Source organism: Bacillus sp. AFS001701 (genome assembly GCF_002559405.1).
In the GTDB taxonomy this organism is placed as follows: Bacteria; Bacillota; Bacilli; order Bacillales; family Bacillaceae_G; genus Gottfriedia.
Window position 1 is genome coordinate 1 of record NZ_NTZO01000016.1, and the last position, 46007, is coordinate 46007.

Annotated in this window: 41 protein-coding genes and 1 other annotated feature; of the genes, 31 read left to right on the forward strand and 10 right to left on the reverse strand. The window is 34.4% G+C overall.

Annotation, left to right across the window (positions count from 1 at the left end; translation table 11 throughout):
• Positions 1 to 127: 127 nt before the first annotated feature.
• The 15 genes from CN514_RS01510 to spoIID all read left to right on the forward strand — a co-directional run bounded on the left by CN514_RS01510 (position 128) and on the right by spoIID (position 14285).
• Positions 128 to 496 (forward strand): NADH-quinone oxidoreductase subunit A, encoded by a 369-nt coding sequence (locus CN514_RS01510; protein ID WP_098231069.1) that lies wholly within the window; start codon positions 128 to 130, stop codon positions 494 to 496.
• On the forward strand, positions 487 to 1005 hold the full coding sequence (locus tag CN514_RS01515; protein ID WP_056469321.1) for a NuoB/complex I 20 kDa subunit family protein: 519 nt from the start codon (positions 487 to 489) through the stop codon (positions 1003 to 1005). Before CN514_RS01510 ends, CN514_RS01515 begins: the two co-directional genes overlap by 10 nt.
• Positions 1002 to 2192 (forward strand): NADH-quinone oxidoreductase subunit C, encoded by a 1191-nt coding sequence (locus CN514_RS01520; protein ID WP_098231070.1) that lies wholly within the window; start codon positions 1002 to 1004, stop codon positions 2190 to 2192. The genes CN514_RS01515 and CN514_RS01520 overlap by 4 nt, the downstream gene beginning before the upstream one ends.
• A gap of 8 nt (positions 2193 to 2200) precedes the next feature.
• The gene (locus CN514_RS01525) at positions 2201 to 3301 is read left to right on the forward strand and encodes an NADH-quinone oxidoreductase subunit D (RefSeq protein ID WP_098231071.1); all 1101 of its coding nucleotides are present in this window, start codon (positions 2201 to 2203) and stop codon (positions 3299 to 3301) included.
• Entirely contained in the window at positions 3301 to 4302 is a 1002-nt protein-coding gene (gene nuoH / locus CN514_RS01530) for an NADH-quinone oxidoreductase subunit NuoH (protein ID WP_097974912.1), read from the forward strand. The genes CN514_RS01525 and nuoH overlap by 1 nt, the downstream gene beginning before the upstream one ends.
• Positions 4303 to 4333: 31 nt before the next feature.
• Positions 4334 to 4753, forward strand: a complete 420-nt coding sequence (nuoI, locus tag CN514_RS01535; protein WP_025568978.1) for an NADH-quinone oxidoreductase subunit NuoI — start codon at positions 4334 to 4336, stop codon at positions 4751 to 4753.
• On the forward strand, positions 4750 to 5268 hold the full coding sequence (locus tag CN514_RS01540; RefSeq protein ID WP_098231072.1) for an NADH-quinone oxidoreductase subunit J: 519 nt from the start codon (positions 4750 to 4752) through the stop codon (positions 5266 to 5268). Before nuoI ends, CN514_RS01540 begins: the two co-directional genes overlap by 4 nt.
• Positions 5265 to 5579: an NADH-quinone oxidoreductase subunit NuoK gene (nuoK, locus tag CN514_RS01545; protein WP_098231073.1), complete on the forward strand. Its 315-nt coding sequence runs from the start codon at positions 5265 to 5267 to the stop codon at positions 5577 to 5579. The genes CN514_RS01540 and nuoK overlap by 4 nt, the downstream gene beginning before the upstream one ends.
• Before the next feature lie 17 nt (positions 5580 to 5596).
• Entirely contained in the window at positions 5597 to 7453 is a 1857-nt protein-coding gene (gene nuoL, locus CN514_RS01550; RefSeq protein WP_098231074.1) for an NADH-quinone oxidoreductase subunit L, read from the forward strand.
• The gene (locus tag CN514_RS01555; protein ID WP_098231075.1) at positions 7450 to 8958 is read left to right on the forward strand and encodes a complex I subunit 4 family protein; all 1509 of its coding nucleotides are present in this window, start codon (positions 7450 to 7452) and stop codon (positions 8956 to 8958) included. The genes nuoL and CN514_RS01555 overlap by 4 nt, the downstream gene beginning before the upstream one ends.
• Before the next feature lie 3 nt (positions 8959 to 8961).
• Positions 8962 to 10458: an NADH-quinone oxidoreductase subunit NuoN gene (gene nuoN, locus CN514_RS01560; protein WP_098231076.1), complete on the forward strand. Its 1497-nt coding sequence runs from the start codon at positions 8962 to 8964 to the stop codon at positions 10456 to 10458.
• A 160-nt stretch (positions 10459 to 10618) separates the two neighbouring features.
• Entirely contained in the window at positions 10619 to 10855 is a 237-nt protein-coding gene (locus CN514_RS01565) for a DUF1146 family protein (RefSeq protein WP_098231077.1), read from the forward strand.
• An 80-nt stretch (positions 10856 to 10935) separates the two neighbouring features.
• Positions 10936 to 11655, forward strand: coding sequence for a YwmB family TATA-box binding protein (locus CN514_RS01570; RefSeq protein WP_098231078.1), 720 nt, complete (start codon positions 10936 to 10938; stop codon positions 11653 to 11655).
• A 32-nt stretch (positions 11656 to 11687) separates the two neighbouring features.
• Complete coding sequence (gene murA, locus CN514_RS01575; RefSeq protein ID WP_098231079.1) at positions 11688 to 12992, forward strand: UDP-N-acetylglucosamine 1-carboxyvinyltransferase; 1305 nt, start codon at positions 11688 to 11690, stop codon at positions 12990 to 12992.
• Between the two features lie 279 nt (positions 12993 to 13271).
• The gene (gene spoIID, locus CN514_RS01580) at positions 13272 to 14285 is read left to right on the forward strand and encodes a stage II sporulation protein D (protein ID WP_098231080.1); all 1014 of its coding nucleotides are present in this window, start codon (positions 13272 to 13274) and stop codon (positions 14283 to 14285) included.
• A gap of 269 nt (positions 14286 to 14554) precedes the next feature.
• Here the strand turns inward: spoIID and CN514_RS01585 are convergent, their stop codons facing one another.
• Complete coding sequence (locus tag CN514_RS01585) at positions 14555 to 16174, reverse strand: peptide ABC transporter substrate-binding protein (protein WP_098231081.1); 1620 nt, start codon at positions 16172 to 16174, stop codon at positions 14555 to 14557.
• A 52-nt stretch (positions 16175 to 16226) separates the two neighbouring features.
• Positions 16227 to 16522 (reverse strand) — a binding site (T-box leader).
• A 334-nt stretch (positions 16523 to 16856) separates the two neighbouring features.
• Here CN514_RS01585 and spoIIQ point away from each other — a divergent pair.
• From spoIIQ to CN514_RS01625, 7 genes are all read left to right on the forward strand, one after another.
• The gene (gene spoIIQ / locus CN514_RS01595; protein WP_176525754.1) at positions 16857 to 17651 is read left to right on the forward strand and encodes a stage II sporulation protein SpoIIQ; all 795 of its coding nucleotides are present in this window, start codon (positions 16857 to 16859) and stop codon (positions 17649 to 17651) included.
• 279 nt (positions 17652 to 17930) lie between these two features.
• Positions 17931 to 18200: a sporulation transcriptional regulator SpoIIID gene (spoIIID, locus tag CN514_RS01600; protein ID WP_025569002.1), complete on the forward strand. Its 270-nt coding sequence runs from the start codon at positions 17931 to 17933 to the stop codon at positions 18198 to 18200.
• Between the two features lie 157 nt (positions 18201 to 18357).
• On the forward strand, positions 18358 to 19359 hold the full coding sequence (mreB, locus tag CN514_RS01605) for a rod shape-determining protein (RefSeq protein WP_025569003.1): 1002 nt from the start codon (positions 18358 to 18360) through the stop codon (positions 19357 to 19359).
• A gap of 483 nt (positions 19360 to 19842) precedes the next feature.
• Entirely contained in the window at positions 19843 to 21174 is a 1332-nt protein-coding gene (locus CN514_RS01610) for a UDP-glucose dehydrogenase family protein (protein WP_098231083.1), read from the forward strand.
• Positions 21175 to 21416: 242 nt separating this feature from the next.
• Positions 21417 to 22940 (forward strand): spore germination protein, encoded by a 1524-nt coding sequence (locus tag CN514_RS01615; RefSeq protein WP_286141507.1) that lies wholly within the window; start codon positions 21417 to 21419, stop codon positions 22938 to 22940.
• Positions 22941 to 22942: 2 nt separating this feature from the next.
• A complete protein-coding gene (locus CN514_RS01620; RefSeq protein WP_098231084.1) occupies positions 22943 to 24124 on the forward strand; it encodes a Ger(x)C family spore germination protein in 1182 nt (393 codons plus the stop codon).
• Between the two features lie 17 nt (positions 24125 to 24141).
• Positions 24142 to 25254 (forward strand): GerAB/ArcD/ProY family transporter, encoded by a 1113-nt coding sequence (locus CN514_RS01625; RefSeq protein ID WP_176525755.1) that lies wholly within the window; start codon positions 24142 to 24144, stop codon positions 25252 to 25254.
• Between the two features lie 26 nt (positions 25255 to 25280).
• Here the strand turns inward: CN514_RS01625 and CN514_RS01630 are convergent, their stop codons facing one another.
• The 4 genes from CN514_RS01630 to CN514_RS01645 all read right to left on the reverse strand — a co-directional run bounded on the left by CN514_RS01630 (position 25281) and on the right by CN514_RS01645 (position 28988).
• On the reverse strand, positions 25281 to 25538 hold the full coding sequence (locus CN514_RS01630) for a hypothetical protein (protein WP_098231086.1): 258 nt from the start codon (positions 25536 to 25538) through the stop codon (positions 25281 to 25283).
• A gap of 294 nt (positions 25539 to 25832) precedes the next feature.
• Positions 25833 to 27248, reverse strand: a complete 1416-nt coding sequence (locus CN514_RS01635; RefSeq protein WP_098231087.1) for an amino acid permease — start codon at positions 27246 to 27248, stop codon at positions 25833 to 25835.
• The gene (locus tag CN514_RS01640; protein WP_176525756.1) at positions 27245 to 27868 is read right to left on the reverse strand and encodes a YitT family protein; all 624 of its coding nucleotides are present in this window, start codon (positions 27866 to 27868) and stop codon (positions 27245 to 27247) included. The genes CN514_RS01635 and CN514_RS01640 overlap by 4 nt, the downstream gene beginning before the upstream one ends.
• Entirely contained in the window at positions 27849 to 28988 is a 1140-nt protein-coding gene (locus CN514_RS01645) for an aminotransferase class V-fold PLP-dependent enzyme (RefSeq protein ID WP_098231089.1), read from the reverse strand. Before CN514_RS01645 ends, CN514_RS01640 begins: the two co-directional genes overlap by 20 nt.
• 70 nt (positions 28989 to 29058) lie before the next feature.
• Here CN514_RS01645 and CN514_RS01650 point away from each other — a divergent pair, with 70 nt between their 5' ends.
• The gene (locus tag CN514_RS01650) at positions 29059 to 29694 is read left to right on the forward strand and encodes a Crp/Fnr family transcriptional regulator (protein ID WP_098231090.1); all 636 of its coding nucleotides are present in this window, start codon (positions 29059 to 29061) and stop codon (positions 29692 to 29694) included.
• 390 nt (positions 29695 to 30084) lie between these two features.
• Positions 30085 to 30507 carry a 3-hydroxyacyl-ACP dehydratase FabZ gene (gene fabZ / locus CN514_RS01655; RefSeq protein WP_056469377.1) on the forward strand — a complete coding sequence of 141 codons (423 nt, stop codon included), beginning with the start codon at positions 30085 to 30087 and terminating at the stop codon, positions 30505 to 30507.
• A gap of 259 nt (positions 30508 to 30766) precedes the next feature.
• On the opposite strand, the gene CN514_RS01660 is transcribed toward fabZ, so the two are convergent.
• From CN514_RS01660 to CN514_RS01670, 3 genes are all read right to left on the reverse strand, one after another.
• Positions 30767 to 31297 (reverse strand): GrpB family protein, encoded by a 531-nt coding sequence (locus CN514_RS01660; RefSeq protein ID WP_286141508.1) that lies wholly within the window; start codon positions 31295 to 31297, stop codon positions 30767 to 30769.
• Between the two features lie 64 nt (positions 31298 to 31361).
• On the reverse strand, positions 31362 to 34118 hold the full coding sequence (locus tag CN514_RS01665; RefSeq protein WP_098231091.1) for a DEAD/DEAH box helicase: 2757 nt from the start codon (positions 34116 to 34118) through the stop codon (positions 31362 to 31364).
• Positions 34096 to 35727, reverse strand: a complete 1632-nt coding sequence (locus CN514_RS01670; RefSeq protein WP_098231092.1) for a hypothetical protein — start codon at positions 35725 to 35727, stop codon at positions 34096 to 34098. The genes CN514_RS01665 and CN514_RS01670 overlap by 23 nt, the downstream gene beginning before the upstream one ends.
• 829 nt (positions 35728 to 36556) lie before the next feature.
• Here CN514_RS01670 and CN514_RS01675 point away from each other — a divergent pair.
• Together CN514_RS01675 and cspD are read left to right on the forward strand one after the other, a co-directional pair.
• The gene (locus CN514_RS01675; protein WP_098231093.1) at positions 36557 to 38401 is read left to right on the forward strand and encodes a M14 family metallopeptidase; all 1845 of its coding nucleotides are present in this window, start codon (positions 36557 to 36559) and stop codon (positions 38399 to 38401) included.
• 224 nt (positions 38402 to 38625) lie between these two features.
• Positions 38626 to 38826, forward strand: coding sequence for a cold-shock protein CspD (gene cspD, locus CN514_RS01680; protein ID WP_025568675.1), 201 nt, complete (start codon positions 38626 to 38628; stop codon positions 38824 to 38826).
• A 385-nt stretch (positions 38827 to 39211) separates the two neighbouring features.
• On the opposite strand, the gene CN514_RS01685 is transcribed toward cspD, so the two are convergent.
• Entirely contained in the window at positions 39212 to 39697 is a 486-nt protein-coding gene (locus tag CN514_RS01685; protein WP_286133493.1) for a CarD family transcriptional regulator, read from the reverse strand.
• A 192-nt stretch (positions 39698 to 39889) separates the two neighbouring features.
• On the opposite strand from CN514_RS01685, the gene CN514_RS01690 reads away from it, so the two are divergent.
• The 3 genes from CN514_RS01690 (at position 39890) to CN514_RS01700 (ending at position 42989) form a co-directional block, all read left to right on the forward strand.
• On the forward strand, positions 39890 to 40810 hold the full coding sequence (locus tag CN514_RS01690; protein ID WP_098231094.1) for a lipase family protein: 921 nt from the start codon (positions 39890 to 39892) through the stop codon (positions 40808 to 40810).
• Positions 40811 to 41016: 206 nt separating this feature from the next.
• Entirely contained in the window at positions 41017 to 41235 is a 219-nt protein-coding gene (locus CN514_RS01695; RefSeq protein ID WP_098231095.1) for a hypothetical protein, read from the forward strand.
• Positions 41235 to 42989: a hyaluronate lyase N-terminal domain-containing protein gene (locus CN514_RS01700; RefSeq protein ID WP_098231096.1), complete on the forward strand. Its 1755-nt coding sequence runs from the start codon at positions 41235 to 41237 to the stop codon at positions 42987 to 42989. Before CN514_RS01695 ends, CN514_RS01700 begins: the two co-directional genes overlap by 1 nt.
• 331 nt (positions 42990 to 43320) lie before the next feature.
• Here CN514_RS01700 and CN514_RS01705 read toward each other — a convergent pair whose 3' ends face one another.
• On the reverse strand, positions 43321 to 43683 hold the full coding sequence (locus CN514_RS01705; RefSeq protein WP_098231097.1) for a group I truncated hemoglobin: 363 nt from the start codon (positions 43681 to 43683) through the stop codon (positions 43321 to 43323).
• Between the two features lie 740 nt (positions 43684 to 44423).
• Between CN514_RS01705 and CN514_RS01710 the strand changes: the two genes are divergently transcribed.
• Together CN514_RS01710 and CN514_RS01715 are read left to right on the forward strand one after the other, a co-directional pair.
• On the forward strand, positions 44424 to 45170 hold the full coding sequence (locus tag CN514_RS01710; protein WP_098231098.1) for a YveK family protein: 747 nt from the start codon (positions 44424 to 44426) through the stop codon (positions 45168 to 45170).
• The gene (locus CN514_RS01715) at positions 45109 to 45768 is read left to right on the forward strand and encodes a CpsD/CapB family tyrosine-protein kinase (protein ID WP_098231099.1); all 660 of its coding nucleotides are present in this window, start codon (positions 45109 to 45111) and stop codon (positions 45766 to 45768) included. The genes CN514_RS01710 and CN514_RS01715 overlap by 62 nt, the downstream gene beginning before the upstream one ends.
• Positions 45769 to 46007 lie beyond the last annotated feature (239 nt).

A 46007-nucleotide genomic window follows, 5' to 3' on the forward strand; every position in this document is an offset into this window, starting at 1 on the left:
CGTTTTTGTCACATTTGTTATAATGAATACGATTACAAAACTGAATAGTAAAAATTAATGAAAAATACATTATATTGATAATAAGTATATAATGTAGAGCTCTGTAGTTAGAGGAGGGACAAGTTTCGTGAATGCTTATTTAAATAATTATGTGATCGTAGTTGTGTTTCTAGTTATAGGAATTGCGCTTCCAGTTGTGGCACTCTCGGTAATAGGTAAAATTTTAAGACCGAATGTACCAACTGAAGCAAAAGCAACGACCTATGAAAGTGGTATTGAACCATTTCAAGATGCGAAGGTTCGTTTCCATGCTGGATATTACATTTTTGCACTATTATTCGTTATCTTTGATGTTGAAACTGTTTTCTTATATCCGTGGGCGGTTGCATATGATCAATTAGGGCTTTTTGCATTTGTAGAGATGATTATTTTTATTCTTATGCTACTACTTGGACTTATTTATGCTTGGAAGAAGAAGGTGTTGAAATGGTTATGAAGTTAGATGGAATTTCTGTTGCTGAAATGGAAGAACTCCAAAAGAATATTTTTTTCACGACTTTGGAAGAAGTGAAGGCATGGGCAAGAAGTAACTCGTTATGGCCATTAACATTCGGGTTAGCTTGTTGTGCAATCGAAATGATGGGTGTAGGATCATCTCATTATGACTTAGACCGATTTGGATCATTTTTCCGTACTTCTCCTCGTCAATCTGACTGTATGATTGTTTCTGGAACTGTTACGAAAAAGATGGCGCCAATCGTTAAACGCCTATACGATCAAATGCCTGAACCAAAATGGGTAATTGCAATGGGCTCATGTGCGACTGCTGGTGGACCATATGTTAACTCGTATGCAGTTGTTAAAGGAGTGGACCAAATTGTTCCTGTGGATGTGTATATCCCTGGATGCCCTCCGAATCCAGCAGCATTAATTTATGGTATTAACAAATTGAAAGAAAAGATTCGTTACGAAGCTAAAACTGGAAAGCAGGTGACGAATAAGTGAGTGAAGATAAGTCGAAAGAACAGTTAAAGAAAGAAGCAGCTGAGAGGGCTAAAGAAGCGGCTCGACGTAAAATGGAACAGTTGAAGGCAGAAAAGGAAGCTGCAAAAAATACTGAAGTTCAAATAGAAGATGTTCCTGTAGTTGAGGAACCTACTGTTGAAAATGAAGTTAAACAAGAGGAACCAGCTTCAGAAGATGAAAAAGCGAAAGCACTTGCACTAGCGAAAGCAAAAGCAGTAGCAGCGGCGAAGGCAAAGGCGGCAGCAATCGCGAAACAAAAAGCAGCAGAATCAAGTGAACAGGCTCAAGCAGAAGTGTCAGAGGCGACTTCTGATGATGATAAGGCAAAGGCTTTAGCAGCGGCGAAGGCAAAAGCAGTAGCGGCAGCAAAAGCAAAGGCAGCGGCATTAGCGAAGCAAAAAGCAGCAGAAGTTGGAGAAGCTCCAGATGGTGCAGATGATGAAAAAGCGAAAGCAATTGCAGCAGCGAAGGCAAAAGCAGTAGCAGCAGCAAAAGCAAAGGCAGCGGCACTGGCAAAACAAAAAGCAGCGGGTGGAGAAGACACAGCAACTGCTGGTTCAGACGATGAAGCGGCAAAAGCAAAAGCGAAAGCAATTGCAGTTGCGAAGGCAAAAGCAGCAGCAGCGGCGAAAGCGAAAGGTAAAACAGATGCTGGTAAAGAGGCTCCAGTTGAAGAAGTGAAACCTTCTCATAATCAACCATTGTTAGATGAAGTAAAGGCTTTAATTGAAAAAGAGTTTGGAGCGGATGTTATTGAGGAAGCAACTATTAATACGCTTTCTAAACATGATCCAACTTTTACAATTAAAAGGGATGCTTATTTTAAAGTAGCACAGTTCTTAAAGAATAATGAACAGCTACAATTTACTTATTTATCTGGATTACATGGAACTGATTTTGTTGAGTACATGGAAGTCTACTCTTACATATATTCATATAAACGTAAACATGGAATCGCTTTAAAAGTAAGAGCAGACCGTGAGCAACCTATTGTTGATAGTATTACTCCAATATGGGAAGGTGCAAACTGGCCAGAGCGTGAGACTTACGACTTACTTGGTATTCAGTTTGAGGGTCATCCAAAATTGGAGCGTATCTTACTGCCAGATAATTGGGTTGGCTATCCACTAAGAAAAGATTACGTTCAATTTGATGAGGGGGTGTAGGATAAGCCATGATTCGTACGGAAGAAATGCTATTAAATGTCGGACCTCAGCATCCAAGTACACACGGTGTATTTCGTCTTGTGTTAAAGATTGATGGAGAGATCATTAAAGAGGCGACACCTGTCATCGGTTATCTACACCGTGGTACAGAGAAAATCGCTGAAAATCTTCAATATACACAGATTATTCCATATACAGACCGTATGGATTATCTATCAGCAATGACAAATAACTATGTTATCTGCCATGCTGTTGAAACAATGATGGATATTATTGTTCCAGATCGCGCAGAGTATTTACGCGTTATTTCAATGGAATTAGGGCGCGTTGCTAGTCACTTAGTATGGTGGGGTACAAACCTTCTAGATATTGGGGCAGTGAGTCCATTCCTTTATGCTTTTCGTGAGCGTGAAATGATTATCAATTTATTAAACGAACTTTGTGGAGCGAGATTGACTTTTAACTATATGCGTGTTGGTGGGGTTAAGTGGGATGCTCCTGAAGGTTGGATTGAAAAAGTAAAAGAATTTATTCCTTATATGAGAGAGCAATTAAAAGGATATCATGATTTAGTTTCTGGTAATGAAATCTTTATTAATCGTGTAAAAGGTATTGGTGCATATTCACAAGAAGATGCAATTAATTTTTCATTAAGTGGAGCAAATCTTCGTTGTACAGGTGTTAAATATGATCTACGAAAAGAGGCTCCATATTCTATTTACGATCGCTTTGATTTCGATGTCCCAGTGGGAACAGTTGGCGATGCATGGGATCGATATATGTGCAGAATGCTAGAAATTGAAGAGTCATTAAAGATTTTAGAACAAGCTGTTGAACAATTCCCTATTGAAGGTGATATTTTAGCAAAAGTTCCTAAAATCATCAAGGCTCCTAAAGGTGAAGGTTACGTTAGAATCGAGTCACCGCGTGGAGAAATCGGTTGCTATATTGCAAGTGATGGAAAAAAAGAGCCGTATCGTTTGAAGTTTAGACGACCATCTTTTTATAATCTGCAAATTCTTCCAAAGCTATTAAAAGGTGAAAACATCGCAAACTTAATTACTATTTTAGGTGGTATCGATATTGTACTTGGGGAGGTAGACGGATAATGATAGAAAATCTTCTACAAAGTACACCGTCTTGGATAAATTTTCTCATCTATTTAGGCTTAGGCGTTATTTTTCTATTTGTAGTTTTAGGTTTCGTAACATTTGGAATCCTATCAGAACGTAAAGTAATGGGTTTCATGCAAGGGCGTATTGGACCTAACCAAGTTGGTGGACGTTATGGTTTACTTCAAACTGTTGCTGACGTATTAAAACTACTTTTAAAAGAAGATACAATTCCGAAAGCTGCAGATAAACCATTATTTATACTTGCACCGATCATCGCATTTGCACCAGCGTTTATGGTATTAGCAACTCTACCTTTCACAGAGAACTTACAGTTTGCTGATATAGGTGTAGGATTACTTTACTACATTGCTGTTTCAGGATTAACAACAGTTGGTGTTGTTACAGCGGGTTGGGCTTCAAATAACAAATACTCACTTATTGGTGGTATGCGTGCAGCAGCACAGATGATTTCATATGAAATTCCGTTAGTAATGAGCGTATTAGGTGTTATTTTATTAACTGGAAGCTTAAATTTAAATGATATTGTTAATGCTCAAGAGAATGTATGGTTCATAGTAACTCAGCCGATTGCTTTTATCGTTTTCTTAATTGCAGCTGTAGCTGAATTAAACCGTACACCTTTTGACTTACCAGAGGCTGAGTCAGAACTTGTAGCAGGTTATCATACAGAGTTTTCAGGATTCCGTTGGGCATTTTTTATGCTTTCAGAGTATGTTTACTTTTTTGCAATGTGTTCGTTAATTACGATTCTATTTTTAGGCGGATGGAAACCAATTGCGGGTCTAGACTTCATTCCTGGGGCTGTTTGGTTCTCTTTAAAATTTAGTGTAATTTTATATTTATTAATTTGGTTCCGTGTAACTTTCCCACGTTTACGTGCTGACCAATTAATGGAGTTCGGTTGGAAGGTATTATTACCAGTTTCATTAGCTAATATTTTAATAACTGCATTAGTAAAAAGCTTGTTCTTCTAAACAAATAGACCAATCTAAAGGGGTGTGAGTCATGATTGGGTTAGTAAAAGGTTTAAAATATACTCTTCAAAATTTAACGCGCGAGAAAGTGACGTATGATTATCCAAATCAGCCGATTCCGTTACCAGATCGTTTTCGTGGAATTCAAAAGTTTTATCCAGAAAAATGTATTGTTTGTAATCAATGTTCAGCAATCTGTCCAACAGACTGTATTACATTAACTGGAAAAAAACATCCTGATCCTACGAAAAAAGGAAAAATTATCGACACATACGATATAAATTTCGAAATTTGTATTCTATGTGATTTATGTACAGAAGTTTGTCCAACAGAAGCGATTATTATGACAAATAACTTTGAACTTGCTGAATATTCACGAGATGAATTGTTTAAAGACCTTCAATGGCTTGATGAAAACGATCAAAACATTCGAAAGGAGAATAAAGCATGAGTGGTTTTGTAGTTGCTTTCTTTCTTCTTTCTTTATCAGCCATTTTAGGTGGCGTAATGATGTTAAACTCAACGAAAGTTATGCATATGATGCTTTCACTTGTTTTAACATTCATAAGTATTGCAGGGATTTATGTCCTTCTATCAGCTGAATTCGTAGCTGTTGTTCAGATTCTTATTTATTCAGGTGCAGTAACAATCTTAATGATTTTTGGAATCATGTTAACGAAACATGATATTGATAGTGAAAAACCAAAAAGAAATTGGAGAAATATTGCTGCATTAATCGGTATTGTTGCATTTGGAGTCGTTATGTTTTTAGGTGTAAACGGACTTTCAATCGACGCATCAGATGTTGATTTAGCAACAAATAATACGAAAAATATTGGATTACAATTATTTACAAATCATATCGTGCCATTTGAAGTAATGTCTGTATTATTACTAATTGCTTTAGTAGGTGCGATTATTTTAGCAAAATCAGATGATTCAAAAGAGGAGGGTACGAAGGAATGAGTTCAGTTCCAATTAATGCTTATCTTCTTTTAGCGCTAATTTTATTTTGTATCGGATTATATGGTGCATTAACAAAACGAAACACAGTAATTATGTTAATTTGTATTGAGTTAATGTTAAATGCCGCAAATATTAATTTAGTGGCATTTAGTAAGCTTGGTGTAGCACCGTCTTTAACAGGACAAATTTTTTCATTATTTACGATTTCAGTTGCAGCTGCTGAGGCTGCAGTGGGCGTGGCAATTTTAATTGCATGGTATCGTCATCGTCAGACAGTCAATATCGATGAAGCTGATTCATTGAAAAGATAAATAGGAGGTGGAATTTGATGATGCAGTATGCTTGGCTTGTTCCGGTACTTCCGCTAATTTCCTTTCTAATCCTAATATTAGCTGGTACAAAAGGAAAGAAAGGTAGTGGGATTTTAGGAGCAACTTTAACAGGAATCTCATTCATCATCTCCTTGTTCGTCTTATTTGACCGTCTACAAGGGGATACAGTGCAGAAACTATACACTTGGTTAACAATTGGAAATATCGATATTCATGTTGGATATGTAGTAAATGCACTAAATTCGTTAATGCTAGTAATCGTTACGTTTGTTAGTACATTAGTACATATTTATTCAACAGCATATATGGAAGAGGATGACCGAATTACGGTGTTCTTCGCATATTTGGGCTTATTTACATTTGCGATGTTAGCACTTGTTATTTCACCTAGCATTCTACAACTTTATGTATTCTGGGAGTTAGTAGGCTTAGGTTCGTTTTTACTTGTTGGTTTCTACTTTTATAAAGAGGAAGCAAAAGCAGCGGCTAAAAAAGCGTTCATTATGACTAGAATAGGGGACGTTGGTTTATTTATCGGGATGGTACTTTTATTTTGGAAAACAAAGAGCTTTGATTTCGATCAAATTTTCAGTGTAATCCAAGGTGGACAAGTGAGTACGGGTATGTTAACACTTATTGCGATCTTGATTTTCGTAGGAGCAATGGGTAAATCAGGTCAGTTTCCACTTCATACATGGCTTCCTGATGCGATGGAAGGTCCAACACCTGTTTCTGCATTAATTCACGCAGCAACAATGGTAGCAGCCGGTGTTTACTTAGTAGCAACGACTTATCCAATCTTTATTGCTAGTGGAACTGCTTTAACGGTAGTTGCGATTGTGGGAGGATTTACAGCGATTTTTGCAGCGAGTATTGGTCTTGTGCAAAGAGATATTAAGCGAGTATTAGCATACTCTACAGTCAGTCAATTGGGCTATATGATGCTTGCATTAGGTGTAGGTGGTTATACAGCAAGTATTTTCCACTTAACAACTCATGCGTTTTTTAAAGCATTGTTATTCTTAGCTGCAGGTAGTGTTATTCATGCCGTACACACTCAAGATATCTTTAAAATGGGTGGATTACGTCAGAAAATGAAATGGACATCTACACTATTCTTAATTGGTACATTAGCTATTACAGGTGTACCATTACTATCTGGTTTCTTTAGTAAGGATGAGATTTTAGCTGCAACTTGGGAAAATGGCAATTACGTTTTATTCGTAGTAGCTTTAATTGCGGCATTCTTTACTTCTTTCTATATGTTCCGATTATTTTTCTTAGTTTTCACTGGAGAAGAGAAGACAAAAGGTGCGCACGAGTCACCAATGTCAATGGTCCTTCCAATGTCACTACTAGGGATTCTTGCAATATTTGCAGGTTATATTAATACACCATTCTTTGGTCGTCACTTAAATGAGTTTTTATTAGATGGAGCTCCATTTACAATTGCTGAGCATAGTCATGAGCCGGTTTGGATTATGATCGTAGCAACGCTTGTTTCTTTAGCTGGTATTACGCTTGCTTACAATATGTACGGAAGAAAAGTGAAGCAAACGAAACAAGAAGAAAATGGATTATTCTATGAAATTCTTCTTAATAAATATTATATTGACGAATTATATAACGGTTCAATCGTAAAAGGTATGTTTGCAATCGGACATGTAATGTTTGCTATTGAGCGTTTTGTAATTGAAGGGCTTGCAGTTCTAGTAAAAGGAATTGTAAGTAGTGTCGGTGGAATTGGTTCAAGGTTGCAAAGTGGTCAAGTTCAAACTTATGGATTTATCACATTACTTGGTCTTGCACTAATCTTATTAGCAATCGTTGTGACAGGGGGGTACAACTTATGATGTCTCATTTCTTATTATGGGTTGTTTTCTCACCTTTATTGGGATTATTACTAGTTTCTTTTGCTCCAAAGAATTCTTATAAGCTTTGGGCATTGTTGACTTCGGTTTTATCATTTGCAGTTACTATACTAGCTTATATAGCAGGTCAAAACCATTCTAGTTTAAAAAATTGGAATATTTCATATGATTGGTTTTCATTTGGAAAGTTTTTCGCAGGATCAACTAGATTGTTTCAAGTTAAGTTTGAGCTTGGCGTAGACGGTCTATCATTAGTGATGATTTTACTTACTGGTATTATCTCCTTAATCGCTGTTATAGCAGGTTACTCTATTAATAAAGGTTCAAAAGGCTTCTATCAACTACTATTTATTTTACAAGTAGGTATGTTTGGTGTATTTGCTGCTCAGAACTTAGTGTTATTCTTCTTATTCTTTGAATTAACGCTAGTTCCAATGTTCTTCTTAATTGGCAAATGGGGCCGATTTGATAGTGAACGTGCTGGGTACCAATTCTTAATTTATAACGGATTAGGATCTGCATTCTTATTATTTGTAATTGCTGTCCTATTTGCTCGCACAGGTACAACAAATTATGAAGTTTTAGCAAACATCATTCCAGCCGGACAACAAACAGTTAGTCCAATATCAGAGCATTTAAAAATGGTTCTATTAATTTGTTTATTAATTGCATTTGCAATCAAACTACCATTATTCCCGTTCCATCGATGGATGGTGAATGTTCATACTCAAGCAAATCCTGCTGTAGTAATCATTCACGCTGGTATCCTATTAAAAATTGGAACTTACGGTTTAATTCGTTTTGCTTTAGGGGTTTTCCCAGAGCAATTTGAAAAAATGTCGGTTGCTCTTGCGATTATTGGTGTAATTAATTTACTTTACGGAGCTTATATTGCTTTAATTCAAAAGGAATTACGTTCTGTATTGGCATATTCAAGTTTCTCACACATGGGGATTGTTATTATTGGATTAGCAGCAATGAATAGCGCTGGAATTCAAGGAGCAATTTTACAATCAGTATCTCACGGTTTAATTGCAGCACTTCTATTTTTAATAGTTGGCATGTTAGAAAACCGAGGTGATACTACTAGTTTTGACCGTATTTCTGGTCTTTCAAAAACAGCTCCAAGACTTGCCGGCTTATTACTTTTTGGCGGTATGGCATCGTTAGGTTTACCCGGTCTATCAGGGTTCGTAGGAGAATGGCTATCATTTGTCGGCCTTTTCCAATCTCATAAAGCAATTGCAACTGTAGGTACGTTAGGAATCATCTTAACTGCAGCTTATATTTTAAGAGCAATTTTACAATTAAGTTTCGGTAAAACTAGTGAATTTATTTCATCATTCACAGATTTGTCAAAACGCGAAGCAATCGCTTCAGTTATTTTAGTATTTGCGATTGTCCTGCTCGGTGTATACCCAGCTTTCGTAAATGATATGATTGTGTCATCAGTGGATTTTATCATTCAAGGGATTAGAGGTGTATAGAAGATGACATGGAAAGCATTATCTGAATTTCAATGGGGAACAATGGGTCCTGAGATTATTCTAGTAGCTGCTGCGCTTCTTCTATTAACTCTTGAACTCTTACTACCTAAAAATGCGAGTCGTAAAATAGTCGGTTGGATTGGTTTACTAAGCGTTGTTGGATCACTAGTATGGTTATTCACACTTTATTCACATAAACCAATAAGTCTATTAGCGGGATCGTTTAAACTTGATTCATTTGGGCTTCTTTTTAAAACTATTTTATTAATCGGGGCAATCTTAGTCTTATTACTTGCTCTTGGAGATAAATCAATTGCAGAGCGCTCAGAATACTACACATTGTTTATTACAGCGTTAATTGGAGCAATGTATATGGCTTCAAGTAGTGATTTAATCACACTATTTGTTGGATTAGAGCTACTTTCGATTTCATCTTATATTCTAGTTGGCATTCAAAAGAGAAGAGAAGGCTCTTCCGAGGCCGCACTTAAGTATGTAATTAACGGTGGTATTTCAACTGCAATAACATTATTCGGACTAAGCTATACTTATGGCTTAACAGGTACAACAAACATTACCGAAATGAATTTGGCACTTCAACAAGGAATTCCAAGCAGTAATGGATTTCTAATGATCCTAGCATTTGTGCTAGTATTTGTCGGGTTATCATTTAAACTTGCGTCTGTTCCGTTCCATATGTGGGCGCCAGATGTATATGAAGGTGCTCCAACACCTGTAACAGCATTCTTAGCAACAGTTTCAAAAACAGGTGGGTTTATTATCGTACTTCGCATCTTCTTAGCAATTTTCACGGGTGCATTATTGATGAAGGAACAAAAATCTGTATTTGAAGTAATGCAACCAGTTATTGCCACATTGGCCGCATTATCGATGATTATTGGTAATACAATTGCTTTAAAACAAAACAGTCTAAAGCGTATACTTGCATATTCGGGTATCGCACACGGAGGATATGTTTTAGTTGCATTTGTAAGTATTTCACCATTCATGTTTGAGGGAATCTGGTTCTATTTATTAGCTTATACATTCATGACAATCGGTATTTTAACAATTGTCTACAATGTACAGCAACAAAGGGGATCTGACTCATTATCATCATTTGCAGGGCTAATTAAAACAAATCCATTTTTAGCGATTACAATGACAATATTTGTGTTATCGCTAGCAGGTATTCCATTAACTGCAGGGTTTATAGGAAAGTTAAATATTTTCTTAGGGGCTTTCGTGCAAGTTAAAGGATATTATGTATTAGGTGGAATTCTACTGTTAACTACAGTAGTATCTTATTTTTACTATTTCGGCATCCTTCAAAATATTTTCTTTAGAAGTGGTGAGGAGCGTAAAGTTGTACTTCCTAAGACACATCTATTCGTTGTATTGGTTTGTGCTATTTTAACAATTGTATTGGGTATTAAACCATCTTTAGCATTAGATGTATTTCATAAGCTAGACATTGTGAAAGACTTCTTTATGGCGTAAAATATATTTAAATTAAAAGTGTAGGTTGATTCCTACACTTTTTAATTTGTAGAGAAAGTATAAAATTAGGTCTTCAGACTGGCAGAAGTTGCTGGCACTAAGAACACAAGGCAAACGAAAGTTTTTTCTATAAAAATCAAGCGAAAAGAGGACGTGAAAAATGGAAGCTTTAGTTGGGACAGAAGCGTTATTAGCAATAATTGTCCATTTATTTTTCATTATTTTAACTTGGTGGGCTTTAACAGCAATTAAGTGGGAGAGTGTTATGAAAAAAGGCCATGTCGCCCAAATTCGACTTTTTATGGTGCTATTAACGATCACAATTTCTTCTGCTGTAAGTAGTTTTTTCTTAGACTATCTTCAATATACAAGAAACATTACATATTTATTGAAATAATTTGTCAAAAAGTATGTTACGATGCATCGTATAAACCCCTCTCTACCTGTGAAAAATGGAAGTAAGAGAGGGGATTATTTATGAAAAAGACTATGTACTTATTTTTAATTACTATTACTTTTGCTTCTGCACTATTTTTTAATTGGGGTAAAATCGGTATGGCTGACACAGGTGTAGGCCAATTGAATCGTTTTGCAGACGTATTAAATAAAAAAGACATTTCGGTTACAAGTTGGAATTTATACGCAAGAGAAGCTAAAATGAATACTTCGGTGTCTAAAATAATCAGTAAATATAAAGAGGATTTTAAAAATTTTAAGTGGACGAAAGCTGACAATGGTAATAAAATAATTGGTACGTTTAACCATAATTTGGTCACAGAAAGAATCGTTGTTACATCTACTGGGAATAACAGCAGCTATGTAATTTATGAACTTAGTGGGACTAAATGGGACCAGCGTGCTGAAAAAGAAACGAATAAACTTATAAAGAACTCATTGGAAAATATTTTTAGTAAAGAACCTACTTTTTTTACTTGTATAAAGGGGACAATGGGTGGTAAACTTGAAGGTGTTTTGCAGGGTATAAAAAATGATTTTTTGGGGACTTTTAAAGCAACAAAAATTGAAGAAATAAAAGAAGGGGCATTCGTCTCTGTTTCAGCATATACTGAACAGTGGAATGACGCTCTGGTTGCAAATGGCAAAAAAATTAATTTACAAATTGCAATACGCGAAAACAATGTTGATAAATCAACGACAATTATTATTGGCACACCGATTATAACAGTAGAATATTGATAGATCTATTTTAGGACACGGAGGGGAAAAGTTTGGATAAAATCATTGTCCGTGGCGGGAAACAGCTTCAAGGCACAGTTCGTGTAGAAGGTGCAAAAAATGCTGTCTTACCAGTTCTTGCTGCAGCGCTACTAGCTAGTGAAGGAAAAAATATAATTCATGACGTACCAACTCTATCTGATGTTTACACGATTAACGAAGTTCTTCGTAATTTAAATACAGAGGTTGGGTTCAAAAATAATACAGTAACAGTCGATGCTTCAAAGGATTTACATGTTGAAGCACCATTTGAATATGTTCGTAAAATGCGAGCATCTATTCTTGTAATGGGACCTCTTTTAGCAAGAAATGGTCATGCACGTGTAGCGTTACCAGGTGGATGTGCGATTGGATCTAGACCAATTGAACAGCACTTAAAAGGATTTGAAGCAATGGGGGCTCAAATTACGGTTGGTAATGGTTTTGTAGAAGCAAAATCAAACGGTCGTTTAAAAGGGGCAAAAATCTATTTAGATTTCCCAAGCGTAGGTGCAACAGAAAATATTATGTCTGCAGCATCACTTGCTGAAGGAACAACAATTCTTGAAAATGCTGCAAAAGAACCTGAAATTGTTGACTTAGCAAACTTCATTAATGCAATGGGCGGTAAAGTTCGTGGTGCTGGAACAGGCACTATTCGAATTGAAGGTGTACCAACATTATTTGGTACAACTCATCACATTATTCCAGACCGTATTGAAGCTGGAACATTTATGGTAGCAGCAGCAATTACGAATGGAAACGTATTAATTGAAAATGCAGTTCCGGAGCATTTAAGCTCAGTAGTAGCGAAAATGCGTGAAATGGGAGTAACAATTATCGAAGAGGAAGAAGGACTTCGTGTAATTGGTACAGACAATTTAAAACCTGTAGACATCAAAACAATGCCTCATCCAGGCTTCCCAACAGATATGCAATCACAAATGATGGCACTTCTATTAAAAGCTAATGGAACAGGCATGATTACTGAAACAGTATTCGAAAATCGTTTTATGCACGTGGAAGAATTCCGTCGCATGAATGCAAATATTAAAATTGAAGGTCGATCAACTATTATTCATGGACCAAATGATCTTCAAGGAGCAGAAGTAGCTGCTACGGATTTACGTGCTGCTGCATCACTTATCCTTGCTGGTCTTGTTGTTGATGGATATACTCGTGTTACTGAATTAAAACATTTAGATCGTGGTTATGTAAATTTCCATGAAAAGCTTGCTGCACTTGGAGCGGACATTGAACGTGTAAACGAACCAAGCACAGCTGTAGAGGAAGAAACACTTAAAGATTTACAAGCGTAAACTAAAAACTAATTCAAATGCCTGGCACTTTGTGTTACCCCACAATAGAGTCGGGCATTTTTGCATTTTCATGCAACTTTCTACTATCAGTTATAGACAGAAACCTTATAAAATATTCTAAAAATAATAAAAAAATAATAAAATTTGTTAAAAGAATCTAATTTGAAATCAATCTATTATTTGTTCTAAATGCTTGTCCATATACATAAATTATCTTTAGAAAGGCAATTAGTTGAAAATTGTCATTTAAAGTTGTTTTGAAATGGATAGGAGGAAAATATGAAGTCATTTAAAACATTAATCACTGCAGGATTAACTACTTGCTCAGTCGTTATTATTATCCCTACATTGCTTGTTCTACCATTTCGTAGCCATACAGATGGTAGATTGGTTGATCAGCTACAGAAAAAAGCAAACCAAGTCGCAGCAGCGAACAAAAATGACAATCTAAGTATTGAAGTTTTTAGAACAAAAACACAAAAAGTTGAAAAACTACCAATTGAGGAATACGTATTAGGAGTAGTAGCATCAGAAATGCCAGCAAAATTTGAACCAGAAGCATTAAAAGCACAAAGTTTAAGTGCAAGAACATTTATCATCAAACGATTGAAAGAAAGAAAAGCACTTGATGAAGGTGGAATTGTTGATGATTCAGTTAATTTTCAAGTCTTTCAGGATCGCGACGACCTGAAGAAAAGATATGGTACTGAATACGATAAAAATATAGCTAAAATTGAAAAAGCAGTAAAAGCCACTGAAGGACAAATCTTAACTTACAATGGACAACCTATAACTGCTTCATTCTTCTCTACAAGCAATGGATACACAGAAAACTCCGAAGAATATTGGAAAAATAGTGTACCATATTTGAAAAGCGTACCGAGTCCTTGGGATTCCGTTGCTCCAAACTATATATCAAAAAAATCATTTACAATAAGTGATTTCGAAAAGAAACTTAATGTAAAAATTAATAAGTCAGACATAGGGAAAGTCACGTTGAGAACACAAGGTAAACGTGTAGAACAAGTGGCGTTTGGTAAAAAAACTCTCACAGGTAAAGAAATTAGAGAAAAACTAAACCTACGTTCAACAGATTTTTCATGGGAGCGTTCAGGAAATGAAATCATCATTACAACAAAAGGTTTTGGCCATGGAGTAGGTATGAGTCAATACGGAGCAAATGAGCTTGCTAAGCAAGGAAAAACATACGATGAGATTGTTAAGTATTATTATAAGGGTATCAACATAAAGAAGCTTGGTAAGAAAGATTATGATGTATTAGAGAAGCTTTAAGAAAGTTTCATTAGGAAAGACGAAAGACAAACCTCAAAAGGTCTGTTTTTTCGTGTAATCGCTAAGACGTTTTTCATGAAAAGAAGAAAATAAATTTAAAAAACACTCTAAATCGAACTAAGATTCGTCCATTTAGAGTGTTTTTTGATTTAGTATTTACTTTTGGAAATTAAGAAGTTTAATTGCAGAAATACCAGTGTTATTTGTAGCATGCAGAATCAATTTCAGTCTCTTACGATAACACTACAATTCACTTCTTTTCTTAGCCCTTACTGCTTTTGAGCATATTTATAATAAAAATATCCAACAAATGGACGTACCTTTATGTTTTTTACGTTTGATTTTTGCAAGTATACATAGCCAGCTTGGTAAACTGGAGCAATCGCAGCATCATCTAGTAAAAGGTCTTCAGCATTATGAAGGAGCTGAGTACGTTCTGTTTCGTTTTGTAAGCTGATTGTATTTGCTTTTTGAACAAATTCGTCATATTGAGCGTTTTTATAATTTAATACATTTAAAGCCGATTTAGATGTAAATAGCTCTAAATAAGTTGTTGGATCTGGATAGTCTGCACCCCATGTATCTAGAGACAGATCATAGTTTCCTTGCTGACGCAATTCGAATTTTTGTTGTGCAGGTTGTACGACAATATTAACTGTTAGACCTTTTAAATTTGTTTCTAATTGTGATTTTAAATATTCACCGATTTTACGCGATGTATTGTTATCACTTACTAGTAATGAAATTGTAGCTTTTGACTTACCACTTTCAGATAATGCTTCTTTAAAAAGTGATTTAGCCCCCTCTAAACTTACTGCAGAAGGGTGAGATGTTGAGCTAACAAAGTCCACACCTTTCGAGTTTTTTACTAAACCTTTAGGAATAATTCGATCAGTAGGAATAGATCCATCGTTTAATAGCGTTGTACTAATGTCCTCTTTATTAAAGCCATTTGCGATTGCCTTACGCACTTTTACATTTGCTAAAAATGGTTTTTTTTGATTAAAGCTGATGTAAGAGATTATCGGCATGGCTAGTCTATTTAATTCTTTATTCCCTTTATAACGATCGATAACATTAGAATCAATAATAGCTTGGTCAAGTTCACCCGTTTCATAGAGATTAACTGCAGTTGTTGTTTCTTTCATGATTTTAACGTCAATTTTATTTACATGGACATTCTTTTTATCATAGTATTGTGGATTTTTTGTCATTGTGAATCCAGCTTCATGATCCCATTTACTTACAACGTAAGGACCATTATATAAAGTTGTATTTGCTTCTAAACCATATTTGCTACCTTGCTCCTTAACGAATTTTTCATTTAACGGGAAGAACATCGGTAAACTAGTCAGTTGAATGAAATATGGAATAGGGCGTGCAAGTTTAATTTGTAATGTTTTATCGTCTAGTGCAGTTACCCCGAGTTTATCCACAGATAACTTTCCTTGGTTAATTTCTTTTGCATTTTCAATATCATATAAATCGTATGCAAACTGAGCTTTAGTATTTGGATCAACTGCTCGTTTCATTGCAAAAACAAAATCTTTTGCTGTTACTGGATCTCCATTTGAATAGTTAGCATCTCTTAAAGTAAATGTATAAACTTTACCATCCGTACTAACTTTATGTGACAAAGCAGCAGCGGGAACGTATTCTCCTTTTTCATTTGGCATGTAAAGACCTTCCATTACACTATTAAGTGCGTTTAATGATGGTCCATCTAAAGCTAGTGAGCTATCAAGACTTACAATATCTGAAGTATCCATTAAATGTAGCGTTTGATCATTTGACTTTGAAGCTACCTGATTTGATTGTTGTCCACAACCTGCTAGTGCCAATGTGAATAATAAAGTAATTAATATGAAGGTTTTCTTAGTAAATATCATTTTATTTTTTCTCTCCTTATTTTTGGGTACAAAAAAAGAGTCCCCGCCTTATAGAAAGGACGAGGACTCCCGTGGTGCCACCTTAATTAGTCTAAAAACGTTTAGACTCACTTTGCAGTATCAAAACAAATGAATTGAACTACCTTGTGACAAAAAGCAGTATCGAAACATGAGTTTGAATACCTGTCTCTTTTATCGGTGAGACGTCCGCCAAAGCCTACTGCATAAATAAATGGTTCGGTTTGGGTGCTCAGAAGCCCATTCAAAAATATGTCCGTACTGACTTGCACCAACCGTCAGCTCTCTGAAACTTTCATATAATCTACTCTTCTTCATCATCGCAAAAAATATATAATGACTGAAATAATTTTTTAAGTTTAAGTTTTTAATACATCGTACAAGCTTGTAAGGTGATTATATTTTGTAAAAAAGAAAAATGCAAGAAAAAAATTTTATTAACTTCATAATGAGGTTTATTAACTTATCCACAAATATTGTGTATAAACTTTGTGGAATTGTGGATAAATCGCTTTCATTTGTTAATATTTTTCTAGTTTTTTGTGGATTAATGTGAATTAGTTTGAAATTGTGTGGAAAAATAAGAATTTTGTCGAACTAAAAATTTCTAAATTGCGTATATAATTCCAGAAATCTGTTGACAATGATTGCAGAGGTGATAAGGATGAGAGAGGAACAAAACAAAAAAACTTCTCAAAGGGTTATTAAAATGTTAAGAAAGCGTTGGGTAGTACCAGCAATTTATTTAGTGAGTGCGGCAGTAATTTTGACAGGTGCGTTATGGTATCAATATAGTAATGCTCCAACTCCAACAAAAACTGAAACTACAGTTGATACGAGAGAGCCAGAAGCAATTCCAGCTTCACAGCCAGAAGAAAAATTAACTTATCCAGTTTCAAAGGATGCAACAGTGCAAGTTAAAAGTCATTATTATGATGACTCTGCTTCAAAAGATGAGCAACAAGCATCATTAATCCAAATGGATAATAATACTTTCACGATCAACACTGGTATGGATTTAGTTGATAAAAGTGGAAAAGAATTTGATGTGACAGCAGCTCTTAGTGGTACTGTTACAAAAGCTCAAAAAGATGCTGAGCTAGGTTATGTAGTTGTAGTTGAAAGTGGTAACGGATTAGTTTCATATTACCAAAGCTTAAAATCTGTAAGTGTTGAGCCAGGAACAAAAGTTTCACAAGGACAAGTTCTTGGAACAGCTGGAACAGCTTTAATTGGCAAAGAAAATGGCATTCATGTTCATTATGAATTACGTAAAGATGGTGTAGCAATTAATCCAGAGAAATACCAAGGACAAGATGTTTCATCAATTATTAGTTCTGAAAATACAAAAAGCGAAACAAAAGAATCAAATACAATGAATACTTCTGGTAATGTATCAGATGACAATAAAGAAGGTTCTTCTAATACTGATTCAGATGGAAATAAAATTCAACAATAATAATTAAGCAATTCACAAAGTGCCTAACACGTGGGAATCATACCCCATATGTGTTGGGCACTTGTTTTTTTCTGATAATTGTGCATAGTTAGACACCTTTGCTAATACAATGTTATAAACCCATCAAAGAGGTGTTTGAGGTGAGGAATCGTGGATTTTCTACCTAGTCAAAATAAATGTACCTCAGCAGGTCAGTCAGAGCAGGAAAAAGAGCAGCTTAGTCAGTCAAAACGAGTCTCATTTCACGCTTCTCACATCCATTTAGAGGAGGAGAGTAGTGTGCACGATTACATCAAAGAGAGAACGATCAAGATTGGGAAATATATCGTGGAGACGAAGAAAACAGTTCGTGTAATAGCTAAAGAGTTTGGAGTGTCAAAAAGTACAGTACACAAAGATTTAACAGAACGCCTACCGGAAATCAATCCAGATTTGGCAAATGAAGTAAAAGAAATTTTGGATTATCACAAATCAATTCGTCACTTACGCGGTGGAGAGGCTACAAAGCAAAAGTATCAAAAAGAAGACGTTGAGAAAGTAACTAAATAGGGTTTCTGAGCCTTGAAAACAAAATTAGAAATATTTAACCTCCTGTTCACAAATATTAATTACTAAAAGTAGTTCTTTATGGTAAAATTATATTTTGGTATGGAACGTATTCGGGGAACTGCTCATGAGTATAGTGAATAAGGAGGAGCCAAAAGGAATGTTTTCTAAGGATATCGGAATAGATCTTGGTACAGCCAATGTCTTAATACATGTTAAAGGTAAGGGAATCGTATTAAACGAACCTTCTGTAGTTGCAATAGAGCGTAGTAGCGGTAAAGTATTAGCAGTAGGGGAAGAAGCAAGCCGCATGGTAGGTCGTACACCTGGTAATATCGTAGCAATTCGTCCACTTAAAGATGGTGTAATTGCTGACTTTGATATTACTGAGGCAATGCTACGTCATTTTATAAATAAATTAGATGTAAAGGGATTCATGTCAAAGCCGCGTATTTTGATTTGTTGTCCAACAAACATCACATCTGTTGAACAAAAAGCAATTCGTGAAGCTGCTGAAAAGAGCGGCGGTAAACAAGTTTATCTTGAAGAAGAACCAAAGGTTGCTGCAATCGGTGCTGGAATGGATATATTCCAACCAAGTGGTAACATGGTAATTGATATTGGCGGTGGGACAACCGATGTCGCAGTTTTATCGATGGGAGATATCGTCACCGCCTCTTCAATTAAAATGGCAGGGGACAAGTTTGATATGGAGATATTAAACTATATCAAGCGTGAATACAAACTGCTAATTGGAGAACGTACTGCAGAGCAAATTAAAATTGAAGTAGGTACTGTTTTCCCTGGCGCAAGAAATGAATCAATCGATATCCGTGGACGTGATATGGTAACTGGATTACCTCGTACAATTACTGTACAATCTGATGAAATTCAAAGAGCATTAAGTGAACCAGTTTACTTAATCGTACAAGCTGCAAAAACAGTATTAGAGCGTACACCACCTGAATTATCAGCTGATATAATTGATCGTGGAGTTATTCTTACTGGTGGCGGAGCATTACTTCATGGAATAGATATTTTACTTGCTGAAGAGTTAAAAGTACCTGTTTTCATCGCTGAAGATCCAATGCAATGTGTTGCAGTAGGTACTGGAATTATGTTAGAAAATATTGATAAAATTCCAAGTCGTTACTTAAAATAAAAATCTCAAGCTATATTGCTTGATTACACACTGAAATCTCAAGCATAGAGCTTGGGATTTTTTTGTTTGGAATTTATTAGGAGTAGTTATCTTTGTAAGAAAAGTGTTTAGGTTTTGTAAAGTTAAGCTGAACTAGAAGGTAGTTAAAGTTTGATTAGAGAAAAGTGAAGTATCAACGTTTATAAGCTCCATTTAAAGTTTAAATTAAGTAATTGTAAAACGTGGATTATCTAAGTAAGGAGTACATATGATTTAATACTTAAAACACTTACATCTTAAAAAATTTTAACTAGCGTAACATGATCGAACTTCAAGATAAGTAGAGATACTAATTTTTATCTCTACAAAAAGCAGTAGACCTATAGAAATCAAAACTGAATTTGCAATTAAAAGTAAATGTTAAAACTTAAATTAATCTTCACTTTAGGCAGTGTTAAATGTTTTTTATCTTTACTGATTAATTGTATAGGAAGGGGATGAACCATGACGCATATAGTTGTTGCTGGTACGGGATATGTTGGTCTTACTACAGGGGTTTCATTTGCTACAGTTGGTTACAAAGTAACGTGTGTTGATATTGATGTTGAAAAAATTGAATTACTGCAAAAAGGAATTTGCCCTATTTTTGAACCGGGTTTGAAAGAAGCGTTGGTAGAAAATATTTTTCTTAATAAAATTGAGTTTACAACAAATTATAAAGAAGCTTATAGCCATGCAGATATCATATTCATTGCAGTCGGTACACCAGAACTTCCAGATGGAACAGCAAATTTGCACTATTTAAAAAGTGTTGCGAAAGAGATCGCAATTAATGCTAAAAAAAATTTAACAGTAGTTATTAAAAGCACTGTTCCAGTTGGAACGAATGAGGCAGTTAAGAGAATAATGTTGGAAAATGCTCCTCGATATTTAACGATTGATATCGTATCAAATCCTGAATTTTTAAGGGAAGGTTCTGCACTTTACGATCTATTTAATGGTGATCGAATTGTTATAGGTTCCGAAAGTCAAAGTGCAACGGAATTGATAAAGGAATTATATAAGCCATTTAATACGGCTATTTATACAACAGATGCAAGAAGTGCGGAAATGATTAAGTATGCATCTAATGCTTTTTTAGCTACTAAAATAAGTTTTATTAATGAAATTGCCACGATCTGTGAAAAATTGGATGCTAATGTTGATTATGTTGCTCATGGTATCGGGCTAGACCACCGAATCGGTTCAAAGTTTTTAAAAGCTGGAATTGGATATGGAGGATCTTGTTTCCCAAAGGATACGACTGCGTTAGTAAAAGAAGCTGAGCTAGTAGGTGTAGACTTAAAACTATTAAAATCTGTTATTACAATTAATAATCAACAGAAAATAAAACTTTTCGAATTAACAAAATCTCTTTTTGGAAATTTAAAAAATAAAGAAATTGCAATTCTAGGAGTTAGCTTTAAACCGAATACAAATGATATTCGACATGCACCTTCTATCGATTTAATTAATCAGTTCATCAGAGAAGGTACTAAAATAACAGTATATGATCCATATGCCTTACCTGAATTAAGAAAAGTATTCGGAGATTCCATAAATTATTCAGTTAATGTGAAGGGAGCTATTCATGAAAAAGAGGCCACATTAATTTTGACTGAATGGAGAGAAATCATAGAAACTGATCTCCAATTGTATGAGGAGTTAATGAAGCTTCCGTTAGTTATTGATGGACGTAATTGTTTTGAATTAACTAAAATACAAAAAAAGAATATCCACTATTACTCAATCGGTCGAAAGCCGGTGAATCCAATCCCACAGCTTATTAGTAAATAATTATAATAAATTATAGACTCTTTAATAGGAGTTGGACCTTTAAGTTGCTTGGATAAGACTGGCACTCCGGAGATCGAGTATTCTAGAAGGAAAAAATTATTATAACAAAAGTGAAGCGGGGTGTCTCATGAGACAGCCTTTTTTTTGTGTGCAAAATAAACCACATAGAAAACAATACATTAAATGAAATATTTTGGAAAAAGTATAAGAATATAAGCCATGATTATAGGGTGGTGGAAAAAGTGTTTAACTACAAAGAAACCAATAGTGCAGCTACAAATAAAAAAATTCCATTTCAAAATAATATATCCCGTTCTTTAAGTAAGGACATTTTAGAGAATATAAAAAGAATAAAAGATGATTTTGGAGATAGCTCCGACCTTGTGATTCGTCATGAAACACTTGGGGAAGGCATGCAGTATTCTTTTGCTGTGATTCATATTGACGGAATTTCAAATGAAAAATTAGTGAATGATGGAATCATTAATAAAATTGTTAATATTAATGCTGAAAAAGAAACAACGCTGTCATTAACAGATCTAGAGAATGGTTTAAAAAGCGTAATCGCCGTTTCAAGTTTAAAATCACAATCAAGCTATACAAATCTCCTATCAGCATTACTAATTGGAGATACCGTTGTTCTTTTAGATCATGATAGTAATTTCTTAGTTGCATGTACAAAAATGGTGCAATCTAGAAGTATATCAGAGCCTTCAACACAAACAGTAATCAGAGGACCAAAGGATAGCTTTACAGAAAGCTTACGTACAAATACTTCTCTAATTCGTAATAGAATTCAACACCCAGCGCTGCGAATCGAGTCAATGAAAATAGGTGAAGTAACGAGAACTGATGTAGAAATAATGTATATAAAAGGTGTTGTAGATGAAGAGTTATTAAGGGAAGTAAAACATCGTTTAGAGGCTATTAATGCAGATGAAATCTTAGAATCCAGCTATATTGAAAACTATATTCAAAATGACCAAAAGACTATTTTTCCTACAATGATTAATTCAGAGAGACCTGATGCTGTAGTAGGTAACTTACTGGAAGGACGTGTTTCAATTTTTATAGCTGGTACACCATTTGTCTTAATTTTACCAGCTACATTTACACAGTTTTTTCAATCTCCAGAGGATTATTATCAAAGCTCATATATTGGTACTTTTTTAAGATTGCTACGTTATATGTCCTTTTGGACTGCTTTGTTTGCACCTGGAATTTTCATTGCAATTACTTCATTTCATCAGGCAGTAGTTCCAACGGTTTTATTAGTAAGCTTAGCTGCTCAACGTGAAGGTGTGCCTTTGCCAGCTATTGTTGAAGCTCTTGGTATGGAACTAATTTTTGAAGTATTACGTGAAGCCGGAATTCGAATGCCAAGAGCGGTTGGGCAGGCGCTTTCAATTGTTGGAGCCTTAATCTTGGGGCAAGCAGCTGTTCAAGCAGGATTTGTATCTGCGTCAATGGTAATCATCGTATCAATTACTGCGATTGCTAGCTTTACGATCCCTTATTATAATATGTCAACAGCCGCTAGGATTCTTCGGTTTATATTATTATTGGCAGCAGCTTATATTGGTTTATTTGGAATTTTGATTGGCGGTTTAATAATATTATTACATATGTGTAGCCTACGATCTTTTGGAGAGCCATATTTTGCACCATTTGCTCCATTCCGTTTAAAAAGTCAAAAAGATACTATTTTAGTTGTACCTAGTCAAGGAAACACAAAAACCGTTAAAGAACAAAGATCTGGAGAATAAGTATGAAAAGAAAATGTATGATCTTAATTCTAATTACAAGTTTACTTTTGGTGAGTTGTTCTAATTATAAAGAATTAAATAGTGTATCGATTGTGGTAGCTATGGGTGTCGATTATTTACCTAAAGATAATAAATACAATATGGTTCTTCAAATTATTAATCCGAGTGCGATTGCCAGTGTTACTGGTTCAATAGGTACACCAGTTATTTCCATAGAACAAAAAGGTAGAACGATTTCAGAAGCGGCTCGAAACGTTACAAAAAGTGTTTCTCGATCAAATATATACTCTCATGTTGCACTCGTTGTTATTGGTGAAAACTTAGCAAAGGAAAAAACGTTGAACTATATATTTGATGTGTTTGAGCGGGATTCCAAAATACGTGTTAATATTCCAGTCATTATTGCAAGGAACGACAGTGTTTATCGAGTAATGAATAACTTGCCAGCTCTTGATAAATTACCTGCTAAGTCAATCGTAGGAAAAATTAAAAATACGTCATCTCTATTAGGGGAGAATCAAGAAATACAAATGCGCCAAGTAATATCAGCTCTTTCAAGTAGTGGTAGAGAACCAGTCATTAATGGTGCCACTTTAGAAAATGAAACCAAGACTTCTGAAACACTTGATAATTTTTCAAGTGTGAAATCATCCTATAACAAAATTGAAGGGCTAGGCGTTATTAAAAAAGGAAGGCTAGTAGGGTGGTTAGATGGCGCACCGGCAAAATCGGTACAAATAATTGATAATGCAATAAAAGAAACAAATATCCAAATAAAATGTAGCAAAAAAGAATATGATTCGATGGAACTCACACGTGTGAAAACGGACACGAAGATTAAAATGAAAGATAAAACACCAAAAATTCACATTAAGGTAAAAGCGATAGCTATTATTGATGAAGTACTTTGTAATGACAATTTTGATAAAGCAAACACACTAAAAAAATATGAAATATTAAGTGAGAAAGAGATAAAGAAAACCATAGATGAAGGAATTAAAAAAGCACAAGGATATGGGGCAGATATTTTTGGGTTTGGCGATAAACTTCATTTATCAGATCCAAAAGAGTTTAAAAAATATGAGAAAAGTTGGGATGACCAATTTCAAAAAGCTAAAGTAAAAATTGATGTTGATGTTCAAATAAATAATGTAGGTATGAGGAAAAAAGCTTATCCATTTTAGAAAAGAAGGGAATGCTAATGAATCGAAAATTATCAATTGGTGCCTACCAATTCTTTAGTATTATATTTTTATTTGAAATGGGGAGCGCTACACTAGTAGGGCTTGCATCTGGTGCAATGCAGGATGCTTGGATTAGCGTTTTAATAGCTTTGGTTACTGGATGCTTACTATTTTGTGTTTACATTAAATTATTTGATCTGTATCCCGAGTTACCACTTACGAGGTATATTCAATCTATTTTAGGGAAGTTTGCAGGCAAATTACTAGCAATGGTTTATATTCTCTATTTTATTTATATTGGAGCACGAGTTCTTAGAGACTTTGAAGAATTACTAGTGATTACACTTTACAACGCGTCCTCTCTTATTTCAATTGGTATTTTATTTATGTTTTTATGTATGTATGCGGTCTTTAAAGGCTTTGAAGTAATCGGTAGAGTATGTGAGTTTCTATTTTTCGTAATCATCTTCATAATTGTATCAATAATTGGTTTTGAAGTAATTGCTGGCTTAATAAAAACTGATAATTTAAGACCTGTACTAGAGACCGGTTGGAAAACTGTAATAAAAGAGGCTTACCCTTTGACCGTTACATTTCCATTTGGTGAAATGATTGTATTTACAATGATTTTACCTTATTTAAAGAAACAGGATTATGCATGGAAGGTCGGCATTCCTGGATTAATGTTTGCAGGTCTGCTTTTAACAGTAGTAACAATGCTTAACATTTGTATTTTAGGAGCAAATACGGTGGTGAGAGCCACTTATCCTATCTTAACTGCAATTAGTTATATCAATATTGCTGATTTTATTCAAAGGCTCGATTCAGTCGTCGTCATTGTTATTGCTGTAGGGGGATTTATTAAGATAACGGTTTTTTTCTTTTGTGCGATCATTGGAGCGGCAGATTTATTTAAAGTAAAAAAAACGGATACACTTACCTATCCAATTGCAGTAATCATAGTAATTTGTTCCGTATGGATGGCACCTGATTATTTAGAGCACTATAAAGAAGGGTTCGACATTGTACCTTACTATTTACATATACCTTTACAAATCATTATACCTACTGCTCTGTTGGTTATTGCAATCATCCAAAAAAAAGCAAAAACAAAAGAGAATGCAGCATAGAAACTCTAACTGCATTCTCTTTCGTTTTAATTAGAAGTATTTTGATTTTGTTCTTGATTTCGTTTCTTTTTTAGTTTTTTCATATACGATAGGACGATTTTGGCAACGCCGAATGGTACTGTAAAAAAGAAAATTAATACATAATCTTCACCTACTAGTTCTGTTTTGCTAAGTTTTATATTCGTAAGTAAGTGAGGAAACTGATCCCCGTTATATAAGTCGATCCCTTCCAATAAGCACATTTCTAGAATAAATAAACAAAGAAAAACCCAAAATACTTTCAATGTCCGCACCCCATTTACAATGACTAATTACTATTATTTTGGTATATGATGGCAGGGAATATACGAAAAGTTACGGGATCTTCAACAAAAGTCTATGAGCTTTTATCTGAAAATTTTTATACTGCTTAAGTTTCTTAGAGCTGAGTATTAAAACCGTAAAGGTTGAGAAATCGGTAAATCAATAAATGGAATAAAAAAGAGATAGATAAAGGCGATTACCTCTTTTATACCTGTCTTTTTGTATGGATTTGTATTTATAAACTAACAATCTTTTAAAAAATTTGAGCTAAATAATTAAAGTGCTGATTTATTATTTGAATTATGTTTGTATAAATTCGATTTGCGACTCTTTTGGATCCAGTAGCTAATTGATACTAATATGACCCACGGAACACCAATTTTCCAAGCTGAGTTCCAATCCGGTGAAAATGCCATAGTAATTAAAATACCACTAAGTAGTAGTATTCCGATCCATTGAAGAAATGGAAAGAGCGGTGCTTTAACTGGCAATGGCTCTTTATAATGAAGGTGAACGGTTTTTCTAAAACGAAGATGACTAATTAAAATCATAAGCCATACTAAAATTCCACCAAAGATTGAGATACCAAATAATTTATTAAATGTATCTGGGTAGTACATAGACAATACAGTTGCGATTAATACACCTGCACTTGAAATGAAAATTGCCGTTACTGGCGTACCATTTTTAGATAATTTACCGAATGATTTTGGAGCATAATCTCCACGAGATAAGGAGAATAACATACGTGATGTTAAGTATAAATTAGTATTCATACTGGAAAGTGCAGCAGTTAAGATAACAAAATTCATAATGCCAGCCGCATATCTCACACCAGAACTCTCAAAGACTTTTACAAAAGGTGATCCAGAAACCTCATGGACACCTGCTTGCATCCAAGGAATAACTGCAACGATGATTCCTAATGATAGAATATAGAATAAAAACAAACGGAGAACCATGCTCTTCATTGCTTTAGGAATTGCTTTTTTGGGATCTTTAGATTCCCCTGCTGTTACAGCGACAATCTCTACACCATAAAAACTAAAGATTGCCATAAGCACAGCCATCCAAACTCCTTTAAATCCATTAGGTAGGAAACCGTGCTGATCAGTATAATGATGAAACCCTACAGATTGCGAATGTCCAATTCCGAAAAGGAGCGAAACACCAAAAACTATGAATAGTACAATAGCCACAACTTTAATCATTGCAAACCAATACTCGATTTGACCAAAGTTGGAAACAGACCTGCTGTTCACAAGGACTAAAGCAATACCAAATCCAAGTGTCCATAACCAAACAGGAATACTTGGGAACCAATACTGCATGTACAGTCCAACTGCGACAGCTTCTCCACCAATTGCGATTACCTGTGCCGCCCAATATGTGTAGCGAATAAGGAAACCTGACCAAGGATTTAAATACATCTCTGCATAAGTACCGAATGAACCGGCTGTCGGGTGCACAACTGCCATTTCAGATAAACTAAACATCATGATGACTGCTATGAATGCAGCAATAATATAACTTACAATAACTCCGGGTCCAGCGTATCCAATTGCTATGCCACTCCCCATAAATAAACCGGTGCCAATTGCTCCACCAATCCCAATCATGGTTAGCTGTCTACTAGTTAGCGAACGGCTTAGTCCTCCTTCTCGTTCAATTACAGTTTTGTTTTCATTCATACTGTTTCGCCACCTTTCTTGAATTGTTTTCTATAAGTTAACGTCCAATCAACACTTTTTCCGGCAATCAGCATACTACAAAACGTGAGGAAAGTTCGCTGTAATCCTTCTCCGATTAAGGAACACAAAAGGACAATTCCATTTATAATCATCATCGTTTTCCCAATAGAAAAATTTGGGGATTTTCTATTGATTACTACACTTGCTATATCAAGTCCTCCAGTTGTACCACCTGCTAAAATCACGATCCCAATCCCGATTCCTGACAAAATCCCACTGAGTATACATCCTATTAACGGAAGATGCGGGCCTGGTAGTGATGAAAAGAGAGTTAAGAAGAATGATAAACTACACATTCCGAGTAAACTAAGCAATGCAAATGGTACTCCAACTGCTCGGTATCCAATTAAAAATAGTGGTATGTTTAATAAAAAGTAAAGAATCCCTAGTGGAATAGGTATAAATCTAACAAGCAACATACAGATACCACCAAGTCCGGGAGCCACAATTCCATTTGGCACCTGGAAAAAATAATAGGTAAGTGCGACCAAAATTGTTCCGACAATTACCATAATTGATTTTTTGAAATATAGTTTTTCGTTAACTTTTCCTAATTGCATAAGCAATTTCCTCAATCGCGCGTACAACTTCATCTTCTGTATTGTAGAAATGAGGAGCTACACGTAAAACGTCATTTCGGGCAGAGACAATTATTTTTTTTGTTTTTAAGTATTGCTCAACGACATTAGCTTGTTCTACTCGAATGGCAGTGTTACTACCTTTTATTGATAAATCTGTAGGGCTAACAACGGTCAATTCGAGTGAGTGCGCTGTTTCAATTGCAACAGTAGATAAATAAGATAGATAATCCTGAATGGATGGAACACCAATTTGATTTAATAAAGAAATTCCTGCTTCAGCTGCATAAGCGTTAATCATCATTGGAGTTCCAGTATCAAATCTCCTTGTCCCTTCCGCATAATCAAGAAGATGCTGATCAAAAGCAAATGGATTTACTCGACTAAACCAACCAGTCGTTGGGGGTTGGAGAGTCTCTGCTAACTCTTTTCTTACATATAAAAAGCTAATCCCAGGTATACCAAGTAAAAACTTTTGTGCACCTGTTGCGAGTGCATCGACTCCCATTTCCTTTACATCGATTGGAACACTTCCAGCAGATTGATAAGCATCGACAAATAGTAGTGATCCATTCGCTTTGGTAATGTTTGATATAGCTTTGATATCCTGAATAAACCCATTATAATAAGACACATGTGGGACAGATGTAATAAGTGTGTTTGAATCCACTGCTTTTTCAAATTGTTCGATTTGAATTTGATGAAGGTCTTCATTTAAAAACGTGACGTTTGCGCCACGTGGTACTTGTGATAGCCAAACGTGACCAATGCATGGGAAATCAATATCTGTTGTAACAACTTTATTTCGACTTCCAGTAAAATCTAGCGACGCAGCGAATGATGAAGCGGCATCAGATACGCTAGATAACACCGCAATCTCATCAGGAGAAGCATTTATTAAAGTAGCAAAGGCGACTTTTGCTTCATATACTTTGTCCATCCATCCTTCCCAGTCCATACCTTTTTCGGTCCAGCTTGTAAGGTAAGATTGAATACTTTCTTTGACCGGTGATGAGATTGCACTTTGGGAACAACTTGATAAATGAATTGTTTCAGATAAGGTTGGAAAAAGAGAACGCTTCTCTAAAAATGGGCTAGTCATATTAAATTCATCCTTTCGCTGTTTTGATAGCGTTTTCATTATTTGATACATAATTAATTTGAGGTGACATATGAATCATCAATCCTTATGGTTTGAACAAGGCGAATGGACAGCAGCACATTTTCTTAAAGTAAGTAAAGAACTGTCATTCTCACGTGAAGTAGTATTATTCCAACAAGATGAAAATCATCCATTTGTTTATCTCGTCCTTGAAGGGCGAATTCGTATTTACTTGTTATCACCTAATGGAGCCGAGCGCCATTTATATATCGTAGGCTCTGGTAATCTAATTGGAGAATCAAACGTATGGGCAGATGAAGCATATGGATATAACGCATCTACCTCGTCAATCGCACGTGTCCTTCGAATTCCAAAATCAACGTTTCGTGATATCGTCATGAGTGAGCCAGAACTCATTCTTAAAACGCTAAGATCGCTAAGTAATAAACAATCAGCTCTACTTCTTCAAACGAGGTTAATGAGTTTTTCAGATGTAGGAGAGCGTGTCTTAACAATGTTGCGCCAATTAGCATCCTCATATGGTAAGGAAACACCTAAGGGTATAACAATTACGATTCCATTCACTCACCAAGAACTAGCTTATGTAGTTGGTTCATCACGTGTAAGTGTGTCCTATGTAATGAATGAATTATGTGAAAAAGGATTCATTGAGAAACAAAATGGGCGATACACACTGTTGTCCTAAAGAGCAGCATCTCTTTCTTGTTCTAACTTAATGATAAAAAAATCAGTTCCTTTCGTCTGTCAAATACTTTACAAAATTTCTAACTTTTATAAATTTTCTGTAAATATGACAGATGCCCCTTTGCTTATAGGTGATCACTAATAACTGGACTTAAAAGTAATAGTTAACATATGAGTTCTATGATTGGTTTAATTGACTAAGAAACTGACCGTTTTAGCTCTTATAGAGTAATTGGAGTAATATTACTAAGCAAATGAGCGGTTCCATTATTGGTTTGCGTTAACATACAAAATAAGATAGTATTATATTTATAGCGCATAGAAGCTGGTCTTAAGACTTGCTTCTTTTTTATTAACATACTGAATCTTTACAAATGGAGGACTACATAAAATGTTAGATATTAAAGCAATTAAAGAAATTCTTCCTCATCGTTACCCATTTTTATTAGTAGATCGTATTATTGAACACGAAGAAGGTAAACGTGCGATAGGTATTAAAAATGTAACTGCTAACGAAGAGTTTTTTAACGGTCATTTCCCTGATTATCCTGTAATGCCAGGGGTATTAATTGTAGAAGCACTAGCACAAGTTGGAGGAGTTGCGGCGTTAAGCCTTGAGCAAAATAAAGGAAAACTAGCATTATTTGCTGGTATCGATAATTGCCGCTTTAAAAGACAAGTAGTACCAGGTGATCAGCTAAGACTAGAGGTTGAACTAGTGAAAATGCGTGGACCAATTGGTAAAGGTAAAGCAGTAGCAACAGTTGACGGACAAATAGCTTGTGAAGCTGAACTTACATTTGCACTTAAATAAATAGAGTGAATAAAAAAGAAGCCTATTTTTTGAAAAAATTAGGCTTCTTTTATTAAGTAATAATAGTAAACTATAAGGTCTGAATAGAATTAGTAGAAGTAGAATTAATTGTAATTCAGGTGGCCACTCTCCAAATAATCTCAGGTAAACTGATCTGCAATTAAGCTAGTGAAACCTGTGAATCATGCTATTTCCCAGCAGACACTGCAGATTTAATTGAAGTTCAATAAAAAATTTTTATTAACTGAATAGGTTATTTTTATTTCTTTCTCCACTCTATGGCTTTTCGCTCTAATTCCTTCACAAAAGCATCTTTACCGTCCATATAACTATAAATATCGTTTGGAAATTTTTCAGCAAGCTGCCCTTTTAATTCTCCATATGCTTTCATCTCATCCTCATGTGCTCTTAAATAAGCAGGCACTGCAATATGACGCTCAATTTCTTTTTCATTATCAAACTGATACATATGCATTTGGTGGGTACGATTCTCGCCACCTTTTCGGAAGTATCTTCTACCTGGAAGACCGAACTCACCAAGTCCCTCATAACCAATTTCAGCCAATTGATCATTATACTTGTCTATGTTTTCTATGTTTTTAACGACAGGTAACATATCAATAATCGGTTTGGCTTTTAAATTTGGAACGGATGTACTACCAATGTGATGAATCTCAATAAGCTCATTTTTTAAAATTTCACGTATACGGTTAGCTTCTTCTTGGAAAAGATTTTTCCAATTTTCATCATGGTTTTTGACAATTACGTTCATTCCAGTATTTGTGCCCATAATATAGCCTCCAATTAATAGAAAATGGGATTATCTTTATACAATAATCCCATTTTCTTTCATATTAAACACCTAATAAATCAACAAGCTCATCCATAGACAATTCTGTAATCCACTGTTCGCTCGTTATGATTGTGTCGTTAAGTGATTGTTTCCGTTGTAGCATTTCATCAATTTTTTCTTCTAGCGTTCCGATCGTGACAAATTTATGGACTTGAACGAATTTTGTTTGTCCTATTCTGTATGCTCGGTCAGTCGCTTGATTTTCAACTGCTGGATTCCACCAACGGTCAAAGTGCATTACGTGATTTGCTGCTGTTAAGTTTAATCCTGTTCCACCAGCTTTGAGTGAAAGAATAAACACTTTTACATCGCCGTTTTGAAAGCGAGAAATCATATTATCACGAGCTGTTTTAGGAACGCTACCGTTTAGGAATAATACTTCTTCACCAAATTTTGCTTGGATTGCCTCTTTTAGCATATCACCCATTCTCACATATTGAGTAAAGATTAGACAGCTTTCCTTTTGTTCAAGGATTGGGTCTATTAATTCGAATAATCGTTCAACTTTGCTTGAGCGCTCTTCGAATTCAACAAGCTGTGATTCCTTTAAGAATAAAGAAGGGTGGTCACAGATTTGTTTTAATTTATTTAGCATCCATAAAATGCGGCCTCGGCGTTCGATACCAGTTAATGTATCGATTTGTTTTAAGCTGTCTTGAACAACTTGCTCGTATAATGCCGCTTGTTCAACTGATAACGGACAAAGCATCTTTTGTTCTTGTTTTGGTGGAAGATTTAAAGCAACATCTTCGTCTTGCTTAGTTCGTCTTAGTAAGAAAGGTGAAATTAGACGATGAACAGCATTTATCTTTTCTTCATCTCGGTCCTTCTCAATAGGGTTTACATAATTGCTAGCAAAACGGTTTAGTGAACCAAGATATCCTCTATTTATAAAATCAAATATTGTCCAAAGCTCCGTTAAGCGGTTTTCCATTGGAGTACCAGTAAGAGCAATGCGGTGCTCAGCTTTTAACCCACGAACTGCGCGAGACTGCTTTGTCGTTGGGTTTTTTATGTTTTGAGCTTCATCAAGAATGATACTTTTCCAAACATATTGCTTTAGGTCTTCATAATCTAACACGCTTAAAGCATAGGAGGTGATGACAATATCGACATCTCTCATTATTGAAAATAAGTCTTCACCTTTTAATCGGCTACCTCCATAGTGAACATGAACAGTTAAATCAGGATAAAATAATTCAATTTCTCGTTTCCAATTGTTGATAACAGAGGTAGGGCAGACAATCAATGATGCTCCTCGTTTTTCTTCGTTTTCTTTACGATAAGCCAAATAAGAGATCGATTGGATTGTTTTACCAAGCCCCATATCGTCAGCAAGTAGTGCACCAAATCCCATATTTTTCAAATGAACTAACCATTCGAATCCTTTTTGCTGATATGCTCGTAATGTTGCTTGCAGACCATGAGGAACAATAAGCTCAGGAACTTCTGAAATGGATGTTAATCGTTTAGTTAATTCTCGGAATACATCATCTACTTCAATTTCAACCTCGGCAAAAGGTGAGTGATCGTCCTCAGGTTTTTCAGTCCCTTGTAGTAGCTCATGTTGAAGAACTTCGTGAAATCTAAGTCCTTGCTTTTCAGCCTTTGCCATCATTTTCTTCATACGTGCAATAAAAGCAGGGTCAAGTGCTATCCACTGACCGTTAAATTGAATTAAACGTCTTTGATTTTCAACAAATTGTTGGAATTGTTGTTCTGATAGCTCCATTCCATTTGTAGAAATTCGCCAGTTAAAATCAACTAATGTTTCCATATTAAAAAATGAATTTCCAGCAGGTTTACCTTTTACACTTGCTTTTAAAGTCATCTTATTTTGTTTTAAAGCTTGCCACCAACTCGGTAAAAGAACTTGAATATTTGCGGAAAGTACTTTTTCACTATCCTCTGTTAAAAATGTCCAAGCTTCTTGTTCACTTAAAACTTCTTTTGGCTTATGATCATCGATTAAGTTTGGTGCTAATAATCCTACTCCTTGGAACGTTCGATCTAAATACTCAGCATAAGAAGAATGCTTTTTATGTAATGATTCGTGTCCGTTATATTCATAAGGTTTTATCGTTTTTCGCTCATCAATTAAATATGTACGAAGATTCCAGTCATCATGTTCACTCATTGGCTCTTCAAGTACTAATCGAATTGAAAATGGAACATCATCGTCTCTTAGCCCGATTTTTACATGCCAATCGTCTTCATCAATACTATGTGTGAGTTGCTGTTTTATATAACTTGGATTGTGATACAAGCCCCTAGCAATATCCCAGCGTTTAGACTTTAATGTTTCTATTTCAAACTGCTGTTTAATTGCAGAAGAAACCAATTCCTGTAAAGTTGGTTCTAATTGTTCAAATCCATCAATTTTCCATAGCTCTTCACCAGTCTGATAATGAGCAAAGCTTGGCGAAACGTGGCCCTCGTTAAAATCATCATATAAACGTGAGATTACCGAATGAAACTCACTTGCTTCATCTAAATAAGTAATCTCTACTAATGAGTTTTCTTGGTGTTCTCTAAAAAAAGTAAGTGCTTCAATTGGAGTTAAAAGAATTCCTTCAATCTGACCGACTCGGGTCGGCTGCAATAATGTCCCATAATATGAAGGTTCATGCCATTGAAACACTAGATGCTTCCATGCGGTTACCGGTAAAATGACACCGTGACTTTGCATTCCATAAATGAGTAAGCCTTTTCGCTCGACCCATTTTACGGCAATACTAAGATTTGCTAGTCGCTTCATTGACTAATTTTCCTTTCTTTAATTCCTCTTGAAGTGCACGTAAACGAATAAATTGAGATTCAACATACTGAATATAGTCTTCCCACTCATTCATGCGCTTTAATTTTTTATAATTTGTTCTTAGTTTCTTCAAATATCGAACAGCTATTTTATAGTTTGCTCGGCCTTTTAACTCAATGTAATAAAGAACTAAGTGATGGTATATAGGTAATACAGATTGAGGTGAGTTCTTATGTACTTCCTGAAGGTCATGTTTATCAATGTAATCAGGATTGTAAGAATATAAGTGCATTTGCAGCTCAGCCCATCGTTTGTATTCTCGATTATGCATTAAATAATCAGTGTACTGCATCACACTATATGGAAGTAATGCTTGATAAACTACTTCTAGCCCGGCGGTTTCATTAGTGTAAAAACTATTGTACTCATAATTAGTAAGGAAATGTTTCGCAAAAGTAGTTTTTGCATATTCATCATCGCCATTTTTTAAAAAGTGTAAAAGCATCTCGTAATACAATGGTAAAAATAATGTTAGCCGATCTGTTTCATTGTTTTTTCGAAGACTTTCTATCCAGTAGGAAAAACAATAGAGAGTACGTTCATTATTGCTGTATTGCTTTATAATGGACAGCATTGTTTCATCTTCTTTTAATAAATAATATAGATGAGCTTTTCCTAAATCTGCATAATAGTTATCCTCAACCTTTGATAATGCTTCTAAATCCTTATATAAAATCTTTGGACTATTTAATAGCTCTTTATATACATGGCGAAAAGAGTTATATCGAGGAACTATACAAAGATTTCTCTCTAATAAAAGAGCCTGTAACTGCTCACGAAGAACTTCTTCGTACTGAGTAGACACGGAACCCCCAGTTAAATTATGTAATTGTCTACTTACTGCGTCAATTTGATTTTCTAGCATTGTCATTTCGCGTGGTAAATGCGCATTGTCGTAAACTGTACTTTGAATTTCGATTTGTCCGACCATTTTATTCATTGTAAAAATTGATGCAAGTAACTGATATTGTAGCTTTTCCTTTTCTTGACGTGGTTGTTGATTCAATAATCCATGATAAAACCGTTCATATAATGGATATACAAAATAAACATCTTGGTAAAATGACGTTCTTTGCTGTTCTATATACTCCTTATACTTTTGCTCAAATAACGCCACTGTCTCTTTCGGTCGATCCTGCTCAAACATACTCATTTGATCTAGCAGTTGGCGACCAGTCATGATATTCGGGATACTTTTTAAAGAAGACTGCTTAAACTTCCTCATAAGATCTCCGACTAAAGAAAATGAAGCGGCAGCATAGCAAAGAAGTGCAATTTGATGTTGGCATGGAGGAGCTTCGTAGCAATCACATCCATTTTGATCATGGTTTTCAATATGTAGAATTGGTAAATGAATTTGATCCCCTTCTTCGACAACACCAACTAGGCGACCTTCGCGAACCGAAACATTATATACTTGACCTAGTCGATACAACTGCAGGCCAGTTTCAACAAGCTCAGCATCCCTCGTATTTTGAGGAGAAAGCTTTGAAAAAAGTGAATATGAAAGTTCATAAATAATATCTTTATTTAAATCACGCTGAAGCATTCGATGCCTCCTTACTCGAAACATTCTTAATGGTAATTATACCCTAAACAAATACGATACACATAGCCGAAAAGGGAAAAATTGAAAGTTGATTTAGATTGTTACTATTAAGTCGTAATTAAGATTTTTGAATCATAAATAAAAACAGTGGGAAGCAATTAAATTTCGGGAACGCAAATCAAAATTGTGAATGGCAATTAAATTCCGGGAACTTCAAATAAAAAGTGAGAATCCGCAATCAAAATTCGGAAACCACAAATAAAAAGTGAGAATCGCAATTAAAATACGGGAAACGCAAATAAAAAGTGAGAATCGCAATTAAATTCCGGGAACGCAAATAAAAAGTGAGAATCGCAATTAAATTCCGGGAACGCAAATAAAAAATGTAAATCGCAATTATATTCCGTGAATCGCAAATAACAAGCGAGAATCGCAATTAAATTCCGGGAATGGCAAATAAAATGTAAGTCGCAATTAAAATTCGGGAATAGCAAATAAAAAGTGAGAATCGCAATTAATATTCGGAAATCACAAATAAAAACTGGAAACCGCAAATAAAAAACATCAAATCAAATATATATGTAAAATCCTCATAGTTTTAACTAAAATCTATAAAAAAATACCTATATTTAAAGTAAAAAACGTAACGAGAATGGGTAAGCGTGTAATACAATTTTAATATGCAATGAAAATGCTAATATAATAAAATATTAATATAGTAGACAATTAAAATAAGCTCCCCATTTAGGGAGCTTTTCGTCTGTTATGAGTAAATAACAATTACTTACATATACACAATTGTTTTTAAGTAACTAGAGAGGTGAAGGGATTGAAGAAAGGTTATATTAGTTTAATTGTTTTAGTACTTATGTTTAGTATGTTTAAAGATGTATTTGCGGAAACAAAAGCTGTAGACAAATGGGTTATAACTCTAAAACCTACAGAGTTGACCATTCAGAGTACTGGAACTGGAGGAACAACCGGTGGCACAACAACTGGAGGAACAACAGGAGAAACAACCGGCGGAGCGACAACAGGAGAAACAACCGGCAGTGCGACAACAGGAGAAACAATCGGAGGAGCAACAACAGGAGAAACAACCGGAGGTGCAACAACCGGAGAAACAACCGGCGGAGAAACAACTAGTGAAGCAACCGGCGGAGCAACAACCGGAGGAGAAACAACTGGAGGAACAACTAGTACTACAACTACTACAATAACAATACCAGCAAACGTTAAGTTAAAAGTAGATAAAGAGGAGAATGACCTTTACTATGTTACTTATAATGGGAATGCGGGGACTATATTAAAAAGTGCTGTCCGAAATGCAACTCCATGGGAAATCTACCCAACGGCGAAAGTCTTTAAAGTAACCAACGATACACCTCTATTATTAAATGAAAATGGTAAATTAGTGAATAGGGGAACAGTTAAAGCAAATACGGTTTTTAGTAAAACAGGTGTGAAGGATCAGTATTTAATGATCCAATATTCTAATCAAACTGCTTATATTGATAAAAATAAAACAATTCCTTTACCAAATGAGACATTACCTGTAATTAGTATTGTGACGCAGCCTGTTAAAATTACGGCGGGTGTTGCAGTGCGAAATACTAAAATTGTCTTCCCGCGTGATCCGAAACCAACAATGGTTAACGTACCTGCTAAGCAAAAAATAGTAATTGATTCAGCCTATTCCTCTTATTATGTCGTTAAAGTTGGAGGACTTAAGGGGCTTATCCCTAAAGCGGATATTTCGTTAAAAACCTATAACTATGTTGACCCAAATGGTGATTACTCATATGAAGAATTGACAGCGGATTTACAGGAACTGAATGCATGGTATCCTGGATTTACTAAAGTTGAAACAATTGGTAAATCGGTAGATGGTAGAAATTTATATGCAATTAAACTAGGTACTGGGAAAACTGAAATTAGTATTAACGGTTCGCATCATGCTCGTGAGCATATGACAACAAATGTCATAATGGAAATGCTTGATCAATACGCTAGTGCGTATGAAAAAAATACAAAGATTTCTGGTTTTGATGTAAGAAAAACCTTATCTCAAACGTCTATTTATTTTGTACCAATGGTTAATCCTGATGGTGTAATGCTTGTACAAAAAGGTGCGAGTAGTGCAAAAAATCCAAATCAGGTCATTAAACTAAATAATGGTAGCAAGAATTTTAAAGCTTGGAAGGCAAATGTACGTGGCGTAGATTTAAATCGTCAATATCCAGCTGGGTGGAATACGATTTCTGGTAATAAGTCAAAGCCTGGCCCTGATAACTATAAAGGTACGAAGGCCCTAAGTGAACCAGAAGCTAAAGCTTTATATGATTTCACTAATAAACATTCATTCAAAAATACAGTTGCATACCACTCATCAGGAAATATTATTTTCTGGCATTATAATCAATCAGGAACTCAAATGGCTAGAGATAAGGCAATTGCTACAAAATTATCGAAACAAACAGGCTATAGTTTGGTCGCTCCCGCAAAAGGTGGAGGCGGTGGATATAAAGACTGGTATGTTGCTGCAAAAAAACGACCTGGATTTACGATTGAAATTTCTCCTTATGTAGGGAACAAACCAGTTCCAAATAGTTACTTTAGTAGTATTATGCAGAAGAACTTACCAGTTGGTTTAATACTTGCTAACGAAAAGTAAAAAATCACATTTTTTAAAATAGAATTAATAAATTTAATTATTCTTCGTGCACAATTTGTTTTTCATTTCATTTTATGTTAAGATAGGAACATACTTAATAAGAAATTGGTTAATTCAATTCATGTGTTAAAAGGGACGAATTTTCATCCTGTTATAATGTGTGTATTTTTTCTTAACAATACTCATTAAGTGTAAAAAAACAGGTATATATGGAGGTTCGTACAATGAACACAGGTACAGTTAAATGGTTTAACGCAGAAAAAGGTTTCGGATTCATCGCTGTTGAAGGTGGAGACGATGTATTCGTACATTTCTCAGCTATCCAAGGCGACGGTTTCAAATCTCTTGAAGAAGGCCAAAAAGTAAGCTTTGAGATCACTCAAGGTAACCGTGGCGCTCAAGCTGAAAACGTAGTTAAATTATAATTTCACTTCTGAGTGAATAAAGGGCTGCTAGCATATTTGTTAGCAGTCTTTTTTTATTTTGTTTGGAGAAGTGAAGTGGTAATGGCGTCGACTGCAAATAAAAATGCCACAACCGCAAATAAAACAGTCAAATCTGCAATTAAAAAAAGAAAAACAGAAAAAATTACTAAAACTGCAAATATCAGCCAGTTTTTCTTTTATAATTGTATCAAATCAACCAAAATGGTTTGTAAACTGATGTGAATTTAATAAAATAATCAATTTTACCAAAAAAACACAAAAGGTGGTCTTATAGCTTACATTCATATTTTGATCAATTGGTCCTCTTAGGTATTCATAAAGTAAAAAAAAGAGCTTAAGTAAGCTCCTTTTCTTAAATACATATTTATTTTAATGCAGAATCAATTAATTCGGTTGCTTCAAGCTGTGATATGCCTTTAATTAAGCTAAGTTCACCAACAAACATGCGTTTAGCCATGTCTAGCATTTCTCTTTCACTAGGATTTAAAGGTTTCTCCCTGCCTTGAAGCGTTAGATCACGTACAACTTGAGCACCAGCGAGTAATTCGCCAGACTTTAATTTTTTCATGTTTAAATCATATTTTTGTTTCCAAGATAAGGAATCGTCGGGAAGACCATTTGAAAAGTCATCTAATACATTACTTAAATGTTCTTTGTCTTCGACTAAACGAATTTTCGTGTTTGACACTTTCCCTTGAGGGACCATCAATTTTAAATTGCTAGATGGTATGTTGATTATATAGTACTGTTGTGTTACACCTTGTATAACTTTCTCTTCGATGGAATCAATTACTGCAGCTCCCTGCATTGGGTAAATAATTTGATCGCCAATTTTGAACAATGTACCCACCTCCGAAAATTCTTATAACTTAAGTATAACATTAATAAATGAAATAACAAAATTTATATGATAACATTTGTAAAATAAAACTGTCAATATTTTATGTATATTTTTTTACTTTTTTGGGGAAAAGATGAACATGTCATATGGTCGTGGACATAATATGAAGAAAGAGACTGTCGAAAGGAGGTTAGGTTACTAATGAATTTTCGTGTAGTTATTTTTATCGTTACAGTACTTACTTTTTTTACAACGACCACCGGATGTAGCCAACAAGAGCAAAGAGAGCTAGAAAAGCTTCCCGATGGCGTACTACTAGCAGCATCTGAGCTTTCTTATGAAGCATTTCTAAGTAAAGAAATAGGCAATAGCTTAAGGGAACATAAAGGGGTTGTTGATCCATTACTTACTCAAGTTCATAAGAATCTTAGCGATTATAGTCTTGTTTCCATTACATCTGGTAATATTGGATTTTCAGCAATAGCATTAAAAAACAATAAAAATAATAGTTTATTATTTGCATTTAGTGGATTAAAGAAAATCAATTTACAAGATATTTATCAAAGATTAGTTGAATTTGAAACTCCAGAGAATGGTTCGCCAGTTGTCGTAGATCAACAAGCTCAGCAAGCATATGAGTGGGTTACATCAATATTAAATAAAAAAGAGAACACTCATTCAAGTGTATACGTTACTGGTCATTCCTTTGGAGGTTATTTGGCTCAATTTGTAGGTTATCAGCTTAAGAATGATAAAAAGTTGAAAAATCATCTATTTGTACAGGGCGTTACATTTAACTCATTAGGTGTACTATTAGATGATGGTTCGAAAAAACTTCATGCAAAGTCACAAAAAGTCCAAAAAACGTTTAAACCGCTATTTACAAATTACATTGTAAATGGTGACCCATTGGACTACGCTAATAAAACCTTCTTTAAACAAATAACCGGGTACTCACTCCAGCATCTCGGTAATGTAAAATATATTACAGTTGATAAGAATTATAAAACGTCTTTAACTGCTTTAGAAAAAACAACAGATTTATGGACAAAAGCAAGATTATTGAAACCTTTGTACCCATATCATGATTTAGTTGAGTTTGAGGGTGCGTTTTGGAAATAGAGTACATTTTAAAGATACTAAGATTAATCTAATAAACCTTGATCAAAGGTTTATGAACTAATCTTAGTATTTTTTTGTGCAAAAAATAATTACCATGTAAAACAAGTTATTTCTTTATTAATAGTCATTTATTGAGACAATTAAGAAATTTTTTTCATAAGATATTATATCTTAATTAATATTCATAGAATGGAGGTTAAAGTTTATTGACTTATTTTCTTAAAATTGGACAAGCAATAGAAAATAAGAAAAGTATTTTTTTAGTTTCAAATTCCCAAAAGTTTTTAAGTAATAAAACCCCTTTGTTTGCAGTTAGCCCCAATATTGATGGTGGTAATTTTACTGATGTGAACTTTGATCAGAATGTAGATGGTGGGAATTTTACTGACACACCTTTAAGCAATATAGACGGAGGGACTTTTTAATGGCACAAAAAATACAAATCCGAAGAGGTCTTAAAGCAAATTTACCACTTTTGGATATTGGTGAATTTGGCTTTACTACGGATACAAATGAGCTCTTTATTGGATCTAGTAATGGTAATGTTTTATTTTCAAATCGGAATGAATTGTTTAGTTTAGTTATTAATTTAAAAACTTTAGGGGTGAAATCAGGAAATAGTACATTTGCTTCTAGTAATTCAGCCATTCTAAAAAGTTTAATTGCACAATACCCAAATGGTGAGTTTACTTTTTATTTACCAAAAGGAGAATACTATTTTAATCCAATAGACCTAACTAATATATCAGGAAGTATAACAATAAAATTAAAAGGAGAAAATGATGGACTATCTCCATCTTGGTTTAAAAGTGTATCCACTACAGTAAAGACAAATAAGCAAGATTTTATATATGATCGACGAAATCCTTCTCCGGGCATTTGTTTTTACGTAGAGGATTTAAAGTTCTATTCTTATGAAGGTTACACTGAAGTTCCAACTGGAGTTTGTTTTGGAGCCCAAATTGACGGATCTGCTGAATACAATTTCCATTTTTATAATGTATACATCCATGGTTACGATTATGGATTTAAATCACCAGGTTTTTCTTGTTCAGGAAGTGGTGGTAAACATATGTCATTCTCTACCTGTCATTATGGAATATACATTAAATCAGCAAGTCATTTATTTCAAGCAGATGATGTTGAGTTACTTTATAATCGAGTTGGCATTAGATTCGGTTTCGGAGGTACCCCATGTTCAATTTCAAATATTCATGTGGCAACAGGCTACTTAGGTGCAGATAAAAATAATTTTAATAATTTTATTGTTATCCACACTAAAGGTATGGTTAAAATATCTAATTTATATCAAGAAGCCTATGAACCTTTAGCACAACCTGAAAAAACAACGACTATCGATTACGAAGGATGGGCTTATGGAGTTAATCCAATAATTATAGAAAACATGCCAATTACAGCTCCTTCTGGAAATGGAGGACTTTTTTTAAAAGGGAGAACTTATTTGGGTGAAGGTCCAGAAACAGGTGCTACAAATCCTATCGTAATTGATAGTGGCGATATTAACCATTATCCAAATGGATGTGTGATTTTAAAGGAATGCATGCCACCAAGTGATTTTACAACTTTAAAATCCTTAATTGATATAAATGGATCAGATGGTACAGGTTACTATTTTGAAGGAATGGAAATATATAAAAGTGGGCTGTCCTTATCAAAAGATTCAGTGTATAAATTACGATCAAAATTCAATTATGTTAGTAATAATTTAACAAGTTTTCAAAGTTATATAATGTATAATTTTTCAGATTTACAGTCACCAATCTCAAACGGGGTAGCCTTTAAGAATAAATTTGTTGAAATGTCATCATGTATAAATGTACAAGGGTCCGTTTATATAGATGCTGGGATTTCTACTAATGTAAAAGTAATATTAGGTGTAATTTATGATTATTATGACGATGCTACAGGAGGTACAAATAATAGAGGCGTAGAATTTTCTCCAATTTGTACAATTGATACTACAGGTGGAAAAGTTTTTAATGGTGGTAATTTTTATGTAGATGCAAACTTTACAAAAGGTATTAACCATAATTATAGAAGTCAAATTAAATTGGGGTATAAACTAGTAGACGGAGCAACAAGCACTTACAAATTAAAGTCTGCTGACTTTAGTAAAATGACATATAACGTAGAAATTCGGAAATCTCTGTTTTACTGAATAAATAATAAAGAGGTGTTTTAAATTATTTTTTTATTCATTTGAGTAGTAGAGCAAAACTTACTTTTGGGGTGAAAATCCCCCTTTTTTATGGAAAAGAATACTTGGTTAAAAATAGGTGTAATTCCGCGCTTATTAAGTTATTTTGTGCCCTATGCTATGGGTAATTGAGAAATCTCCAGTCAGTATTTTGATTAGTTTCATATAAATTTTTATACTGACTGAAGATACTTGTCTTTCGATGCTTAGAGTCATTAGAAGGTAACGAGCACTCCATATAAGTAAAGAAAACTATATTCAATTTTAATTAAACAGTAGCTGGTTATAAACATTATTTATACTGTATATCATCTCTAAGTGACTCTACCTTTGTTAAGGCCTGATCGATATCTGATTCACTAACTCCAAAATGTGCTAAAGCATCATGAAGATGAGTGGCAATTGCATTAAAATGTTCAGGTTGAATATTCATGCCTTCATGGGCTTTTGACATTGATCTTCCTGAATATTGGTTTGGCCCTCCTAAAGCAAAACTGATAAATTTTGTCTGATGTCGACGCTGCTTATCCATATCTGTTTTTTCAAAGAAGTGATTGACAGTTTGATCTTTTAGTACTAATTCATCGTAAAAATAGTCCACTACTTTTCCTACTGTTTCCTCTCCACCATATTTTTCGTATAGAGTTTGTTCCATATTAAAACTTCCCTTCATCATAAGCTAAAACTAGAATCCCCAAAGAACCCTGGAAATATTACTACAAAAGTATTTTTTCTACATGTAATGAAAAGAAATATATTAATTAAAAAAATCGACATTAATATTACTAATCAGTTAACATATTTTAAAAATAATGAACTATGGACTGACAAAATCGGATTGAGATAAATCGTTGTTAATACAATCAAAATGGGTATTTATACCAATTTTAAAATAAAGAAAACGACATTAGACGTAACTTAAGAACTTTACTTAAACTTCTAAAGAGTTTTTTTATAGGAACTTATAATTAAATAGCTCTATGTTAACCGTGTTTTAAGTTAGTAAAAAAGATGTAAATTTTTGAGAATATTATTGACTTGTTCTTTATAAAGAATTAAAATTTAATCATAATTATGATAATTTTAAGTTTTCAATAAAATCAAAAATTTAAATAAGATAGACAAATAGTTACACTATAGCAAACATTCTTGATTTTGTGTTCGTTATATAGAATATTAATTTAATGGAAAATTCAGAGGAAATGACAGTATCTATTTTCAATTAAATATAGATTATTAACTAAACCTGTTCAATATAACGAAATTAAATGAATATTAACTTCGATTATTTTCAGAATATTTAGAATAATAAACATACTCATTATTCCGTTCTATATATTGAATAGATTCCAATGAAAGAAATGTAAATAAAAATTGAAAAAAGTGGTGATAAGTATGGAAAATGAATTTAACATTAAAAAATTATTTGGAATCATAAAGAAGCGTATTTGGATACTCCTAGTATCTATTGGCTTATTTACTAGTTTAGGTGGAATCTACACGTTCTTTTTTACCACTCCACAGTATTCGACATCTTCCAAATTAATTGTAAATGCAAAAACACCAGATTTAATGAACACCCTATTGGTAATGGTAAAAGAGCCATCATTACTGGAATATGTTATTGATCAGATGAACTTGAATACAACAGCAGATGAGTTGAGTAAAAAAATTACAGCTGAAAGTATAAATAGTTCATCAGTAGTTCAAATAACTGCTGTTGATTCAGATCCTAAATTAGCAGCAGAAATCGCAAATACTACTGCAGATGTTTTTATGAATCAAATGCCAAGATTATTAGGGTTTAAAGATATTAAGTTTTTATCATACGCAGAAATCCATACTGTACCTATTAACGATAGCTATAGCAGTTATAGCATTTATGGATTTCTAGTAGGAACAGTTTTAGGTATAGCTCTCATCTTTTTATTAGATTCATTGGACGACACGGTGAGATCAGAGCAAAGTGTTGAGGAATTAATTGGAATTCCTGTTTTAGGGACTGTTTCCAAAATGAATAAGAAAAATACTTCGTTAAGTAAGATTGAAAGTAAATTTAATGATTTGAAGGGGGATTATCGTGCAGTTAAAGAGCAGAAAATCATCACACAAAATAGACATAATCAATCTAATAACTTCTAAAAGTCCAAATTGTAAAATTTCTGAAGAATACAGAACAATTCGAACTAATTTTCTAGGAAAAATGGAGGGGCGTAAAACACAATCTTTGATTGTTACTTCTCCAAATTATAATGAGGGGAAATCCACTACTGCAGCTAATCTAGCAATATCGTTTACACAGCTAGGAAAAAAGGTTCTCTTAATTGATGCTGATTTTAGAAACCCAAAGCTATTTTCTGCTTTTAAAGTTAGCAATTCATTTGGATTAAGTAGCGTATTAACAGGAGATGCCAGCTTAGAAGATGTAATAAATCAAACGGAAATTAAAGGCTTAGATTTATTAACAAGTGGACCAATAGCTGTCAATGCGGCGGATCTTCTAAGTTCAAAATTAATGAAAACATTAATTGAGACTGCAACTAATCAGTATGATATGGTCTTGATTGACACTCCACCTGTTCTTGAAGTTGCAGATGTTAAAATTTTTTCAGACTATTGCGATGGTGTAATATTGGTTGTTCGCTATGGGAAATCGGAAAATAATGATCTTATTCAAGCCAGAAAACTTTTGGCCGATAGTTCAAATTTAGTTGGAATCATTCTTAATAATAAGAGATAAGATTATATTGCTAAAATTGTATTTTACTTTTATAGTTTTGTTTTTTATTGAGAACAAAGGGAGCTTGAAAAGGTGATGTCTTCTTACCTCTATCAATGAAGGCACTCGGTTATGCTGTGGGTTTATAGATACCTTAGACGCAAGTCGTCGAGAGTGTGATGTGAGGATGGGTTAGATGCCCATTATTTAATTTAAAGTCTTTAACTATTGGATTTTTAGAAAATCCAATAGTTAAAGAC

Coding starts and splice junctions, on each gene's coding strand:
- CN514_RS01640 (WP_176525756.1), bottom strand. CDS start 27,868: ATGCAATTAGGAAAAGTTAACGAAAAACTATATTTCAAAAAATCAATT.
- CN514_RS01645 (WP_098231089.1), bottom strand. CDS start 28,988: ATGACTAGCCCATTTTTAGAGAAGCGTTCTCTTTTTCCAACCTTATCT.
- CN514_RS01565 (WP_098231077.1), top strand. CDS start 10,619: ATGGAAGCTTTAGTTGGGACAGAAGCGTTATTAGCAATAATTGTCCAT.
- CN514_RS01620 (WP_098231084.1), top strand. CDS start 22,943: ATGAAAAGAAAATGTATGATCTTAATTCTAATTACAAGTTTACTTTTG.
- CN514_RS01690 (WP_098231094.1), top strand. CDS start 39,890: ATGAATTTTCGTGTAGTTATTTTTATCGTTACAGTACTTACTTTTTTT.
- CN514_RS01670 (WP_098231092.1), bottom strand. CDS start 35,727: ATGCTTCAGCGTGATTTAAATAAAGATATTATTTATGAACTTTCATAT.
- nuoL (WP_098231074.1), top strand. CDS start 5,597: ATGATGCAGTATGCTTGGCTTGTTCCGGTACTTCCGCTAATTTCCTTT.
- nuoI (WP_025568978.1), top strand. CDS start 4,334: ATGATTGGGTTAGTAAAAGGTTTAAAATATACTCTTCAAAATTTAACG.
- CN514_RS01700 (WP_098231096.1), top strand. CDS start 41,235: ATGGCACAAAAAATACAAATCCGAAGAGGTCTTAAAGCAAATTTACCA.
- CN514_RS01665 (WP_098231091.1), bottom strand. CDS start 34,118: ATGAAGCGACTAGCAAATCTTAGTATTGCCGTAAAATGGGTCGAGCGA.
- CN514_RS01515 (WP_056469321.1), top strand. CDS start 487: ATGGTTATGAAGTTAGATGGAATTTCTGTTGCTGAAATGGAAGAACTC.
- CN514_RS01705 (WP_098231097.1), bottom strand. CDS start 43,683: ATGGAACAAACTCTATACGAAAAATATGGTGGAGAGGAAACAGTAGGA.
- CN514_RS01650 (WP_098231090.1), top strand. CDS start 29,059: ATGAATCATCAATCCTTATGGTTTGAACAAGGCGAATGGACAGCAGCA.
- spoIIQ (WP_176525754.1), top strand. CDS start 16,857: ATGAGAGAGGAACAAAACAAAAAAACTTCTCAAAGGGTTATTAAAATG.
- nuoH (WP_097974912.1), top strand. CDS start 3,301: ATGATAGAAAATCTTCTACAAAGTACACCGTCTTGGATAAATTTTCTC.
- CN514_RS01570 (WP_098231078.1), top strand. CDS start 10,936: ATGAAAAAGACTATGTACTTATTTTTAATTACTATTACTTTTGCTTCT.
- CN514_RS01710 (WP_098231098.1), top strand. CDS start 44,424: ATGGAAAATGAATTTAACATTAAAAAATTATTTGGAATCATAAAGAAG.
- CN514_RS01525 (WP_098231071.1), top strand. CDS start 2,201: ATGATTCGTACGGAAGAAATGCTATTAAATGTCGGACCTCAGCATCCA.
- cspD (WP_025568675.1), top strand. CDS start 38,626: ATGAACACAGGTACAGTTAAATGGTTTAACGCAGAAAAAGGTTTCGGA.
- CN514_RS01625 (WP_176525755.1), top strand. CDS start 24,142: ATGAATCGAAAATTATCAATTGGTGCCTACCAATTCTTTAGTATTATA.
- mreB (WP_025569003.1), top strand. CDS start 18,358: ATGTTTTCTAAGGATATCGGAATAGATCTTGGTACAGCCAATGTCTTA.
- spoIID (WP_098231080.1), top strand. CDS start 13,272: ATGAAGTCATTTAAAACATTAATCACTGCAGGATTAACTACTTGCTCA.
- CN514_RS01555 (WP_098231075.1), top strand. CDS start 7,450: ATGATGTCTCATTTCTTATTATGGGTTGTTTTCTCACCTTTATTGGGA.
- nuoK (WP_098231073.1), top strand. CDS start 5,265: ATGAGTTCAGTTCCAATTAATGCTTATCTTCTTTTAGCGCTAATTTTA.
- CN514_RS01610 (WP_098231083.1), top strand. CDS start 19,843: ATGACGCATATAGTTGTTGCTGGTACGGGATATGTTGGTCTTACTACA.
- CN514_RS01540 (WP_098231072.1), top strand. CDS start 4,750: ATGAGTGGTTTTGTAGTTGCTTTCTTTCTTCTTTCTTTATCAGCCATT.
- CN514_RS01660 (WP_286141508.1), bottom strand. CDS start 31,297: ATGGGCACAAATACTGGAATGAACGTAATTGTCAAAAACCATGATGAA.
- CN514_RS01635 (WP_098231087.1), bottom strand. CDS start 27,248: ATGAATGAAAACAAAACTGTAATTGAACGAGAAGGAGGACTAAGCCGT.
- CN514_RS01585 (WP_098231081.1), bottom strand. CDS start 16,174: ATGATATTTACTAAGAAAACCTTCATATTAATTACTTTATTATTCACA.
- nuoN (WP_098231076.1), top strand. CDS start 8,962: ATGACATGGAAAGCATTATCTGAATTTCAATGGGGAACAATGGGTCCT.
- fabZ (WP_056469377.1), top strand. CDS start 30,085: ATGTTAGATATTAAAGCAATTAAAGAAATTCTTCCTCATCGTTACCCA.